The sequence below is a fragment of the Mucilaginibacter sp. GW822-FHT03E02 genome, assembly GCF_058801545.1.
The window spans coordinates 1-57,671 of sequence record NZ_JBXANJ010000001.1 but is presented as its reverse complement, the minus strand read 5'-3'; the positions used below and the strand labels follow the sequence as shown (position 1 = coordinate 57,671).

At 42.4% G+C, this 57,671-nt stretch carries 46 protein-coding genes and 1 tRNA gene (1 of these 47 running past the window's edge); 18 read left to right on the top strand and 29 right to left on the bottom strand.

What is annotated here, in order from left to right:
• The 7 genes from AC1RM2_RS00235 to AC1RM2_RS00205 form a co-directional block, all read right to left on the bottom strand.
• On the bottom strand, positions 1-1,361 hold the 5' portion of the coding sequence (locus AC1RM2_RS00235) for a hypothetical protein (RefSeq protein WP_492982218.1). 85 nt of this gene lie to the left of the window's left edge; the window shows 1,361 of its 1,446 coding nt (coding positions 1-1,361); its start codon is at positions 1,359-1,361; its stop codon lies off the left edge, out of view.
• A gap of 10 nt (positions 1,362-1,371) precedes the next feature.
• Positions 1,372-2,478 carry a hypothetical protein gene (locus AC1RM2_RS00230; protein WP_492982216.1) on the bottom strand — a complete coding sequence of 369 codons (1,107 nt, stop codon included), beginning with the start codon at positions 2,476-2,478 and terminating at the stop codon, positions 1,372-1,374.
• Between the two features lie 21 nt (positions 2,479-2,499).
• Positions 2,500-3,435 carry an HTTM domain-containing protein gene (locus AC1RM2_RS00225; protein WP_492982214.1) on the bottom strand — a complete coding sequence of 312 codons (936 nt, stop codon included), beginning with the start codon at positions 3,433-3,435 and terminating at the stop codon, positions 2,500-2,502.
• On the bottom strand, positions 3,432-4,022 hold the full coding sequence (locus AC1RM2_RS00220) for a hypothetical protein (RefSeq protein WP_492982212.1): 591 nt from the start codon (positions 4,020-4,022) through the stop codon (positions 3,432-3,434). The genes AC1RM2_RS00225 and AC1RM2_RS00220 overlap by 4 nt, the downstream gene beginning before the upstream one ends.
• 26 nt (positions 4,023-4,048) lie before the next feature.
• Positions 4,049-4,474, bottom strand: coding sequence for a hypothetical protein (locus AC1RM2_RS00215; RefSeq protein WP_492982210.1), 426 nt, complete (start codon positions 4,472-4,474; stop codon positions 4,049-4,051).
• Between the two features lie 98 nt (positions 4,475-4,572).
• Positions 4,573-5,103, bottom strand: coding sequence for a hypothetical protein (locus AC1RM2_RS00210; RefSeq protein WP_492982208.1), 531 nt, complete (start codon positions 5,101-5,103; stop codon positions 4,573-4,575).
• 330 nt (positions 5,104-5,433) lie between these two features.
• Positions 5,434-6,720, bottom strand: a complete 1,287-nt coding sequence (locus AC1RM2_RS00205) for an OmpA family protein (protein WP_492982206.1) — start codon at positions 6,718-6,720, stop codon at positions 5,434-5,436.
• A 155-nt stretch (positions 6,721-6,875) separates the two neighbouring features.
• Here AC1RM2_RS00205 and AC1RM2_RS00200 point away from each other — a divergent pair, with 155 nt between their 5' ends.
• Complete coding sequence (locus AC1RM2_RS00200) at positions 6,876-7,757, top strand: Rpn family recombination-promoting nuclease/putative transposase (RefSeq protein WP_492982204.1); 882 nt, start codon at positions 6,876-6,878, stop codon at positions 7,755-7,757.
• 15 nt (positions 7,758-7,772) lie between these two features.
• Here the strand turns inward: AC1RM2_RS00200 and AC1RM2_RS00195 are convergent, their stop codons facing one another.
• The 5 genes from AC1RM2_RS00195 to AC1RM2_RS00175 all read right to left on the bottom strand — a co-directional run bounded on the left by AC1RM2_RS00195 (position 7,773) and on the right by AC1RM2_RS00175 (position 15,888).
• Positions 7,773-8,513, bottom strand: a complete 741-nt coding sequence (locus tag AC1RM2_RS00195) for a LytR/AlgR family response regulator transcription factor (RefSeq protein WP_477367015.1) — start codon at positions 8,511-8,513, stop codon at positions 7,773-7,775.
• 3 nt (positions 8,514-8,516) lie between these two features.
• Positions 8,517-11,576 (bottom strand): histidine kinase, encoded by a 3,060-nt coding sequence (locus AC1RM2_RS00190; protein ID WP_492982201.1) that lies wholly within the window; start codon positions 11,574-11,576, stop codon positions 8,517-8,519.
• Between the two features lie 208 nt (positions 11,577-11,784).
• Positions 11,785-12,309, bottom strand: coding sequence for a hypothetical protein (locus AC1RM2_RS00185; RefSeq protein ID WP_492982199.1), 525 nt, complete (start codon positions 12,307-12,309; stop codon positions 11,785-11,787).
• A gap of 200 nt (positions 12,310-12,509) precedes the next feature.
• On the bottom strand, positions 12,510-14,105 hold the full coding sequence (locus AC1RM2_RS00180; RefSeq protein ID WP_492982197.1) for a S8 family peptidase: 1,596 nt from the start codon (positions 14,103-14,105) through the stop codon (positions 12,510-12,512).
• A gap of 220 nt (positions 14,106-14,325) precedes the next feature.
• Entirely contained in the window at positions 14,326-15,888 is a 1,563-nt protein-coding gene (locus tag AC1RM2_RS00175) for a M20/M25/M40 family metallo-hydrolase (RefSeq protein ID WP_492982195.1), read from the bottom strand.
• 110 nt (positions 15,889-15,998) lie between these two features.
• On the opposite strand from AC1RM2_RS00175, the gene AC1RM2_RS00170 reads away from it, so the two are divergent.
• The gene (locus AC1RM2_RS00170; protein ID WP_492982193.1) at positions 15,999-16,415 is read left to right on the top strand and encodes a hypothetical protein; all 417 of its coding nucleotides are present in this window, start codon (positions 15,999-16,001) and stop codon (positions 16,413-16,415) included.
• Between the two features lie 63 nt (positions 16,416-16,478).
• Here AC1RM2_RS00170 and AC1RM2_RS00165 read toward each other — a convergent pair whose 3' ends face one another.
• From AC1RM2_RS00165 to AC1RM2_RS00120, 10 genes are all read right to left on the bottom strand, one after another.
• The gene (locus tag AC1RM2_RS00165) at positions 16,479-16,862 is read right to left on the bottom strand and encodes a LiaF domain-containing protein (RefSeq protein WP_492982191.1); all 384 of its coding nucleotides are present in this window, start codon (positions 16,860-16,862) and stop codon (positions 16,479-16,481) included.
• 124 nt (positions 16,863-16,986) lie between these two features.
• Entirely contained in the window at positions 16,987-17,319 is a 333-nt protein-coding gene (locus AC1RM2_RS00160; RefSeq protein ID WP_492982189.1) for a hypothetical protein, read from the bottom strand.
• A gap of 283 nt (positions 17,320-17,602) precedes the next feature.
• Positions 17,603-18,385, bottom strand: a complete 783-nt coding sequence (locus AC1RM2_RS00155) for a transporter substrate-binding domain-containing protein (protein WP_492982187.1) — start codon at positions 18,383-18,385, stop codon at positions 17,603-17,605.
• Between the two features lie 413 nt (positions 18,386-18,798).
• Positions 18,799-22,506 (bottom strand): ABC transporter permease, encoded by a 3,708-nt coding sequence (locus tag AC1RM2_RS00150; protein ID WP_492982185.1) that lies wholly within the window; start codon positions 22,504-22,506, stop codon positions 18,799-18,801.
• A 379-nt stretch (positions 22,507-22,885) separates the two neighbouring features.
• The gene (locus AC1RM2_RS00145; protein ID WP_492982183.1) at positions 22,886-23,887 is read right to left on the bottom strand and encodes an NADP-dependent oxidoreductase; all 1,002 of its coding nucleotides are present in this window, start codon (positions 23,885-23,887) and stop codon (positions 22,886-22,888) included.
• A 21-nt stretch (positions 23,888-23,908) separates the two neighbouring features.
• Positions 23,909-24,676, bottom strand: a complete 768-nt coding sequence (locus AC1RM2_RS00140; RefSeq protein ID WP_492982181.1) for an SDR family oxidoreductase — start codon at positions 24,674-24,676, stop codon at positions 23,909-23,911.
• A 23-nt stretch (positions 24,677-24,699) separates the two neighbouring features.
• Complete coding sequence (locus tag AC1RM2_RS00135; protein ID WP_492982179.1) at positions 24,700-25,503, bottom strand: SDR family NAD(P)-dependent oxidoreductase; 804 nt, start codon at positions 25,501-25,503, stop codon at positions 24,700-24,702.
• Between the two features lie 35 nt (positions 25,504-25,538).
• On the bottom strand, positions 25,539-26,633 hold the full coding sequence (locus tag AC1RM2_RS00130; protein ID WP_492982177.1) for an alkene reductase: 1,095 nt from the start codon (positions 26,631-26,633) through the stop codon (positions 25,539-25,541).
• Between the two features lie 213 nt (positions 26,634-26,846).
• Positions 26,847-27,437 carry a TetR/AcrR family transcriptional regulator gene (locus tag AC1RM2_RS00125; RefSeq protein ID WP_492982175.1) on the bottom strand — a complete coding sequence of 197 codons (591 nt, stop codon included), beginning with the start codon at positions 27,435-27,437 and terminating at the stop codon, positions 26,847-26,849.
• A 547-nt stretch (positions 27,438-27,984) separates the two neighbouring features.
• Entirely contained in the window at positions 27,985-28,356 is a 372-nt protein-coding gene (locus AC1RM2_RS00120) for a hypothetical protein (protein WP_492982173.1), read from the bottom strand.
• A gap of 294 nt (positions 28,357-28,650) precedes the next feature.
• Between AC1RM2_RS00120 and AC1RM2_RS00115 the strand changes: the two genes are divergently transcribed.
• The 14 genes from AC1RM2_RS00115 to AC1RM2_RS00050 all read left to right on the top strand — a co-directional run bounded on the left by AC1RM2_RS00115 (position 28,651) and on the right by AC1RM2_RS00050 (position 51,548).
• Positions 28,651-29,622: an NADP-dependent oxidoreductase gene (locus tag AC1RM2_RS00115; protein ID WP_492988228.1), complete on the top strand. Its 972-nt coding sequence runs from the start codon at positions 28,651-28,653 to the stop codon at positions 29,620-29,622.
• A 179-nt stretch (positions 29,623-29,801) separates the two neighbouring features.
• On the top strand, positions 29,802-30,617 hold the full coding sequence (locus AC1RM2_RS00110; RefSeq protein WP_492982170.1) for a helix-turn-helix domain-containing protein: 816 nt from the start codon (positions 29,802-29,804) through the stop codon (positions 30,615-30,617).
• A gap of 1,239 nt (positions 30,618-31,856) precedes the next feature.
• Entirely contained in the window at positions 31,857-32,447 is a 591-nt protein-coding gene (locus AC1RM2_RS00105; RefSeq protein WP_492982168.1) for an RNA polymerase sigma factor, read from the top strand.
• Between the two features lie 80 nt (positions 32,448-32,527).
• Positions 32,528-33,739: a FecR family protein gene (locus tag AC1RM2_RS00100; RefSeq protein ID WP_492982166.1), complete on the top strand. Its 1,212-nt coding sequence runs from the start codon at positions 32,528-32,530 to the stop codon at positions 33,737-33,739.
• 205 nt (positions 33,740-33,944) lie between these two features.
• Complete coding sequence (locus AC1RM2_RS00095) at positions 33,945-37,466, top strand: SusC/RagA family TonB-linked outer membrane protein (protein WP_492982164.1); 3,522 nt, start codon at positions 33,945-33,947, stop codon at positions 37,464-37,466.
• 18 nt (positions 37,467-37,484) lie between these two features.
• The gene (locus tag AC1RM2_RS00090; RefSeq protein WP_274213670.1) at positions 37,485-38,855 is read left to right on the top strand and encodes a RagB/SusD family nutrient uptake outer membrane protein; all 1,371 of its coding nucleotides are present in this window, start codon (positions 37,485-37,487) and stop codon (positions 38,853-38,855) included.
• Positions 38,856-38,936: 81 nt separating this feature from the next.
• Positions 38,937-39,875: an ABC transporter ATP-binding protein gene (locus AC1RM2_RS00085; RefSeq protein ID WP_492982162.1), complete on the top strand. Its 939-nt coding sequence runs from the start codon at positions 38,937-38,939 to the stop codon at positions 39,873-39,875.
• A complete protein-coding gene (locus AC1RM2_RS00080) occupies positions 39,875-42,175 on the top strand; it encodes a Gldg family protein (protein ID WP_492982160.1) in 2,301 nt (766 codons plus the stop codon). Before AC1RM2_RS00085 ends, AC1RM2_RS00080 begins: the two co-directional genes overlap by 1 nt.
• A 2-nt stretch (positions 42,176-42,177) precedes the next feature.
• Positions 42,178-43,530, top strand: a complete 1,353-nt coding sequence (locus AC1RM2_RS00075) for a MutS-related protein (protein WP_492982158.1) — start codon at positions 42,178-42,180, stop codon at positions 43,528-43,530.
• The gene (locus AC1RM2_RS00070) at positions 43,527-44,852 is read left to right on the top strand and encodes a MutS-related protein (protein ID WP_492982156.1); all 1,326 of its coding nucleotides are present in this window, start codon (positions 43,527-43,529) and stop codon (positions 44,850-44,852) included. The genes AC1RM2_RS00075 and AC1RM2_RS00070 overlap by 4 nt, the downstream gene beginning before the upstream one ends.
• A 1-nt stretch (position 44,853) precedes the next feature.
• Positions 44,854-46,068: a hypothetical protein gene (locus AC1RM2_RS00065; RefSeq protein WP_492982154.1), complete on the top strand. Its 1,215-nt coding sequence runs from the start codon at positions 44,854-44,856 to the stop codon at positions 46,066-46,068.
• Positions 46,069-46,425: 357 nt separating this feature from the next.
• Positions 46,426-49,200: a M16 family metallopeptidase gene (locus AC1RM2_RS00060; RefSeq protein WP_492982152.1), complete on the top strand. Its 2,775-nt coding sequence runs from the start codon at positions 46,426-46,428 to the stop codon at positions 49,198-49,200.
• 607 nt (positions 49,201-49,807) lie between these two features.
• A complete protein-coding gene (locus AC1RM2_RS00055; RefSeq protein ID WP_492982150.1) occupies positions 49,808-50,848 on the top strand; it encodes a recombinase family protein in 1,041 nt (346 codons plus the stop codon).
• Complete coding sequence (locus AC1RM2_RS00050; protein ID WP_492982149.1) at positions 50,793-51,548, top strand: hypothetical protein; 756 nt, start codon at positions 50,793-50,795, stop codon at positions 51,546-51,548. The genes AC1RM2_RS00055 and AC1RM2_RS00050 overlap by 56 nt, the downstream gene beginning before the upstream one ends.
• A 110-nt stretch (positions 51,549-51,658) precedes the next feature.
• On the opposite strand, the gene AC1RM2_RS00045 is transcribed toward AC1RM2_RS00050, so the two are convergent.
• From AC1RM2_RS00045 to pyrE, 4 genes are all read right to left on the bottom strand, one after another.
• Positions 51,659-51,731 (bottom strand) — tRNA-Lys (locus AC1RM2_RS00045).
• A 131-nt stretch (positions 51,732-51,862) separates the two neighbouring features.
• The gene (locus tag AC1RM2_RS00040) at positions 51,863-53,491 is read right to left on the bottom strand and encodes an ABC-F family ATP-binding cassette domain-containing protein (protein WP_492982147.1); all 1,629 of its coding nucleotides are present in this window, start codon (positions 53,489-53,491) and stop codon (positions 51,863-51,865) included.
• A 380-nt stretch (positions 53,492-53,871) separates the two neighbouring features.
• Positions 53,872-54,267 (bottom strand): SRPBCC family protein, encoded by a 396-nt coding sequence (locus AC1RM2_RS00035; protein ID WP_492982145.1) that lies wholly within the window; start codon positions 54,265-54,267, stop codon positions 53,872-53,874.
• A 123-nt stretch (positions 54,268-54,390) separates the two neighbouring features.
• Positions 54,391-55,050, bottom strand: a complete 660-nt coding sequence (pyrE, locus tag AC1RM2_RS00030) for an orotate phosphoribosyltransferase (protein WP_090646850.1) — start codon at positions 55,048-55,050, stop codon at positions 54,391-54,393.
• Between pyrE and AC1RM2_RS00025 the strand changes: the two genes are divergently transcribed.
• Positions 55,049-55,687 carry an NUDIX hydrolase gene (locus AC1RM2_RS00025; protein ID WP_477384617.1) on the top strand — a complete coding sequence of 213 codons (639 nt, stop codon included), beginning with the start codon at positions 55,049-55,051 and terminating at the stop codon, positions 55,685-55,687. The two genes, pyrE and AC1RM2_RS00025, sit on opposite strands and share 2 nt — an antisense overlap.
• Here the strand turns inward: AC1RM2_RS00025 and coaD are convergent.
• The 3 genes from coaD to nudK form a co-directional block, all read right to left on the bottom strand.
• Positions 55,656-56,117 carry a pantetheine-phosphate adenylyltransferase gene (gene coaD / locus AC1RM2_RS00020; protein ID WP_492982143.1) on the bottom strand — a complete coding sequence of 154 codons (462 nt, stop codon included), beginning with the start codon at positions 56,115-56,117 and terminating at the stop codon, positions 55,656-55,658. The two genes, AC1RM2_RS00025 and coaD, sit on opposite strands and share 32 nt — an antisense overlap.
• Positions 56,118-56,184: 67 nt before the next feature.
• Positions 56,185-56,553 carry a DUF4406 domain-containing protein gene (locus tag AC1RM2_RS00015; protein WP_492982141.1) on the bottom strand — a complete coding sequence of 123 codons (369 nt, stop codon included), beginning with the start codon at positions 56,551-56,553 and terminating at the stop codon, positions 56,185-56,187.
• A complete protein-coding gene (gene nudK / locus AC1RM2_RS00010; protein WP_492982139.1) occupies positions 56,550-57,128 on the bottom strand; it encodes a GDP-mannose pyrophosphatase NudK in 579 nt (192 codons plus the stop codon). The genes AC1RM2_RS00015 and nudK overlap by 4 nt, the downstream gene beginning before the upstream one ends.
• A gap of 57 nt (positions 57,129-57,185) precedes the next feature.
• Between nudK and AC1RM2_RS00005 the strand changes: the two genes are divergently transcribed.
• Positions 57,186-57,671: a DeoR/GlpR family DNA-binding transcription regulator gene (locus AC1RM2_RS00005; RefSeq protein WP_492982137.1), complete on the top strand. Its 486-nt coding sequence runs from the start codon at positions 57,186-57,188 to the stop codon at positions 57,669-57,671.

Below are 57,671 nucleotides of genomic sequence, written 5' to 3'. Positions count from 1 at the left end.
CCTTCAATCATCACCATCACATTAAAAACCGTAAGCTTATTAACGGTGGGGGCGTAAACCGGGGTAATGCTTTTAATGGTGTTGGCTAAGCCCGAGTTTGCCACATTGAATTTGCCATAGTAAATATAAACCTTATTGGGTTTCCATGCCCCATCTTCGTTTTTGTGCGCGGGTACATAAATATCAAACGATGAGCCCGGTATGGTATGGCGTATAACCGGGCGGTAATCGTCGCCGGTTACGCCGCGACCGGCTTCACCTGCAGATAGCGTATTGATTATTGTTTTGATTTTCACACCACCTTCCATTTCTATCTGCTTAATATCAGGCATGCTGGTGCTTGCCTTTTGCATACCTTCTATCATGATTTTTTGCTGCTGCAGGGCGGTGATTTTTCCAGCCTTTAAAAGCCTCGATGTTGAATCAGACAACGTAGCCATTCGCTTACTGAACGACTGTGTATTAAGCGGCCCGCTATTGAAATCAGGCAGGTTAAAAAACGAAAGGCCATAGGTATCCTGGGTAAATGGCCGGCTGGCAGCATTTACAGATACCAATGCCCGCCTTTCGTTATTTGGATTGCAGGGATCTATGGTAGATATAGGGCCTGTAACATCAATAGTTGCGCCGGTTTCGCGATATATCAAATCGCCGGGCGCTCTTTGGCCGGCAGCACCTTCTCTGAAACTGATGGCAGGTACCAGGTTGTTGAATGCTTTTTGGATGGTGTTAAAAACTTTCCAAAGCAAAGCATTTTCACAGCCTGATGGTGTGCGGCCAACTTCTTCGTCGTAAAATTTGGCGTAAATGGTAGGGTCGCAATTACAGCCGGGCATTTTATCTGTTTGTTCATATTTAGGTTCACGAAACAGCTGCAATGTGCCCGATATAAAGCCATGAACGGAATTAACTGTACCAGGCGACGCTCCCGGTTCGTCGTATACTGCATTGCCTGCAAACGTTAAATAAATTTCGCCTGCGTTAAAAACGTTATAGTGCACACGCATGGGACGGTGGTCGTTATCCGGATGGATATAAAAAACCGTTTTAGTTTTACCAAGAATATTAAACTGGTCACCCTCGTATTTATCCCGGTAAACTACATTGGTATCGGCGCGGTCATCCAAAATAATGATGCCGATATCTGATGATCCGTTAACCATCAGGTGCCTGGCGCCGGTGGCCGGGTTTACAAACCAATAGGTATTATAGTTTTTGTATTTAACCAGCGGCATTGCTATTGATTTTTTTATTGATGGCCCGCCGTTTAATGGGCTAAACTCGTAGTTGAATGTGCCGGTTTGTGCCATACTTTTTATCGCGCAGCAAAACAACATGATAATGATTAGGTGCTTTTTCATGATACCGGGCTTAAAGATCGTGATGGCACAGGTATAACATGCCGGTGATAACATTAACAGCGGTAAAATAAACCACGTCTTTGCCGTTAATTGTCACTTTAACCGGGAAGTCGGCATTTTCAAACCTGGTATTGTCGCTAAAGCAAAGGCAATGATCACCCGGCCAGCAAAAAGCATCATCGTTGGCACCGATAAATAACTGTTTAAGGTCTATCGGGAAAGGAGTAGCCGCAACAATCTGGTTATTTCTCATCAAGGTTCTGTTGCCTTTACTCGATAGGAAAAATACAGCACCACTGTTACGAATCCAGCCACCACCGCCATAATCTGCTAAAACTATTTTGGTGCCGTCAATCCGGTAGGCTGTGCTACCTGTAGCAGTTGTACTTATCGCGGCGCACATTTTACCATTCGGACTTATTAACGGCGCTGCCATTACTAAACCAGGGAGGGGGGTAGTTTGACCTGTAGAAGTGGTCATCACATAACTAACTCCTTTTCCATAACTCATCCCGGCGGCAGCCACTACAGACGAATCTGCGTTATGGCCTATTGCTGCCGACATAAAACGGGCAAATGACTTCCCTTTGAATGTAAATTCCTGGTCTATTTTACCCGGCTGCCTCCCGCTTTGTATATGCGGCCCTTTTTTCAAAATAGCGTTAGTGGCGTCAAGGGTGCTAAAATCCGTACTTTGAAAATCTTTTTCACTGCCGTTATAAGCATCGTTAAAAGATATGTTTTGCGGTGGCTTTTGCCCGGTATTTTGCAGTTTTCCGTTTTGATAATCATATACCGCCATAACATCGGCAATCTGGCCCGTAAATTGGCCATTTACAACTTTAAACGATAGAAAATGCAGCTCAAAATTGCCCCCGCCTTCGCCTTGCATTGCAGTGTTAATTTCGGCTTTAGTGTATACTTTAATCAGGATGCCAAACCTGGCCGGGTCGGTAAATTTTCCGTCGGACGGCGAACCGGCTGCATTTGAGTTATCAGGTGGGGGGGATGTGGTATTTACGATATCGTTCACTTTACTTTTAAGTTTTTTTAAAAATTGGGCATGCAGCACCTGTGTGGCCGATAGCAGGATAAGGGTGTAAACTAATTTTCTCATTTTATTTAGGGTTAATGATTTTTAAGCTTCAATAAGTTGTGGCCGCCCATCAGCAACCGTGATTTTTCTCTTTTCGGGTGCAACAAAAGGCATGTAATAAGCCGTGATATTTAAGATGACCATCACCGATGAAAAAAAGTAAAGGCCCATAAAGAAAGCGATGGATACATGAAAAATAATGACGCCGCCCAGCCACCATTTGCGCAAAACAGGGATATTGATAAGCGGGTACATCATTTCCAATATGATAGTAAACCAGCCAGCCAACAGGGGTACAGGTGTATTGTATAAAAAATCAAAACTGACCCATTCTGTGGCATTATAGCCATGCACCATTCGCCATATAGCTTCGCCATTACGCCAGTTGTAGCCCAGCAGCTTCTCGAAACCTGAAAAAAAATAGATAAGGCAAACATGCGTTTGAAATAATTTAAGGCAACGCGCGGTTCTGTCTGTTGATACAGGTTGCTTGTTAAACCATAAACTATCCAACGACACCAGGCTGCCAACCGGGAAAACGCGGCAATAAAACAACGCTATCGAGGTAAAAAGATCAACCCCGTAGCTGTAATACTCCATGGAGTTGGTTATCAGCAGTTGCAAAGCAAGCGACAGGATGGCGGCAGGACGGGTAAAAAGGCCTGTTAAAAGCATCAACAAGGCTACGGGATAAATTATCCTCACAACCCACAACAACCCCTCGTAACTTAACGGCACGATGCCTTGCAGGTTTTTATATAAACTGTAAATGGATGGAATTAAAAAGTCGCGGGTGCCTGCTGCTATATCCGGCGGAATAAACGCGTGAGATGAAAATATGCTGTCAAAGTCGGCCTGTAGCGCCATAAAATGGAGGAAGGATATTAACGCTATGCCGCAACGCAGCGAAACCATCCAAAGGCTATTTGATGGCTCATGGGTACCTTGTTTAAATAAGCTTTTAACAAAGTTTTTCATTTGGTAAGCTTTAGTTCTTTTATTTTGATGAGGTAATAGTTGTGATCTCCGGCGGCATATTGGCCAAGGGTAGGGAAGCCTATCAGGTTATAACTAACAAAAAAGGTGTCCTGGCGGCAAGTGTTCTGGTTATATATTTTAACGGCTATGCTTTTAAAAAGCAAGTCCATGTATTTATCTTCTAATTTTTTATAGGGGGCGTTTTGATCTTCTAACAGATTATTGGTAACGTGCGAGGAGAGTACCGAAAAGCGCATTTGCGCCTCAAAACCCTTAAATTGCGCCTGTATTTTTTGGCCGCCACACTCGCCAATAATCAATCCGCTGGCTTTGATGTTAGGCGCAAAATACCCGTAAGGCGATCCCGCTGCAGTTAGTTTGCCATAGTACCTGAATGGGGTATTAAAAAAGATGTGGTTATAAAAGTAGTTTACAGGTGTGCTTTTTTTTACTTTATAAAAACGGCAATACTTATCGTAAGCAAAAAATACCGAGGTTATAATGATAAAACCTATGTGGAATTTGCTCCAAACTGTAAATAATGCCGCCCTGGTATTCATGCTTATTAAAACTATGGTTGGCAGCATTTGCCGCCAACCTTCAGTGCTGATTGTTAATTTTTGTAATTTTCAAGAATGCCACTGATTGTTGCTACCGACGATACATTATCGGTTGAATTATAAATGCCGCGTTGCGTTACTTCAATGTCTTCGCCAACAGGTTTGTTTACCATTGATTGGGTAAAAATGCCTGCGCCCACTGTTTTATCGGCAACGTTGTAACCGGTAAGTTTGGGGTACTTGGCATCAGTTACTTTTTTGTAGCTTACTGTGGTTTCCTGGGTGAAGTTTTTAATGCCATACTCTTTTGCCAATACAGCCTGAAGGCTTTTTTTGTGCGCATCGCTCATAGGCACAACTTCTTTAGTAACATACAAATTGGCGCCCAGCTTGGTAAAGCCCAGCCTTTGCGCGTTTTTAAAGAATGAAAACGACGCGATACAAGTAATGCCCAGCATTACGGTGATTAATTTTTTCATTGTTTTATTTGTTTTGGTTTAAATTCTCTACTCGTAAGGCTTTTCGATTACGCCCCGTTTTTGCCGGTATCTGGCCTCCGGTTTATCTATGAATGGGGTTAATTTTGGGTAAAAGTAGCGGCCGAAATTGTTGTGCTTACCTCTGTTATTTGAGTGTTGTGAGGGTCGGTATTATCATAATACTGGCCTTTTAAATCAACTGATGGCGACTTGCAGGCGAAACTGCTGCCCGAGCCCGAAAGCACAAGCGTGCCGCCCGCCAATGAAGTATATATACCCACATTTTGGGTGTTTTTAAGACTGGTTTCAGACACAAGCAGCGCAACCTGGTTGGCGGCCGGCGTATTGTCGTTCCCGCCAACAATGGTATAAGTGCCGGCATCTGAATTTCCTTTTTTGAAAACGAAGTTTACCAATACCCTGGTTGAGTTATCATCGGCAACTGCCGAATCGGTAAGCACATCAAGCGTGGCAGATGATGACGCATACAGCTTTTTTGAAGTATAAGCTTTTCCTCTGAAGGTAAACTTGGTTGCCACCTTTACTGTTGGTGTTGCGCTATTGTTTTTTGAGCAGGATGCAGTGGCCAGGGCCGCAAGAAAGGTTAAGAATAAAAGTTGCTTTTTCATAGGATGTTTTTTTTAAGGTGTTATATATTTATTTAATTGTTTTTTAGGTAGATGATTTAAGTGTGCGTCGGCTTTGAACGCCGGCTAAGACTCACCCCGGCTACGCTGCGCTGGCCGACCCTCTCTCCGGCTGAAGCCGCAAAGAGGGTGAAGCTCAAATTTGTTTTTATTGCCCCTCTATCCGACTGCGTCGCATAGGGGGGCAGACGCCCCGATATTTTATCGGGTTCGTCGGGGTGAGTCGACTCGCCGATATGCGATATCGCGTATAACTCTTCACTACTGTTTCGATTTTTCGCTTTTGTTCGGCTTCTCATTTTCAATAGATGTTTACATCTTTACAAACTCAACCCGGCGGTTATTGGCCTTGCCTTCAATGGTTACATTATCGCTGATGGGCTTGGTATCGCCATATCCTTTGGTGGTTAATCGTGCGGCATCAATTCCCATAGTTACCAGTTGGTTTTTTACGGCAGTGGCCCTTTGCTGCGATAATGTGAGATTGTGCGCAGGAGTACCGCTGTTATCGGTATGGCCATCCACCTCAAACTTTATCCCGGGGTTATCTTTCAATACAGATACGATCATGTTGAGTGTACCCATACTTTCGGGCCTGATGGTGGCTTGGTCGATATCGAAGTTGATGCCGTGGGTCACAATTTTGGCATCAGTGAATTTTTTGCCCAGCATATTCATACCGCCGCCGCTGGCAATTCTGAAATTGGCTAAAATGATAGGGTGTGCCGCATCGCCAATGCCTTCAATATCTATGGCATGCGGAGTAATACCAATATTAGGTACAACCAATATGCGGTACTGATCAACATAAACCTTCAACTGGTTTTTTTTGAAAGCGATAGCCACGTGATGCCATTTATTTAAATAGTTATCGCTAAGGAGGGCTGCAGGATATGCCGAGGACAGGTCTATGTGACTAATCTCGGAACTGAAGGCAACGCTTGTCCAACCACCCGGGGCGGTATTAATATTACCTAAATCGTTGTGCGCCGCTATGGCATCGACATTGCTGCCATAAAAATATATATGCGGACCGGCGCCGCCTGTCGAATAGCTATCGTACTCTATCGTAAATGTGTCGCCCAGGTACGATGGTGATTTTATAAGCGGGCTTACATGCACAAAATTACCCTCGGTTAGCAGGAACGATTTTACATCACCTGTTTGGTTTATGGTTGCCTGTCCTGCACCAAGATTCCAGTGCGAAGGAAATTCGCCGTTTTGGTCGTCGGTAAAATGATCTTCAAAAATTATTTTATCGCCGGGTACAAAATCGTAATTGTTAAAAGCGCTAAAGTTTGGTGTAGTTTGCGCCGGGCCGGTATTGCCGTTGGTATTTAAGGCAGCTGTTGCATTGGTGGTTACCTTGGTGGCGCCATTTGTTTTGCTACTATTTGCCGATGCAGGATGGCCATTGCCGGTTAATATGGTATCGGCGGTATTAACTGCTTTATCAGTAGCATTATCAAGATGCTGATCAACCTTGGCGTTGGCTTTACTTTTAAGCTTATCTTTTGCCCGGTTAAGGATATTGCCAAACTGGGCCTGCGAAGTGGCGCAGGCAAATAGTATTAGTAGGAGGAGTAATATCTTTTTCATTTCGATGTTTTTTGGTAACACGAAAGTGACAAACACGCGGATTTCTTTTTAGCGTTTTTAGTAAGTGGTTATTTTAGGCAATAAGTGGTAGGAGGACAGATGTGCAGATTTTAGATTATAGATGTGCAGATGAATGAAATCTTTTATATTTGGATATGCCCGAACATCATTTACCTGTTACCGGAAAGTACATAGACCCATTGGTTGATTTTGCTTTTAAGAAAATTTTTGGCAGCGAGCCTAATAAAGATTTGCTTATGGCCTTTTTGAACGAGGTTTTTAGAGGCCGAAAGGTTATTGTTGACCTTGTATATAATAAAAATGAACATCCGGGCGATTTAAAAGATGAAGGTGCCGCGATATTTGATCTGCTTTGCACGGGTACCGATGGGGAGCAATTTTTGATTGAAGTGCAACGCGGCAGGCAGGGCTATTTTAAAGAAAGGGCTTTGTTTTACACAAGCCGCTTGATTAGTGACCAGGCACCTAAAGGTAAACGAAATGTTTGGGGCTATAATTTAGCCGAAGTTTACCTGGTTGCTTTGTTGGAAGATTTTACTTTAGAAGTAAACTATGAACCTGAATATCTGCATGATATTTGCCTTTGTAATCGGGATACAGGTAAAATATTTTACGATAAGCTGGGTTATACTTATATAGAATTGAGTAAATTTGTTAAAAGAGAGAATGAGTTAAATACAGATCTGGACAAATGGCTGTATGTTTTAAAAAACATGAGCCGGATGGACAAAATTCCTGTTTACCTGCGAAAACCGATATTTGAGAAACTATTTAATATTGCAGAATACACTAATTTTACAAAGGAGGAAAAAGCCATGTACGATAGCAGCTTAAAATACAAGTGGGATAATAAGAATGTGTTGGATTATGCGGTAAATGAAGCTCGTGAAGAGGAGCGTACTAAAGCGCTTGAAGAAAAAAAGGCCATTGCCCGCGAAATGAAAAAAGATGGTTTGCCAATTTCTCAAATTGCGAAATTTACGAAGCTTTCCATTGAAGAAATAGAAAAGCTTTAGTTATTTACGCTCGCTTCAAATCGATGCCAGTTGCTCCAAAAAAGCCGTTTTTCTTCTGCGGCTTACTTCAATTTCGGTATTGTCGCTCATGATAACTGTGCCACCATCACCTTTAATGTACTTCTTGATGTGGTTTAAGTTGATAAGATAAGAGTGATGGATGCGAAAAAAATAATGCGCCTGCAAAATATCGTCAAACTCTTTAAGATTTTTGGTTGAGGTGATGGTGGTATCGCAAAGGTGAACCATGGTGTAAACATTGTCGGCCTCACAATAAATGATATCGCTGATGTTTACAAATTCAATAGTATTTACCGATGCTATGGCTATTTTTCCAAAATTGGTTTTTGGCTGCTGTAACTGATTGAGCAGGTGGGGTACCTGTAGCGCCGCCTGTTTGGGCTGTTCCTGGAGGCGCTCAATGGCTTTGGTTAAATCGTCAAGATCGATGGGCTTTAGTAAAAAGTCAAGTGCCGATAGTTTGATGGCATTTAATGCATAATGGTTATGTGCCGATACAAAAATGATCTTGAAATCAACTTTGCCCAGTTCTTTAAGCATATCAAAAGCGTTTTTGCCGGGCATCTCCACATCCAGGAAAACCACATCGGGTTTGTACATGTCAATGCGCTTTATCCCTTCATCGGCGCCCGAAGCAGTAGCCACCACTTTGATGTGCTGAAAATTCTGGCTGATGAGTTGAAGCAAAATGTTGCGCCCTCTTGGTTCGTCGTCAATAACTATGGCTTTCAGCATAAATCAAAATTGTAAAGGTATGGTAATGGTTATTTTGGTTCCGGAGGCTTCGCCGGTTGGCTTCTCCAGGTCGTCTATCTTAATGGCGGCATCGTTTTGCAACAAATAAAGCCGTTCTTCGGTAATTTTCATACCCATGGATTGTTTTTTGGTACCGTTTATGGTCTTAAACCCGGCAGACCGCTGCCGCCCGATGCCGTTGTCTTCAATTTCGCAAAACAAGCTACCCATTTTTTGTTCAAAGCTGATGGTTAGTTTTTTATCACCTTTTTTATGTATCAGCCCATGCCAAAGCGCGTTTTCGGCAAATGGTTGTATGATCATGGTTGGGATACGGATAAATGAAGGATGGATGTTGTTACCTATCCTGATATCAAACTCAAAATCGTCGTTAAAGCGCAATTTTTCTAATGATAGGTATAGCCGTAAAGTTTCTATTTCATCCTCAAGCGTGATAAACTGTTTTTCAGAATTTTCCAGGATCATCCTTACCAGTTTAGAAAAGCTGGAGAGGTATGTATATGCCGCTTTGGTATGCTTACTTACAATGCATTCCTGTATGGAGTTAAGCGCGTTGAAAATAAAATGCGGGTTCATCTGCGCGCGCAGGGCTTTCATTTCCAAGTCAGAAAGTTGTAACTGCAGGGCAGCTTTTTTTCGCTCCCGTAAACGCACATTGCTGATAATGACGAATAACGATAACCCGGCTACGATCCAAAATATGGTTTCGAACCACCACGTTTTCCAGAAAGGCGGTTTAACTATAAATTCGACCCTTTTTTCGGCGCTGGCTAAGCCATCAGATGTAACTGCTTTAAAACGGAAAGTATACGCGCCAGGAGGAAGGCTGTTGTAGTCGATTTTTCCGGTGTTGCCCACATAGTTCCAATCTTTTTCAACTTTGTCCAGCTTGCCATAATATCGGTTTTGAAGTGGATTGGTGTAATTAACCAGTGCCCAGTTAAACGAAATTTTCTCGCTGTTGGGAGGGATGATGTAGCCTGTTTTTTCTTTACTCAGGATGGTACTGTCATTGGTGCTAACACTGGTTAGCAGTAAGTTTTTTGTTGTTGGCTTGTGAAGCAGATCGGCAGGAGTGTAGCTGGTGATATAGTTTTCGGCGGCGTAAATCATGCTGCCGTTTGGCAATGTGCGCAGCGTGCCATTCATGTCGTTATTAATCAACCCGTCTTCCTCGGTGTACTGGTTAAAGCTATAGTTGGCAAGGTTGAAAACCACCAGCCCGTTTCTTGTGGCAATCCAAAGGTTATTAGCATGGTCGGGCGCATAGTCGTAAACATATTTGTTCATGCCGGGCGGCAGCGGCCATCCCTGCGAGGTGTTATTTTTTGTATTGATAGCTACTATGGTTGAATTATCCACTACCCAAAGTCTACCGGCCTGGTAATAAATATTCAGCGCCCTGCTATAGGGGGTAATGTTTTTATCAATAAACCTGTCGAACTTTTTTGTTGATACCGAGTATTTGACTATTCCGTAATCCATATCGGTAAGCCAGATATTGCCCTGGCTATCGGCAACAGCACCTGCTATATTGACGCCTTTGGGTAAACCGCCGCCGTCGGGTAATTTAACCACCAGCGCGTTAAATTTATTGGTTTGGGCATCATATTCCCATACGCCCCTGCGCCATGGGAAACACCATATTTTACCCTTGTTTACAAAAATTCCGTTAATGAAATTGTAGGGGTATTTGCCGGTTTGGTTTACCTTGTAACACACTGTAGTAAACTTACCTGTAAGCTTATTCATTTTGAAAATACCGTACGAAGTTGAAAACCATAGCTCATCCCTGCCATAGGGTGTAATGCCCATAACGGCCAGTTCGTTTTTGGCATAGGCTGTGTCGGCTTGTTTAATGGTGGCCGTGTAGTTTTTTTTGATGTTAAACGCGCTATCAAACAAGGTAAGTTCGAGGTTATGATCGCCGCCCAGCCATAGCTGGTTATCCTGGTAAAATAATGTAGGAGCCTGGCTGGTTATATTAGGTTGCAATGTAATAAAATGATGCCTGAACAATTGGCGGGTAGGGTCGAGAATGTAAACGCCCCTTGCTGTGGATATCCAAAGCAGGTTATCGCGCGAAACATAAAAACAATGAGGGTCAAGCGCGGCTGCCTCGCTAATAGGTTTCAGATCGTGGTGCTCAAATTTATCAAACGGCTCGGCAAAGGAGGTTAAGTTGTCAGTTAACCACATGGTATAATGGTTGTTAATCGTTTTTTGCTCGGCAATGCTTGCAATATGATGAGGTGTTCCGGGCATGGAGCCGTACGATTTTACCGACCGGTTTTCGGGTATTATTTGTTTAATGCCCTTGCTCCAGCAACCGGCCCATATTTTACCTGCATGATCTTCAAAAACGGTATTTATCATTCCGTCATAGTCGGTGTCGTTCTCTGGTCCGTCAAATTGTGTAAACTGGTGCTTGGCCACATCAAACATCCAAACGCCGTTTACCGTTGCCAGCCACAACCGCTTTTTACTGCCAAGGGTTAAGGAGTTGATGGTGTTATCAAAATTTACAAACTCGTGCCTGTTGTCCCTGTTATTGATAAAATGCCTGAATGTTTTTTCACCGATATCAAAGCATAACAGGCCGCCCATGGTTGCAACCCATAATTTATCACCGTCAAGCGCCAGGCTGTTCATGCTATTATCATACTCCGACCTGTACGAATGAATTTTATTGGTTACCGGATCAAGAGATGACAATCCCTCCGAAGTTGCCAGCCATAGAACATGGTTTTTGTCTTCGGTAATGGCGTTAATCTGGTTACTGAATAGTTTGTAGTCGGTAGGGGTATTATTTGTTTGCAGGTTATGAAAAACCGACCCGTCGAAACTGTTGAGGCCATACTGTGTTCCCATCCACATGACGCCCCGGCTATCCTGAAAAAAGCAGTTCACCTTGTTGTCAGATAGTCCGTCTTTTTCACTCAGGTGGTAAAAAAGCAGTTTTGAGTTGTTTACCTGCGCGTTGATATGGCCCGCGCATAGCAAGAAAACCAAAAGCGATAATATGTAATTTTTAACCGGCAAAAGGTGATGTTTAGGGTGTAGTTGACAGAAATTTGGTTTAAAAGTAGCATATTATATTGTTTGCCGTATAAAAAATATTTTTCATTGATCTGGACAACAGTAGGTTAACCAGCTTAAATTATTGTTTACTGGTCATCAATTTATCTGCCAACAAAAAGCCCGTCTCAATTTCGTTAAGGCGGGCTTCTTGTTTTAGTAGCAGATATCATCAATCAAAATCATGATCAACCGGTGAAAGAATAACGCCATGGTGCGCGTTTACCACGCCGTTTGCATAGCCATTGTTATCAACAAACATTTTTTCGTTTTCAATAAAGAAGTGCACTTCGCCTACGTTGAAATTGCCCTTTATGTTAACTACACGGTCGGGTTCCTGGGCATGTATTTCGTTTAAGATGTGGCTTGACAGGCCGTGAAATTCGTGCTTATCCATTTGGTAAACATCAAGTACCGGCTCTTGGTGGCCCGTCTGGTATATTTTGATACGGAAATCGCTTAATTCTACGCGGACGTCTGGTCTGTCGGCAACGGCATTGTCAGTAATGTTCAATGCCTTACCATCCGTAGTGGCAATGTGGGCATCAATACGGAGCGGCTGATTTTCATTGCCTTTTTGCTCATTGTAATAAGTAATTATCCGCAAAAACTCCGTGCTGTTGCTACCATCATTTACGGTAAGCGTGCGTTGTTCGCTTAAAAAGATGGTGGTGCCAAAAATAAATGCATGTTTCATGGCTTCGATAATTTAGTTTATAAATCAATAAGTACTAAATGCCGGAATTGTTTTAATTTATGTATATGCAGATTGTTTTTTTTAAGCTTTTGATGTATGACAACTTATTACCACATGATTTTCAGCGATACATAAAACCACATCAAAAAAAAGCCACCCAATGAGTGTTGGATGGCTTTCAATATTTATTAAGGGACTAATTAATAGGTTGCCGCAAGCTTCAAAGCATTATATGCGTTAACCACACCGCCAGAAACACAAAGGTCTTCAAAGGCAACCTTCTTTTTCTTATCGCCATCTTTAATAATTATTTTGTGATCTATCTTAACTACCGATTTAAGGATGATCTCTTTTACCTGTGTCGCGCTTAGTTTAGGATAGTACGAGCGGATAAGCGCGGCCAAACCTGCCACCACCGGCGATGCCATGCTGGTGCCATCATGCTCGGCATAAGTTGAGTTTGGCGTAGTTGAATTAATTTTTACTCCCGGAGCAAATACATCAACGCTGGTTTTGCCGTAATTTGAAAACGACGCCTTAAGGGTTTCGTCATCCTTTAGGCCAGAGGCCCCAACTTCTATCCAGCCCTTCGCTTCTGTTTTGTCCTCATAAACGCGGGTAGGAAAATTGTTGTCAACTTCGGTATTTTTATTGTCATTACCTGCCGCGTGTACAATAAGTACATCTTTGCTCATGGCAAACCGAACTGCATCGTCAACTGCTTTTTTATCAAAGGAGTAGCCCTTGCCAAAACTCATATTAATAACTTTTGCGCCGTTTGACGCTGCATAGCGTATAGCGTTGGCCACATCTTTATCGCGTTCGTCGCCGTTTGGAACCGTACGGACTGACATGATCATCACATCGTTCGCCACGCCCATTACCCCTATGTTATTGGTACGCACCGCGCCTATAATACCAGCCACATGTGATCCATGGTCTGCATCGGGGCCGGCAACATCGGTGTTGCCATAAAAACGCTCGTTGCTATCAGTATAGTTATCGCCCACAATATTTCTTGGGTCAAAATCGATGTTTAAATGATAATCCAGCTGCTCTTTATAGTGTTTAAGCGGACTGTTAATCTCTTGTTCCCTAAAATCGGCAAGATCCTTATAGTCGCCAAGGGCCGAGACCAATATACGTTTTACATATGCTTCGCCGTCATTGTCGGGATTGTAGTTTTTAACATCATCCAACTTTGGATTAGGGTTGTTTAACTTGGGTAACATAGCATCCAGCAAACTGCTAAACCTGGTAATGATATCGTAAGTTTTTTGCGCCTTTTGAAGCCGTTTATCAAGGTCAGTTTTCATCAGACCGTAAGCTTTAAAGTCGGTTAGGTCTTTACCGGTCAGGGCGGTGGTATCCACATTGGCAAATTTTGTATTGTACAAACGCGCCAGGCGGGTAAGTTCAAGGTTGTCATAGTGTACATCGCCCTTTGACGAGCCTATAAAATCCCAGCCATGCAGGTCATCAATATAGCCGTTTTTGTCATCATCGGTATTGTTGCCGGCTACCTCGGCGGGGTTGGTCCATATTATCTGCTTAAGGTCCTCATGATTGATGTCAACGCCGCCATCTATTACAGCAACTAATACGGGTACGTGTTTTTTGCTTTTAAGTAGCTCGTTGTAAGTTTTTTCGGTACTGATGCCAAAAACGTTATCTGTTTTAAGGTCGAGATTTTGCCAGTTTGGTATTGGTTTAGTTGCATCCTGGGCTTTTAAACAAATAGGAAAAAAAAGGATAGCTGCAAATGCAAGCTTTTTAAATGCAGAAAAATTGCTCATTTATAAATTATCGGTTTAGATTAAATCTGTAATAAGTAGCTAAAATAGTTTATTAATTTAAATTAACACTCATAAATAAAATAAATGTTAATAACGAAAAAGCCCCCGCAAAGCAAAGGGCTTTTAAAATAGCGCAAACATTTTAATTGAACCTAAAGTCTTTATTTTGATCCAGAGGCTCGTCTAATTGTTTAGGAGGTTAACGTTTTTATCAGGCAAATTACTTATCCAATCCGCCTCTTCGCGTGGCCTTGGTTTGTGCAGGCCATTTAACGCCTTCGATTTTGGTATTGGTTGTTTTTACCGGATCTTCACTGGCCATATAAGCCATTATAGCGGCCAACATGGCGTTGTTCTTCAGGTCATCAAATACTACCTTGTCATAAGTATCCCTGTTGGTGTGCCAGGTATATGACCCGTACGACCAGTTGAGCGAGCTTAATGAAAAGCCAGGAGCGCCAACTGCTACAAACGAAGCAAAATCAGAGCCGCCACCGCCGGGCTGGCCTGGGAAGTTGGTTTTTATCCTGTTTTTTATCGTATCTGGTACGGCCGCAAGCCACCTGGTTAAGTAATCCTTTGATTCAACAAAACCCTGACCACCGATATTAACCACACGACCTGTGCCGTTATCCTGGTTAAACAAGGCCTGCAGGTTTTTTACTATTTCGGGATGGTCTTCAACAAATGCGCGTGAGCCATTCAAGCCTTCTTCCTCGCTGCCCCAATGGCCCACTAAAATGGTGCGTTTTGGATGCGGATAATGTTTTTTGAGCAGGCGCATAGCCTCCATCATGGTAAGGGTACCCGTGCCGTTGTCGGTAGCGCCTGTGCCGCCGTCCCATGAGTCAAAATGCGCGCTTAGCATTACATATTCATCAGGTTTTTCTGTACCCTTAATTTCGGCAATGGTGTTAAAGGTGGGTACTACACCCAGCTCCTTTGATTCGCAATGAATGCTGATTTTAGGGCTGGTGCCCGATTCGGTAAGACGGTAAAGCATGCCGTAATCTTCTAATGCAATATCAACAGTAGGAACTATTTTAGTAAAAGCGCCAAAAATTTTATCAACCCCAAAACCTGCCGACCAGTTATTGGTGATAATACCTGCCGCGCCGGCATTTTCAAGTGCAACAGGCAATGTTTTATTGGTAAACCCCGTTTTGCTGATGCGCTTTCTCCAGGCATCGGTTTGGGCGGTACGTGTGGCTTTCATCCTGTCAAACGAATCTTTGGTGGCAAATTCCGTCCAGTTATAATCGGGCCGTCCTGTTGGCTGGCACATGGATATCAGTACAAATTTGCCCTTTACATTGGGCAGCCATTGTTGAAACGCGACAGAATCGGCCAGGTCGGGCAGGATGATCAATTCGGCTGTTACCGTTTTTTTGCCCATGCCGGGGCTCCAGGCCAGTTGGGTGCCTTCTAATGATTTTACCCTCGGCGATATCATATCTATATGCGAAACACCGCGTTCCCAGCCGCGCCATTCGCCCCATTTTTCGTTGTGGGCCTGTATATCCCAGCTTTTGTATTTGGCTACAGCCCAATCATTGGCCTGTTTCATTTGCGGCGTACCAACTAAACGCGGGCCAATGCCATCAAAAAGCTGATGGGCCAGGTTTTCCAGTTGCGAGTTGCCGGTTTCTTCGGTCACGATGTTGTTGATAACAGGATTGGCAGATTGCGCGCTGGCAACACCGCTGTAAAGTAAAGCGCCCACAACAAATGGCCTTGCCTTGTGCCACATATGAAGGCCGAAATTTAGGTTAATGTGTTTCATGAACCTAATTTAGAGAAAAGGAGGGAGGTTTGACAGAAACAGCCTACAGGTAGAACAATTGTTACAATTATTCCGATTGTCATGGAGTTAGTTATTTACATTTGGTAACGATGAGCCAAAATAATTTTGTTTTCTTTTTATTGTTGTGCCTGCTGAGCTGTCATCAAGGTGAACAAAAAGTGAGTAAGTCTCAGCAAGATACTGTAGAAACAAGTCCTGTTGTAAATCAGCTTAGGCCAAACAACGAGCTTATCAGCATCGATTCGTTGATTTTGGCATACATTAAGCATTCTGACAACGCCTTAGTGGCTCAGTCCCGAACAGATCTATCAGTGCATGAAGAGGCTTTATTTGACCATGAAATAAAAACAGATTCGGCAAACTACCTGGTTTACAACATTGGCCATGAATTGAAAGACAACGATGGCCAAAGGTTTATTTGCGATAGCTGGATTTATGTAGATACCTTGAAAAGAAAGGTTTTTGAGTATACGCCGGGTGAGAAACTGATTGAGTGGGAGCATTAGCCAGGTACATGAAAGTCAACTGTCAAAGCCCTCTGTACTATTCAGTATATTTGATCTTAATCGTTAATCCTCCAGATCGTTCACAATTTCAACAGCAGCGAAAAAGGAGAGGCCTTTAAGCATTAAAACTTTATCAGATTTTTGTTTCCTGGTTATATAACTCCGGTTGTCTTCCAACTGAGAGGCAAAATGGGTTATATCGGCTTCAATTTGCCAGTTGGAGGGGATTACGATGGTTACCTGGCCAAATGCCTGCGATATGTCTACAAAGGCAGGCCCTGTAATATCGGCCTGGGTAAAATCCAGTTCGGTGCTGCCAAACACGTTCCTTACACTGCCTCCTTTAAAATCTTTTGAAAGTATAGTTCTTTTTATCTCGCCAAAAATGGTTGTGGTATCAAAGCTATCGTCGGCGTTTTGGGTCATGGTTCCTGATAAAATGTTCATATCCTTTGATTTAATTGTCGAACAAAAATAGGCAATGCAATAGCCGCCGAAACCCAAAGTTTGCAGGAGGGTAAAAGTTGTCGGTAAACGCAGGGAATATGTCGGTAAACGGCGCCGCGCCGTTTTAATTTAAATTGGCTACCCCTCTGAAAAATTGGATCGCTCCAAAAACTATCGCGCCCCAAAATATAAAGCCGATATGGGCCATTGTTAGTATCAGGCCACCGCCGCACCACAACGCGCCGTACAGCATATCTTTTTTTGCCTTTTCTTTTTTCTCATCAACAATTTGCTGTTCAAGCATATTAACAATGTATTCGGCATTTTCGGCATCCAAACCGCGGGCAAGCAGGGCGGCTTTTATTTCAAATGCGTTTTGGCCTATCATGAACATGTTGCGTGCATAATGGTACATTTCGTCAAAAGTTGCCTGGTTGATGGTTGTAGTTTCTTCCATTGTGATAAGTTATCAGGTTTTCAATATACCGGCACCATTGCCGACACGATAAATTTATTTATTGTAATTGGTTTTTACAATAGTGGAGTGGATGATTTTGGAAAAGGTGCGGTTAACAACTTTTTATAACTGGCGATCCCCTAAAGAAGCAATTTGAAAAACAAAACCGTTTCTAAATGCATTAGAAGCAATTTTGAAATTTGGCGACCTGTAACAATTCATAAGCCAGTATCAATCATGGTTGTTGCTAAATTTGATTTTATACCGCCTTTTCTTAATGGATCTATAATTTGGTGCCTTTACCTGCAACAACGCTGTCAATCTCGGTTTGAGTGATTCCGTATTTTGCCATTCGTGTACGGTGATCGGCCGAGCCCAGGTACTCGTGAAGTTGTGCATTCACAGCCTGTAAAAGACTATGGTTATTCTTACTAAATGAGAAGGCGCCGACAGGGGCTTTTCCATCTTTATTATTTGTGAAAGGGACTGCTTCCAGTTGTGGGTTGGCATTTGCAGTTGCGTGGTTTCCAACTGCTGTGGCTGCAAAGGCGTCAATCTTTCCAGCCAGCAATGCGGCGGTGGCATCGGGCTGGTTGTTAAAAAGCACGATTTGGCTATCGCTTACGCCCGCCGACTTTGCAGCATCGAACTGCACCTGGCCGGGAATAAGCCCAAGCAGCGCATCGTTATGCATCACCACTGATTCATAACATGTCAGGGCCTTCGGGTTGCCATGATACACAAGGAATCCATCGCCAAGCGACCATACCGGCACGCTGAAAGCTACATTCATTGCGCGTTCGGGCGTAACAAAAATTGGCACGTTCATATCCCAACGTCCAGCCTGAACACCTGGTAAAAGCTCCTCGAAAGTAGTGAGCTGATATTCAATGGACGTTATGCCAATTGCCCGCAACACCACTTCGGCCAGCTCGATGTCGGCACCCTTTACCAGATGGTTTTCGCCAGTCCAGTAAAAAGGTGGTTCTTCGATATATGCTATTCGAACTTTCTTGTCTTTATTCCACGACGTTAAAGGTGAATGTTCTGAAATTTCTGTTTCCATTTTGGTTGTCGTTATCTTGTATGCTTATTGCATTTATAAAGTTTATTTCTCACAATGACCGCGAACTACTGAACAGCATGCCATGTGAATTTACTTTGCAAAGTTATGAGTATAAGTAAGGCCATAACAGATGCAGATTCTGGAAATTTAAGCATGACAGATTGGGGAGAAATAGGTAGTAGCCTTTTAAGGTTTTCTATTCGCTTACCCAACGAGGGTCGAACACAAAAAATTACGTTATCGTACAGAAAAGCAATGTATAAAAATGAAAACCGCTCCTAAATAAATTAAAAGCGGTTTTGAAATTTGGTGCATCCCAAAAGTACCTATGGCAAGCCCGATAAATCGTTTAAAAAAAAGGCAGCGTCATAAATGGTTTCAAGTAATATGTTAAAGATACCGGCAATAAAAATTTATTCATTTCGCAAACTCTTCACCGGGTTGGCCATGCCAGCCTTAATGGTTCGGAAACTTAAGGTAAATAATCCTGTTAGCAGCATGCCTGCGCCGCTGATAACAAATACCCACCAGCTAATAGCTACGTGGTCGGCAAAGCTTTGCATCCATTTATTTACGGCGTACCATGCAATCGGCGTTACTATGATAAAAGCCAGTAAAATAAGCGATATCAGTTCGGTTGATAGCAGGGTTACTATTTGAGCCACGCTTGCGCCAAACACTTTGCGTATGCCAATTTCCTTTGTGCGTTGATTGGTGGTGTAAATGGCAAGTCCTAACAGGCCGAGGCAGCTAATCAATATCGAGAAACCTGTTGCCCAGGTGAGCAGTGTTGATGTGTGTTGTTCTTCGTCGTAAAATCGGGCTATCGTGTCATCATAAAAATGGCAGTCGAAATCATCGTCGGGGTAAACCTTCTTCCATGCCTTTCCCATATTTGCAATTGCGGTTTTCCACTCATTGCCGCCTGCGGTTTCAGGTTTCAAACTAACATGTAGTGTTATCATACCCCATTTGCCGCCGGCCGGGATTATTGCTGACGGATATATGGGCGAATGCAATGAACGCTGGTTGTAATCGGCGACCACTCCGATAATATTTACGGCTTTGCCCCGGGGAGCAAAGCCGCCGCCCAATTGCTTCCCCACAGCGTCGCGGGGGTTAATAAATCCCAATAGTTTAGCATAGGTATTGTTGATGATAACGCCTTTTAGGGTATCAGATTCCTGTATGTTTCTGCCTGCAAGTAATTTTAGCTGGTATACTTTAATAAAGTTTTCATCGCCGTGCTCAATCACCACTTCGCTTGTTTTTGTTTCTTTTTTTCCATCGTTGTAAATACCCATCGTTCTATTGTACGTGTCAGATGACGGCGGTTCATCACCTAAACTTACAAGAGCGACCTGAGGCATTAACCGAAAATCATTCATCAATATCTTGTTACTGCTAACCTTGCTGACATTCCATGGTGCCCTGATAACCAGGATGGCATCCTTTTTAAACCCAAGGTCTTTGTGTAAAACATAATAAATTTGCTTACTTACTAAAATGGTAGCCATTATGAAAAATTGCGCTACAACAAATTGTGAAACCGTAAGCGATTTACGGAGCCACGCGTTTCGTGTTTTATTGCTGTTATCCTGCACCTGGTTTTTCAGCACCGATACCGGCTTGTAGCCCGATAATACAATTGCGGGATAAAAACCCGACACGATGCTTATCACAATAGTTAAAATCAGCAGGAAGAGTACAACATCCGGCTGTAGCATATTCGCATGAATATTTGGGGATATAACGCCGGCAAACATTTTTAAAATAATTGGTGCAAGCAACACCGATATGCATACCGCAAAGAATGTTATAAGAAATGTTTCGCTTAAAAACTGAACTACTAATTGTAGCCGGCTGCTACCCAAAGTTTTGCGGATCCCAATTTCTTTTGCCCTTTGGCCGGCCTGGGCGGTTGTTAAATTCACATAATTGATGCATGCCAACAACAACAAAAAGATAGCGATAGCCAATAAGCCGTAAAGTGATGTTTTGCTGGCTGGCGATGCGAAGTCAAAAATATTATAGTCAGGATTGAAGTGAATATCGTCCAATGGCTGCAAGACCAGATCTGTGTTGTCGGCAAATCCCCTTACCCCTGTACCCGGCGGATTATTTTTGCTGAAAATAGTATTGATTTGTTTTACAACCCCGGTTGCCGGGGTGCCCGGTGCCAGCTTTACAAAAAGCTCCGATCCCGAAAAGATATTATTCCAGGTGTTTATATGCAACTCAGTAGCTAAAGGTTTATTAGTTATGGCGGTACTAAAGGAAATAAAGTCGTGAAAGGTAAAGTCGGTATTTTTAGTAGGTGTTTCAACTACGCCGCTAACGGTTGTCTTAAGGGTATCATAGGTAACTACTTTACCAATCATTTCATCGTACGATAACGACGGGAAGTAAAGCCTGGCTTGTTGGGATGTTAATACTACCTGGCTGGGCGCATCAAGCGCGTGTTGCGATGAGCCGGCAAGCCATACATAATTAAAAATTTTAAAATATTGCTGACCGGCGAGTGTTATCCTGTCCTGGTCTTTAAACCGTTTTTGTGCAATTTTATCTTTATCGATATAAACAAAATGGGGCGACAGTGTATATACCGGCGTAATTTCCGCTATTCCTGTGGCCTGGCTTTTAATCGCCTCGGTCAAAGGGGCAGGTACACCACTCGAATAGTTTTTATGCCCCTGAGATGATATGTTCATAACAACGCGGTAAATCCGGTCGCTGTTCTTGTGGAATTTATCAAACGTAAAATCGTAGCGTACAACAAGGTAAATGACCAGGAAAGCGCTTATACCAATGGATAAACCGATAATATTTATCAGTGTAAACAGCTTGTGCCTCCAAAATTCGCGGAATGCAATTTTAAAATAGTTTTTTATCATGATGTTGCGGTTCAATTTCTCATGAAACCACTTCGGCGTGATTTCCTGGTTCAAAATTACGGACGCAAACTGCAGATGATGTTCCAGGTTATAAGATGGGATTCCTTTTTTTTGCTCGCTTTTATATTCCGCCGGGCTTTTGCCTGTCAGTTGTTTAAAAATCCGGTGAAAGGTAGTTCTGGAATTAAAGCCGGCGTCGTAAGCAATGCCCAGCAGGGTGATATGATCATAAGCGGGATCCTGCATTTTCCGGATCACCTCCGCAACGCGGTATTCGCTGATGAAATCATTAAAGCTTTTTTTGAGCACCGTATTGATTATCCGGGATAACTCGTGCGGACTTAAATCAAGCTTTTCGGCCAGCGAACTTAAACTCAGTTCCGGATCCTGGTAATAAAGGTTGGCTTGTACAGCCCGCTTTAGCCATGTTCCCTTTTGCTTCATCACCGCAGGAAGCGGTGGTTTTAAAAATGAAGGGGATTGCGCCCGAACGCCTGGCTCCGCTCTTAAATGGGCTGCGGCCGCCATCCAAATGATTATCGCGACTAAAAGGAGATAAAGGGGACGATGAGTATCTACGCCCAATTGATGATGGTAATATAAATAATCTGCAGCGGCAAATGGTATCCATAACAGCCACAACAAACCAAAACCTACCAGCAAGTTATGCAGCCAGCGCAACTCGTACCGATACCGGTCGCCCCCGATAAATTTTAACCGCCGGTAAAAGCCTTCTATCTGCCTGTGTGCCAGGTAAAGGTAAATTGTGACCGAAACGAATGCCAGCAGTTGCAATATCGGGTTCAGTTGCCGAAAGGCAGGCGTTTGATAAGTAGCTGCAACTGTATTTATACTATCCCTAACTTCCAATGCCTGGGCACCCAATTCCAGCAGCAACGGACTAAAATGCAGCAAATCCTTAAACCGGAATTTATATTCAGGCCGGGTTATTTTAAGCACGTAAAAGAAAATAAGGGGGCCAAGAGCAAGCGAAAATTGCAGCGGTAGCCGGCTCCAATTAGTAATGTAAGTTGACAGGCCGATGTCGATGCACAATATCCGGGCTATCCACAAAACAATCGTAACCATTGCCAGGGCCAAAAGCCGGTTTGCAGCCCGGTTTATCCTTTTGGTGAACCATAAAAGCAGGATAAAAGTGAGCCCGATAAATATCGTAGCAAAGAAAGCCAGGTCGTAGGTATTAATATGGAAAGTATATGTATCCATTTGAGATATTAAAACTCAATCACTGTTACAAACTTATAACTTATTGAAATATAAAAAATTATATGGAATAAATAGGTGCACTGTGGCAAACCGCATATTGGGCCGTTCAGTTTTGGCTTGTGAGGATCGAACCCGAAAAGTGCTTCCTTTTAACTTAAACGCCGGTTTAAAAGTGAATCAAAATAAAAACCGCCTCTATTGTCATTGGAAGCGGTTTTTGAAATTTCATGACCCCAAAAGTACGCATGTCGAACTCTTTTATTGAGGATGTAAAGAAAATTATAGCATTAAGGGACAAAAAAAGTATTCTTCGATGTTTTTCTGTAGCCAGGAAGGGGGATTATTAAAACAGTTATTCAAGTTTTAGTAGGGGAGAGCTTTACTTTATTTTGACAACGACTTTTCCTTTGGCACGGCCGCTTTCAACATAGGTCATTGCTTGTTTGATCGATTCAAAAGGGAAAACTTTGTCTACAACAGGTATAATGTTGCCGGAATTGATAAGGGAGGTAATTTCCCTTAACTGAGATCCGCTGGCTTTCATAAACAAAAAGGAAAATGATACCTTAAGCCTTTTGGCTTTCTTCCTGGCTCCCGAACTCAGCAGGCGCATGATTAATTTCACGAACCAGGGGGCTCCGATTTCTTCGGCAAAATCCGGATCGGGCGGGCCGGAGATCGAGATGAGTTTTCCGCCGGGTTTTAATACACGTAGCGATTTTTCGAGTGTCTTTCCATCCTGGCTATTCAAGACCAGGTCGTAACCATGCAGGATTTTCTCGAAGTCATCCTTTTTGTAGTCAATGACAACATCTGCACCGAGGCTTTTTACTAACTCCATGTTGGCTGCACTTGTAGTTGTAGCCACAGTAGCCCCCAAATGTTTCGCCAGCTGAATGGCAAATGTGCCTACGCCGCCGGAACCTGCCTGGATGAATACTTTCTGCCCTTTCTTCAGGTTCCCTTTTTCAATCAGTGCCTGCCATGCGGTAAGGCCCACCAGAGGGATGGACGCGGCCTCTTCCATGCTCAGTTTTTTCGGCTTAAGCGCCACATCGGCTTCCTTAACAGCAATGAAATCTGCAAACGTTCCAATCCGATGATCTGCCGGTCGTGCATAAACCTCGTCTCCAACTTTAAATTGTTGCACACGGGCCCCAACTTTGGTTACAACACCAGCCACGTCATGGCCTAAAACAAACGGTGTTTTATACGGCAAAATGAGTTTGAACTCCCCACTTCTGATTTTGGAATCCAGGAGGTTGATAGCAGTGGCGTGTACTTCTATTAATACCTCATCCGCCTTCGGTTCAGGAACAGGTATTTGCCCGATGCGTCCGCCGTCCTTGCTTTTATATTTGTCTATAATGAAAGCTTTCATTTTTTTATGGTTATAATGGTTTTACGAGGCTATTACTTTGTAACTTTTCTTAGGATTAGCCAAATTAAAAGTCAGTTTCGGAAAAAGCCGGTTCAATATATACACTGTTTTGGTATCGCCTATACGGATAGTAAGCTGATCCTTTTGAAGGCCTGCAATAAAGCCTTTCACCATATCTGCCGTGGTCATTTTTTTGCCGTTCATATCAGTCGTCATTTCTGTGGCAACAAGCGGAGGTAAAAGTTCAAAAACCTTTACGCTGCTGTTCAAAATTTGCAGGTGCTTTCTAAGCGCTTTGGTGTAAAACTGCAAAGCTACTTTGGATGCGGCGTAGGTGGCTTCCAGCAATGACGGAACATAACTGAGTAATGAAGTGGTGTTGATGATCGCGCCTTCCGCCCTTGATTTCAGCATATCGATAAACAAATTGTTAAGCCGAATCACTGCCAGGTAGTTGATGTTTATTTCGTACGCCGCATCTTCAAAATGCTGTTCGTTTGCTGTTCCGAGGTTGATCGGGTCAGTTAACACTCCTGCGTTATTATATAAAATATCTATACCGCCCAGTTGCTGTACCTGGTTGAAAAGCTTTTGCGCATCACCGGCATCTGATACATCACTTTTAATGGCCGTAATTGCCGGATACAGCTTCCTGGCTTCATCTAATTTTTCCTGGTTTCTGCCGGTGATGATCACGCTGGCTCCATTGGCTAAAAATTGTTTTGCTGCTTCCAGCCCGATACCTGATGCACCACCTGTGATCAATACCTTTTTTCCTTTTAATTCCATGATTTTAATTTTTGATGTTAATTCTATTTTGAAGCGTTAATCGATTTCAGAATGGATTTCTCGAAAAACTTATAGGCGAAATGTTGAAGCAGGAGTACAATTGATGATCCTTTTCCGACGGGGTAACCAAACGTTGGATTTTTTTCTTTTACTGCCTGCAGTAAAGTAGCGATAACCGGTGCAGGATCGGGTGCATTATCAAATGCCGTTTTGGTATACGCGGTGACCTTTTGCCGGAACTGATCATAGTCTGCGATCGTTCCTTTCGCTACAGTTGCACTTTCGCCGATATTGGTTTTGAAACTGATCGGCTCAACCATAACCACCTTGATGTTAAACTGGTTCAATTCAAACCGGAGCGCCTTAAAATAGCCTTCGAGTGCATGTTTGGAAGCCGCATAATAGGAAACATTTGGAAGACTCACTAAACCCAGGAGGGAACCAATCGTAATTATTTTTCCATGTTTTTGCCTCCTGAAGTAGGGCAGCAACTCGTTAGTTATTTTGATCGTTCCCCAAAAGTTGGTCTCAAACTGCTGCTTGCCTAACTCAATAGTGGTTTCTTCGGCAAGTCCGTTTACTAAGTAACCTGCGTTGTTGATCAGCACATCTAAAGTTTTGATCTCGCTGAACAGCTGCTTGCCAAAAGATGCTATGGAATGGTCATCATTCAGATCCAATGACAGTAGCTTAAATGGTAATCTTGCCTGGTGTTTTTCCGGATTCCGGCTTGTGCCGATTACCTGGTAACCATTTTCGTGTAGCTTGTTGGCGACAAGCAGCCCGATGCCCGATGAGGCACCTGTGACTAAAACCGTTTGTTTCATTTTCGTTGTTTTAATATTGTTTTCATTGAATGCTATCATTGAGCCAGCGCAGGATAATCCGTATAACCTTTTTCCCCCGGCGTATAGAAGGTGGACGGATCGGGCTGATTGAGCGGCGCGTCTGCTTTAAAACGCTCAACAAGATCCGGGTTGGCAATAAAGGGAACCCCGAATGATACCAGGTCAGCATTACCATCATTCAATACCTGGCTTGCTGTGGCCTTATTAAATCCGCGGTTAATAATTATCGTGCCGTCATAAAGCGGGCGGTAACGTTTGGCAACTTCCTCAATAGCCCAGAGATTGCCTGATACATCGGTAAAAGGCTCGGTCAGGTGCAGATAAGCCAGGTCATATTCATTCAATTTGGCAACGATGTAATCGTGCACAGCCATGGTTTCCTCGTCGAGCATCATACCCTGGATACCGTGAAGAGAAGGGTTTAATCTTACGCCTACTTTCCTGATGTCGATTACCGTATACAGTTCATCCAGGATGTCGAATAATATGCGTGCACGGTTCTTGATAGAGCCGCCGTACTGATCCCGGCGTTTATTGGAATAAAGATTAAAAAACTGGTGCAGCAGGTAACCATTGGCTGCATGCAGTTCAACACCGTCGAAACCCGCTTCCACCGCGTTTGCTGCAGCCTGTTTAAAATCATTAATGGTCTTTTTGATTTGCCCCGGTGTCATCTCCCTGGCATCTACGGTGTCTTTAAAACCTTCAGGCGTGAATGCCTGGGCCAGTGGATTTAATGCTGATGGTGCCAGCGGAAGTTCGCCGTCAAGCAGGTCGGGGTGCGATAATCGTCCCACATGCCATAATTGGGCGAAAATCTTCCCACCCTGCTGATGCACCGCATCTGTAACCAGTTTCCAGCCTTCAACCTGTTGTTCTGTATAGATTCCGGGTACATTAAGGTACCCTACAGCGTCACGGCTGACATAAGTTCCTTCAGTGATGATCAGACCGGCCGAAGCGCGCTGCTGATAATAGAGTGCCGTCAGTTCTGTAGCCACATTGCCCGGATTAGCTGAACGGCTGCGGGTCATCGGTGCCATTACCATGCGGTTGCTCAGTGAAAGGCCATTTAAATTATATGGCTCGAAAATTATTTGGTCATTCATTGTTTTAATTTTAAATAGTACCAGGAACAGGTTTGCAACCCTGGTACATCGTTGTTTAATTATTATTTTATACTTTTTAGTATATTTTATTCGTTTTTGTTGTTTGTATCCTTTACTAAATGATGTCTGCGGGGCAGGGTTGAATACCCAATTGCGAAGACAACTCCTGTGTTTATAAAAAATACTTTTTAGTATATTTTATATCAAAAAAAATCATATCGCATAGCTCTCCAATTCTGCCTTCAGGCTCCTGAGCAAACCGGCCATCGGTTTTGCCGTATTCATCGCCCTGCACATCACAACTGCACCTTCAACCGCAGACACCGCTTTGAACGCATAGACAGCAGGATCAAGTTTATCAGAAAATTCACCTCCGGCAATGCCTTGATTTAAAATACTAACAAACAATTCCTGGCCATGACGAATAACACCGGCTATCTTTTCTTTAATGGCCGGAAAGTTATCATCAGATTCCACCGCAATGTTAAATACCGGACATCCGCCTTTAAGGTAAGTATTCAAAGGATCTTTATAAAAATCGAGAAAGGCAAATACTTTAGCCTTCGCTGTTTTACCCTTGCTGATGGTCAGCAACATTTTTTCGCCGTTAGTATTCAACATGTGGTCAACAACCTGCAGAGCCAGGTCGTCCTTGCCTTCAAAATGGCCGTAAAGACATCCTTTAGTCAGTTTCGTGGCAGCAAGCACGTCGTCTATATTAGCGCCGGATATCCCTTTCTGATTAAAGATAGGGGCTGCTGTTTCCAGGATGAATTGCTTTGTTCTTTCGGCTTTAGTAAGCATTGTATTTAAATTAACAGTGTAAAAATATACTAAAAAGTTTATTTTTAAATAAAGATCTACACTTTCAATTGTTTATGACCCCAAGATGATAATTTACTATAACACTAATTTAACAATTTATCTAAAGGCGTCTTCAACGATACCGAATACCTCAAAAATGAATGATTCTAATATTTTTAATTGAAAATCAGTAAAATACATCAATTTGACATTGTAATTATACCAATTTTATGAGTGTGTCTTACAGAGTCACCTAACGAGGATCGAACTCAAAAAGTGCTTCTATCGTGCAGAAAGGCAGTAGCTGAAAATATCTTAAAAAATAAAAACCGCCTCTATGATCATTAGAAGCGGTTTTTGAATTTCGTGGTCTTCCGACCGCAATTTTCGAACTCTTTTATGGAAGATTTGAAGAAAATGGCATCCATAAATATTCAACTATAGTTTAGATTAATGGTGAAATAATTTTGTTCTGGCTGTATAAGGGGAGGAGTTCTAATTTTAATAATATCAGTAGTTATATTTAGAAGGCAGGGTAAACTGGATGCTATTTGTTCTTAAAGACTTGGTGATACAAATTAACCTCAGCCCTGTTGGCCATTCCTTTCATTAGTGCCAGGATTTCCGGAGAATAATTGCCCAGTAAGTCTAATCTCTTTATTTTCCAATCCACCTTGTATTTATTCATTACCGGTGCAAAAGCCTGTGTGTGTTTAATTAATTCATTCTCGTTGGCATAAGATTCCAAAAAAAGGACAGAAAAAGTCTCCGGGTCATAATGACATTCATGGATCAAGACTCCGGCTCCTTCACGAGGCACAAAGACCTTTGCTTCCGCCATAAATTGTTCCAGTTTTTCCCAGTCATTGGGATTAACAATGGCGGACATGGTAAGCCGCAAAGTTGATTGTTCTAACATGTTAAGTTTACTTTAATTTTTATCCGCTAACTCAGCAGCGTAGCTGACTAAACAAGTCGAAAGGCATTTATAGCTATTCTTACTTATTTCATAATGTAAAGGTAGCATGGCTTCTAAAAAGAAGTTTTGTTAGGGCTGTCAAATATGCTTTGTTAAAAATGCCATTTTAAATAGAGCATAATGTACATGACAATTACAGCAAAGTTAAATTGACAAGCTCAACAAAACAGGGGACTTAAAATGAAAGTAATTTTGGTGAAAATTATTTAAATGAAAGCTATAATATTGAAAGAGGTGGGCGGGCCGGAAAACCTGGTTCTCGCAGAAGTTCCTGTACCATCAATTAAAGATAATGAAGTGTTGATCCGTGTAAAAGCGATCAGTATAAATCCTGTAGATGCATATGTTCGCAGAAACCAGGCAGCATTGGATATGATCTATGCCCGAACAGGCGATGAAGAAAATATCATCCTGGGATGGGACGTTGCCGGTGTTATAACTGAAGCAGGGGAAGGCGCGACAAAATTTAAAATCGGTGACGAAGTTTTTGGTAACTTCAAGTTCATAGGCCAGGCCAATGCCTATGCAGAATTCGTTGCGGCCCCCGAAGGTGATATGCTGTTGAAGCCATCCAACGTAAGTTTTGAGGAAGCCGCCGGGGCAACAATGGCTGCTTTAACCGCATGGGCATCCCTGGTGAATTTTGCGCAAATAAAAAGTGGGGATAAGGTAATCGTTTATGGGGCATCCGGCGGCGTAGGGCATTATGCCGTACAACTGGCCAAGCATTTCGGTGCCTATGTTATTGGTGTTGCCTCGGGTGACAACAGAGCTTTTGTTTTAGGCCTTGGAGCAGATGAGTTTATCGACTACAAAACGCAGGCCGTTGAAGATGTGATCAACGATGCCGATATCGTACATGATGCCGTGTGGATAGAATCAGAAATGGGTAGTATAGCAGAGAACACGCACCTGGGCCGTTCAATTAAAACGCTCAAAAACGGCGGTAAACTATCCAGCATCGTCATATATCCGGATCAGGAATTTATAGACAAGGCAAAAGAAGAAAGAAATGTAATCGTCAAAAGAGTAAACGTAACACCTAATGCGAATTATCTGGAAGATCTTGGAAATATCGCCCGCTTACTGTCTTCAGGTGAAATTAAAACCCATGTGTCGAAAGTGTTGCCTTTGGCGGAGATGGCCAAAGCTCATGATATGATCCAAAGCAAAAATACGGTTGGAAAAATAATTCTCGTGCCATAATTACCATTTTCACGACACGATAAAGCCAGCTGATCTGTATACTTAACACTATAATTCCGTACAGAATCAGCTGGCTTTAAAGGCTACATAATATGGCTGCCCCTGGCAATATCAACACCTAAATAAAATGTATTTTTGTATTCGCAATATGTGTATCGTACACAATCTTTATAACCATCATGGCCAAACAAAATTTCAATAGATTTACGGATCTTGTGTGGACTGTTACAGAAGAGGGGATTTATAAGGATGACCTTAGTCTTGACTTTCATTCGTTTGTCAGGATCATTTCCGGTGAAATGAAAGTAATTCAGGCAGACAGATCTTATACTTTTGGATCGGGCAGTATGCTGCTCTTTCCGAGAAATCAATTGTCGAATGTTATTAAGCAACCTAAAGATGGCAGGCCTTATAAGGCGCTTGTTTTTGGGTTAACCATTGAGCGCTTAAAGGCATATTACACCAGGCAAAAGGCGCTTCTAAACTCAGCTCCGGACTATACAGTGAGAGTATTGAGTGATCAGCCATTGCTGGAAAGCTTTTTTGCTTCTGTGACTCCTTATTTTGATCTTCAGCACAAATTACCGGAAAGTATTGCGGTGCTGAAATTAGAAGAGGCCGTGTCTATTCTGCGTTTTATTGAACCTGGAATAGACAGCGTGCTGGCTGACTTTTCAGAACCCGGAAAGATCAATCTGGTCGATTTCATGGAAAAGCACTATAAATTCAATATGCCACTTGAAAAATTCGCCTATCTTACCGGGCGCAGTCTTTCCACCTTCATCAGGGATTTTAAAAAAGCCTTCAAAATAACTCCGCAGCGTTGGTTGATTCGAAAGCGGCTGGAATTAGCTCACCTTCAGCTTGCCAGCCAGGAAAAGAAAGCTGTGGATGTTTACCTGGAGACTGGATTTGAAAACCTTTCTCATTTCTCTTTTGCTTTTAAAAAACAATTCGGCTATTCACCGACAGAAATTATGGGAAAGCTTAGATAAAAAGTGAAACAAAAATAAGCTTGGAATTACATCTACACAATATGTTCAAAATTTGAATATATTGATTATTAAAGTGACATATCGTTTTGGTGAGTAAGAAATTTCTAAAACTTACTCACCGAATTACGCCGTTGAAAGACATCCCCAAAGCGGATTAACTTATATTTATTAATTTCGAGGATGAATATAGCTCTATGATCTATCTGGCGATTGATACAGATGTATGGTTGCATCTGGCAACCGTTGGTTACGACAAGGAACATAATCCTTTCGATGAACTATGTTATTGACTGGAGGCGGGCGAATTAGGACGAAACTGGATTAAAATAGAAAACTCTGTCGAGGTATCCGGTTACAATCATAACATACTGGGCGGTTTCTCAGAATAAGATCGTGTGCTGTGGGTGACGACACAATTACATTCCAAAATTTTCTATCATCCATTAAATTAATTAATGAAGATTTAATTATGCAACCAAGCTAGTAGCATAGCAGAAGTGCATGAAGTTACAGGACCTCAACAAATGGGCTATATAAGGTAGGCTTACTAATTCGGATGCTCATCTCTGAAAATATTCGGTGGTATGCCAACCTCTTTTTTAAATAACCTGGAAAAGTAGTGTTTTAAGCGAATCAAACAATTACGATTTATACAAATCCCCGTATAACTGATGGCGCCCTTGTCGGCTATGGTCTGATTGTAGCGGGGCAGAATTGTTTCCGGGATGAAGATTACTTTCGCTTAGCTGAAATTTGCTGGAAAACCAGGTTTTGACAGGATCAACAAATGTCGCTGTCTGGGCGCTTAAGAGATTTTATCAAAACTCTTTTACAATATCCTATGCGTTAATAATTGCTTATTACGGACCCGTCAAAATTTATTCTACGCGTTTGGGACCATTCTAGTGGAATCACAGTTTTGGGCGCATTTTTTTCACAAATTAGTCTGCAAGCATAAATTTTATCTTAACTTATTGCTAAGTTTACGCTAATGTCATAAATGTGTGATGGATTGCCGCTACAAGTGCTTTTAAAGGTGTCAATTTACGATATTGATCGAAATTCAAGATAAATTGCACCCCGAAAAGACGTTCGTTGTCTTTAAAGTGCTTCAATGTCGTAGATGTTAAGTTATTATTTCGTGTTTTTGAAAATTAACAGGCGGAATTATATCTGTAAACACATTGAAATGGCCCTATGTGTGGTTGAAAAATGACAAGGATTATTACGCCCCTTTAAATGTTTGTACGGTCGCTAAATAATGAGAGCCAACTACTTCGCAAAATCGCGGAAGGTGATCAGCACGCCTTCAAAATAATTTATGATTACCATCGGCGGGCGGTTTATGCAAGAGCGATTTTTCTACTTAAATCGGAGGTGTTAGCTGAAGAAGTACTTCAGGAAGTAATGCTGAAACTTTGGCAGAGTGCAGGGAAACTTACAGATGAAACTAATCTGGGCGCTTATTTAACCACATTAACACGTAACCGAAGCTTTCAAGTATTGAGGCGAAGAGTCCTGGAAGCTAAGACAGAAATTGAACTGCGAAAAGATTGGACAGAAAGCCACAACGAAACAGAGGAAGGAATCTTGCTGGCGGATACTCAAAAAATACTCGCCGACGGCATTGCGCTGTTACCCCCGCAACAAAAAATGGTTTATGAACTTTGCCGTGTTGATGGGCTTAAATATGAACAGGCGGCTCAGAGTATGAATTTAAGTGTTGAAACGGTTAAAAGTTATATGAAGCTGGCGCTTCGTTCGCTTAGATCTCACATGAAATCGCATACCGATCTTGCCGCGATTCTAATTATTCTAAAAATCATTTAATTTTTTCTTCGTCAATACCCCCTTATCGACTTTTCATGGATTAATATAGGAAAGGGACAATTATTCCCTGTATATTAATCATGCCGAATATAGAAGACAACAGGCTCCTTTTATTATATCAGAAATTTCAGTCTAAAACGGCATCCGTTGAAGAGTTAACGGAATTCAACAACTTCTTAGCCAGTGAGGGTGCCGAGCAGCACCTATTTGAACTCATTGAAAAAGAATATCGGTCATCCGAAATTAAGCAACCCGAGCTCTCCGAATTTCGTGCCGGGCAAATATTTCACCAGATAACGAGCCAGCCGCAGACCCATCGTAAGATTAGGAAATTATGGCCCCGCATTGCCGGAGTGGCTGCAATTGCAGGGTTGTTGGCTATTGCAATTTTATTCAAAGACCAAATCTTATCCATAGGCGACCAATCACAAGTTGTTTCGTCAAATCAGGATATTGCCCCAGGTAAGAGCGCTGCCACGTTAACGCTGGCTAATGGAAAGAAAATTCTGCTCTCTGCTATGACCTCCGGCGAACTGGCCAACGAATCTGGAGTGACAATATCTAAAACCTCGGATGGAAAGATCGTTTATGAAGTTAAAGAAAATAATACAGCCGGGCCGGGACAACATAATTTGCTATCCACTGCAATGGGAGAAACCTACCAGGTGAAGTTACCCGATGGTTCCAGAGTGTGGTTAAATGCAGCTTCATCCCTAAAATACCCTGTTTCCTTTTCATCTTTAAAAGATAGGCGGGTTGAACTTCACGGCGAAGCATACTTTGAGGTAGCAAAGGATAAGCTACATCCATTTTTAGTGGAGACAGACGGACAGGAAGTAACCGTTTTAGGGACACACTTTAACGTTAAAGCTTACACGCAAGACAAAAATATTGTTACAACACTTGCCGAGGGCAGTGTGAGAGTTGGCTATCAGGCCTCCGCCTGGAGTGATCACGGAAAAATTGTTTATAAGGATGAAGTCATTCTAAGTCCCGGGCAACAGTCGCTTTTGAAGGGGGAAACGATAAGCGTTTCAAAAGCAGACATGGAAGAGTCGCTTGCCTGGAAAGACGGCAACTTTGTTTTTAATGACGCGAAGATTGAAAAAATAATGCAGGACATCGCCCGCTGGTATAACATTGAAGTGTTTTACGAAGGACCATCTCCAACGGGTGCATTTTCCGGCAATATTTCCCGATCTAAAAATATAAGCCAAATACTGAAAGCTTTAGAATCAACAAAATTAGTTCACTTTAAAATCGAAGGGAGGAAAGTATACGTCAGTAAATAATTACCTATCAAAAAAACCAGACTCCGGAAACCGGAACCTGGTTTAAGTTTCGTTTAGCTCTAAATTAATTAAAAACTATTTGCAGCGAACCTTTGCCCTGGAAAGTTGAGGTCTGCCGCATTAAACTAAACTCAGATAAATGTATAGAAAATATACCACAAAACAGGGTATACAAAATCTTGTATGCCATAAAATTTTCCTCATCATGCGATTAACCTGCTTGTTTTTGTTTGCATCGCTGATGCAAGTTGCCGCTGCCGGATTTGCACAGAAAATTTCCTTGTCAGAAAAAAATACACCTTTGGTCAAGCTGTTTGCTAATATCAAAGTGCAAACCGGGGTAGATTTTGTGGCAGACGGAGATATCCTTAAGGCAGCAAGGCCCGTGAACATCCGGGTGGTTGATATGGAGCTAAAAGATGTTCTGGAAATATTATTCAAAGATCAGCCGTTAGCCTACGAAATTCAGGATAAAATAGTGATAGTGTCTCGAAAAGAACCGTCATTATTAGACAGAATCAGCGCAGTTTTTACTAACATAGACGTAAATGGCTTAGTCGTTAATGAACGCGGAGAGCCCATGCCAGGAGCAAGTGTATCAGTTCAAGGTAGAGGAAAGTTATATATTACCGACGCCAATGGTACATTCAAATTGCTTGACGTTTCGGGGAAAGAGACGATCATTACCAGATTTATCGGCTATAAACCGGATACCACGGTACTCAAATCGAAAACGAGTATTGTTATTGCTTTAAAGCCCTTAGCGGCACAGTTATCAACGGTCACCATTGTAAATACAGGTTACCAAAACTTAAATAAAGAACGTGCGACCGGATCTTTTGGCGTGATTACAGCCAAAGAACTTGCACAGTTCCCAACTATCAGTGTACTTGAACGTATTCAGGGAATGGTACCTGGTGTTAATGTCTCCACGAAAACAACAGCCGGCCAAAGCCGCAATGGAACTATTAACATTCGCGGTATCTCTACGATAGTTGGCCAGTACACACAGGTGAGTGTGGAACCTTTGCTCGTTATTGACGGATTTCCTTCACAGATTTCCATTGCGCGAGGCGCATTAGACTTTCTCAATCCGGATGACATTCAACAGATAACCTTTCTTAAAGATGCGGCTGCCGCATCCATATGGGGTATCCAGGCTGCCAACGGGGTGATTGTAGTCACCACAAAAAAGGGAAAGCAAAATGCTGCCCCCACCATTAACTTCTCGACAACTTACAGTACAAGTGCAAAACCAGGCACAAAGTATGGGCCGAGACTTTCGGTTCCCGATTATATAAACCTGGAAAAAGATATGATTAACGCTAATCTGTTAACTGACCCCGTGCCATCAAGTTATCTTCCGGCCAATAACAGTCAGGCTCAAGCCATCATATTCAAGAACAAACGGGGAGAAATCAACGAAGCCCAAATGAATTCGGAGCTCGCGGCACTCGGGCAAAATGATAACAGGGGCCAGATTTCCAAGTATTTATTGCAAAAGCCTGTCACGCAACAATATAACCTGTCGCTGTCAGGCGGAGGTGTAAATAGCTCTTATTACATGTCCGGCTACTACTATACGGACGACCGGGTATACAAAAGCAACCGGAACAAAGGATATTCCTTCAACATTGGTACAAGCTCGGGGCTCTTTAAAAATCGCATAACCATCAATACATCTTTGAATTATGCCAACACCACAGATAAAACTAATCCTACGTCGGCACAGGCCATGAGCATGTCAACCGGAGGCCTGCGTCCGTATGACATGCTCACAAATCCTGATGGCAGTACCAAATATTATGATGTTTTTATGGTTCCCGAACGCGCCCGCGAATTTGAGAAACAGGGATACCTTCCATTTCGATATTCTCCAATTGACGAGTTGAAGTACAACAACACCGTGAATACCGGAAATAATCTGGGTATTATTATGGATGTAAATGGTAAGATTACACCTTGGCTGAGTTTATCGGTTTCCGGCAACCTGGCCAGGAATTTCAATGAGCAGGAAAATTATCAGGAGCCTGACAGCTATGCATCCAGAATCATGATCAATAGGGCAACGAGTGTTAACGCCGCCGGGAAATTGGTTTATGGCATTCCGATGGGTGGGAAATTGGCTCTCAATAATTCATTGGTCAGAAGTTACAATGTCAGGGGGCAGCTTAACGTGAATAAAAACTGGAACGATAAGCATGAACTGAATGCGGTACTGGGCAATGAAATCCGTGAGGTTTTTAGAAAGAGCAGTGGAGAGAACCGTTATGGCTACAATAAAGAGATTAATTCATTTAGTAGTGTAAACCCAACAGTTCGGTACACGGATATCTATGGCCAGCGCCCCAATATAGGCAGTACAACCGGGCCGGTAGTGGAGAAAACCACAAGGGCGCTTTCCTACTACGCAAACGCCGCCTACACTTACGATAAAAAATACACCATTTCAGGGAGCGCACGTTTTGACGATCTTAACCTTTTAGGCGTTGAGCGCAGAAAAAGAGCCATTCCGCTTTGGTCTGGCGGCCTCAGCTGGAATCTAAAACAAGAAAGCTTTTTGAAAGACGTCGAATGGTTAAGTACCTTATCCGGCCGCTTTACCTATGGTTTTACCGGGAATGCACCACAGGGTTATGCGCCGGTAACCGTTATAGATTTGTCGGGTACCGACTTTTATTCGGGACTTCCTTATGCAACCATAAGCCGTCCGGCAAGGGATAACCTGGCGTGGGAGAAAACAAGAATGCTGAATTATGGACTTGAATTTTCATTATTCAATGGCCGCATTTCCGGCACATTAGATTACTACAAGAAACACACCACAGACATATTCTACACCTTACCGATCAATGCAACCTACGGATTTAGCGAAACTTTATTCAACGCAGCAAGATTAGAAGGAAACGGTATAGATCTGGGGCTTTCTTTCGCCCTGGTGAGGTCTAAAACAGTAACCTGGAACAATACCATCAACTTGTCATACAATACCAACGTTGTTCATGACGAACGCTTTAAATTGCCTATCGGCAATGAAGATGTCACACAAGGGCAAATTATTCACGACGGTTATCCAACTGATTTCTTGTTCTCCTACAAGTTTAAGGGTTTGGATGCCAAGGGTGAAACACTTATTGAAGATCCAAAAGACCCCGGTAAAATTTACACGACTGCCGACTATCCATATTATGACATTAAAGCGTATTCCGGCAGAACAGCTTCTCCCTGGTTTGGCGCCTATTTTACAAATGTCACTTATAAGCACTTTGATCTGGGTTTACAATTCCAGTATCAGTTGGGTGGTGTTTTTCGGAAACCATCCATCAACACGCTTACTGATTTTGTAAGCAGTGCAGGAGATCTGGCAAAACGCTGGAGAAACCCCGGTGATGAGTTGACCACAACAGTTCCCGGAATTAATACTGATTATAACCTCGGTTACTATTATGGCACCAGTGTGGATAGGTATTCAAATTCTGATTTACTGGTCAGAAGCAGAAGCAATGTAAAGCTGCAACAAGTACGCCTGGCGTATTCGGTACCTCAGCAGGTTGTAGCCAAGTTCGGAATCAAGGCTTTAAGCTTATCGGCAGTTTGCCGCAACCTGGGTATGATCTGGGCTGCGAATAAAGAGAAAATAGATCCCGACTACCTTTATAGTGAAAGTAGTACTTATCAATTGGCTCCTGTCCGGACTTATTCTTTCCAAGTTAACCTGAGTTTATAACCTCACAAAGACAAAATCATGAATATTGTAAAAATATTTTTAATAGCCATATTAACGTTTGCCTTGGTATCTTGCCGTAAGTACGTAGAAAATGTTCCGGTTCAGGGGCAAAGAGTTTTGGTCTATACACAAGATTACCGCCTACTGATCAATGGCCAAACAAGTGCTGAAATTGGCTCAGGGAATTCGGCCATTTTGGGTTGTGATGACATTGATCTAAAAGATCCTAATATTCAGGATCAAATCTCAACAGACAATTCGAACCTTGCGATGTATACCTGGGACAAGCCCTTTTATCTTGAAAAAGTTGACGATTTTGACTGGAACGGAATGTATAAAGCGATGTACACCTACAACACTGTAATATCGGGCGTTTTGAATAGTAAAGGTGGTTCGCTGGCGGAACGGAATGAAATTTATGCTGAGGCACTTGTACAGCGGGCCTTTACTTATTTTACCCTGGTAAACTCCTATGCTAAGCAGTATGATGCAGGGACGGCTGGATCTGACCTTGGCGTGCCACTTTTACTTGAAGCAAAGTTATTCGTCCCTCTACCGAGAGCAACAGTTGCCCAGGTTTATGCTCAGGTGCTTAAAGACCTGGAAATTGCTATCCCTCTGATATCGGTTACCAAAGAAAATGCTGTAAGGCCGAGCAGGGCGGCAGCTTATGCCTTACTGGCCAAAGCACATTTAAACATGCGGAATTTTGAGGCAGCACGCCAGGCCGCAGAACAATCGCTGGCGCTTTCAGGACAGCTTTATGATTACAACCTATCAGCTGGTCCTTTGAACGCTCCATTTCCTACTCTTTTGGAAAATAAGCAAATCCTTTTGCGTAAAATACCCAGAACTACCTATTCGGCATTACAGTTAAGTGATGACTTGCTGAATTTATTAGGGACCAAAGATTTGAGGTATGTGCTGTTTACCAGGTTTGGTGACCAGTTTTATCCAAGTTTTAACGGCAGAGGTTTTTGGGCCGGAGGCGGTTCCGATCCGGCATGTGTTGGCTTAACGGTAAATGAAACGTGGCTGATCCGGGCGGAATGCCTGGCAAGGGCTGGACAACGTAATGAAGCGATAAAAATGTTGAATGACCTGCGTAAATTTAGGTTTACTCCAGACGATTATGTAGCGCTAACCGCCACGAGTGACCAACAGGCTTTGCAAATGGTCATTGATGAGCGCCGGAGGGAGTTTTTCGGAACAGGCCTGCGCTGGTTTGACCAGAAACGCTTAAATAAAGAGCCTTCACTGGCCAAAACAGTCACACGTACCTTTAAGAATGTTACTTACACGCTGGCACCTAACAGTAACGGGTATGTTTTCCCTTTTTCTTCAATCATTGTAAACCAGAATCCGGAACTAATACAGAATCCAAAATAAATCCATCTACTCATTTTCCGTATTGATATACCCTCGCCAGGTTCATCAATACGGAATTGAATTGCCTAAAAAAAGTCTGTAATGCAGAAAAGTATCGTTAAAATAGAAAATCTGTCACATAAATATAGCGCCAACTGGGCTATACGTGACATTAACATGGAGATCAACAGCTACGGGATTGTTGGGCTTTTAGGTTCGAACGGCGCGGGAAAGTCGACAACCATGAACATCCTTTGCGGATCCCTGAACCAGACCGAAGGCAACGTTTACATCGATGGTGTAAATTTCAGGGATGATCCTATGCGGGCAAAAAAAGATATAGGGTTCTTACCCCAAAACCCACCGTTATATATGGACCTTACTGTCGACGAGTACCTTATGTATTGCGCTGGATTAAGGCATATGTCGGGTAACGAGCGAAAAGACGCAGTAAAAGCAGCCAAGGAGCGTTGCGGGATAGCCCATTTTAGCAACCGGCTAATAAAAAACCTCTCTGGTGGATACAGGCAACGTGTGGGGATAGCACAAGCAATTGTACACCGGCCCAAAGTACTTGTCCTGGATGAACCGACGAATGGGCTGGATCCAAACCAGATCATCGAAGTAAGGGCGTTGATCAAAGAGATAGCCAGGGACAGGGTTGTTATATTTTCTTCTCATATCCTTTCTGAAGTACAACTGCTATGCAGGGATATCATGATGATCGAGAACGGTAGAATTGTTTTTGAAGATAGCATGGATGCATTCAATAATTACATAGCACCGCATAGCATGCTCGTTCACCTGAACAATATGCCAGCGATAATGGAACTTGAAGCCATTCAGGGGGTCATGAAGGCAGATTTGCTTACCGAGAAGCTCGTTCGGCTGTTCTTTAGCGGCGATTCGGGAATCGCCGAGACCATAGTAAACGAAAGCGTTAACAAAGGCTGGCGGCTTCAGGAGATCACGCTCGAGAAGAACTCAGTTGAGGAAATATTTAAACAACTATCACAACACCAGTCCAATAAAACATCTTAATGAAAACTATTTTCAGAATTGCAAAGACAGAGTTAAAATTACTTTTTTATTCTCCGATAGCCTGGTTTCTCATTATCATCTTTTTGGTTCAATGCGGAATCGTGTATTCAAAAATGCTGGAATCCTCTGCCGAAATCCAGGAAGGCGGCTTTAAAAACACCTTCAGCATAATTGCAGGGATATTTTTAGGATCAAACGGTCTGTTGTCGACTGTAATGGGAAACTTGTATCTCTATCTTCCCTTACTTACCATGGGCCTTATCAGCCGCGAAACCAGCAGTGGTACCATAAAACTGCTCTATTCCTCGCCCATTCGTGTACGCGAAATTGTATTAGGAAAGTTTGGAGCGATGGTAGCACTGAGCTCTTTACTGGTCACCATCGTAGCTTTTTTCATCGCGTTAAGCTATTTTACCGTAAAATCACCTGATACCGGTTTACTTTTGAGCTCCTTGCTCGGCCTGTTCCTGCTACTTTGCGCTTATTCAGCTATCGGGCTATTTATGTCCTCCCTGACTACTTATCAGATTGTAGCAGCTGTCTGCACATTTGTAACCTTCGGTATCCTGTATAATATATCAGGTTTGTGGCGTGGGGTACCATTTTTAAGAGATGTAACTTACTTCCTTTCCGTGGCCGGTCGTACTGACTGGATGCTGGTGGGGCTGATCACCAGTAATGGTATCGTGTACTTCCTGGCTATTGTGTTTCTTTTTCTGGGACTAACGATCTATAAATTGAAGTCTGGCATGGAATCAACATCCCCGCTGGTAAAAGTTACCCGTTATAGCGTTATTTTCATTTGCACGCTGGCTATCGGCTGCATCAGTGCGATACCTCAACTCATTGTGTATTTCGATGCCACGGAAAATAAAACCAACACCATTAGCCCGGAGACCCAAAAGATCATCAGGGAACTTGGTGACGAGCCGCTGGAAGTGACCGGTTATGCTAATTTGTTTGGCGGTTTTATGGAAGACGGAAATCCGGAATCTTACCAGAAAAACATCAACTCATGGGCGCCTTACGTTCGGTTTAAACACAACATCATACTTAAAAATGTCATGTACTACGATACACTGGGTATGGGGGGAGCAATTACTAAAAGAAATCCAGGAAAATCCTTAGCGCAGATTGCCGAAAAGGCAGCCAAAAACGGTGACATGAGCCTCGATCAGTTTAAGCGGCCTGAAGAGATCAGAAAAATGATAGACCTTTCACAGGAGCCCAATTATTACATCATGCAACTGAAATATAAGGGACGAAAAACATTTTTGCGCGTGTTTCCTGATAACGAGCACTGGCCTTCTGAAACGGAGGTATCGGCTGCATTAAAAAGGCTTCTGCAAGCTAAAATACCCAAAATCCTGTTTGCAACAGGAAACCTGGAACGTAATATCATTAAGATCGGCGACCGCGATTATCGTGCGTTGACAAACTTAAAGAGTTTCAGAAATTCGCTGCTAAATCAGGGCTTTGACGTTGACACCGTTTCATTAGAGACCGGTGTCATTCCCTCCGGTATTTCCGCCCTCGTATTGGCAGATCCGAAGATCGTACTTGGTTCCTCAGCAACGGCTAAACTACAAAAATATATAGATGCCGGTGGTAACCTAATGATCTCCGGCGAACCGGGAAAGCAGGCTGTTCTTAATCCGTTGCTCAAACAATTTGGGGTACAATTGATGAACGGGGCTATCGTACAACAAAGTAAGGATCTCCAGCCCGACCTGGCCGCACCCTTCCTGACCAGCGCGGCAGGAAACATTTTCCCGCCGCTTAAGCAAATACATCATGATAGCATCGTTGTTTCTATGCCGACAGCGGCGGCACTTTCAATCGAAGGTTCAACAGTATACGACGTTAAACCATTGCTGATCACCGATGCGAGAAAAAGCTGGTTAAAAAAAGACAAATTCTTAAGTGACTCTGCAACCGTCAAGTTTGAGCCGGAGAAAGGCGACCTGAAAAAGCCCTTTCCGCTGGCAGCAAGTATTACAAGAAATTTAAACGGTAAAGAACAGCGCATCATCGTTTCCGGAGATGCTGATTTTATGTCGAATGCTGAATTGAATCGCTTTAATATGAGGACCGCAAACTTTGCCTTTAATACGGGCGTTTTTAGCTGGCTGAGTTATGGGCAGTTTCCTATCAGTAGTTTCCGGCCCATGGCAAAGGATACCTTGGTACTGGTTACAAAAGACCAGGTTAAAAATTTAAGAGTTGTGCTGATCTGGGTGCTTCCGGGCATCCTACTGGCCATTGGGAGTATAATATTAATCAGGAGAAAAAGAAAATAGCGATGTCATTCCTTATCGATCAGCAGACCATTAACGACCTGAATATTTTCGGCAAACAGGGGGCCGATTCCATTTATCAGATTTTCAATAGAACCACTACGCGTGGCGGAGCGGCCATACTGGAAGAGATGTTCCGCTCCCCGCTTTCCAATTATGCCCAAATTACTGAAAGAAGTGAAACTATTCAATATTTCGCTAAAGCTGGATTACAGTTCCCTTTTCCTGCTCATCAGTTTGATACGGTGGAATCCTACTTGCGGAATGTTGATCATCGGACCAAGCTTTCAGCACAGGACGATTCGGTTGTCAGAAAGCTAAGCAACATGGTTATGCCGGACGGCGATACCTCTTCCATGCATAATGGGGTTACGGTCTTATTAGTGCTCATGAAGGATCTGACTCAGTTTCTGACCGGCTTAGAACCGCACGCGTTGAATTCTTACAGCTCGGAGGGGACCGAGATCTTGAGTCTCCTGAATAATTCTGCATTTTCACATGGGTTAGCAACAAAGTCAGGAAAAAAACTTTCCGCTGCGGAATTCGCAGAATTTGATGAGTTTTTCAGGTTTCGCTTCCGTGACGTAGTCATCGAATTATTGACCTATATCTATAAATTGGACGTATATATCACTGTTGCAAAAGTCGCTGCAGATCGGGGCTTTATTTTCCCCAAAGCTATGCCCGAAGATCGGAATGAAGTAAGGCTTGAAGGCGTTTACCATCCTCAGCTGGAAAAGGCGGTGCCCAACTCCATAAGTATTACGGCGGACAGTAACGTTATTTTTCTGACCGGTGCAAATATGGCGGGCAAATCAACCTTTATGAAGTCGCTGAGTATTGCGCTTTATATGGCGCATATGGGTTTCCCGGTTGCAGCAAAACAGATGCAATTTTCTGTTCTGGATGGAATGTTTACGACCATCAATTTGCCGGATAACCTGGGTATGGGTGCCAGTCACTTTTATGTTGAAGTCTTAAGAATTAAAAAAATAGCATTAGAGCTTAAGCAGGGGAAGAACTTGTTTGTACTGTTCGATGAAATGTTCAGGGGCACGAATGTTAAGGATGCCTGCGAAGCAACTATTGCTTTTACAGAGGCCTTTGCAGCTAAGCGGAATAGTCAATTTGTGATTTCCACACATATCATCGAGGCAGGAGAAGTGCTTCAAAAGAAATGCGGCAATATCAACTTTGTGTATTTACCGACACTTATGGATGGGAACAAGCCGGTATATACCTACTCTTTAAAACAGGGGCTAACCGCAGATCGCCATGGTATGGTGATTGTTAACAATGAAGGTATCCTGGAAATCTTAAAATCCGGACTGGAGCGGATGTCTAATCGCGGATTATGAACTTTAAAGTCGACAAACAAACTCAAGAAGATCTGAACCTATTGGGTAAATATACACCAGGTTCTGTTTTTAATCTATTCAATAAAGTGCAAACCAGTGGCGGAGAGCGGCTGCTGCAGCAAATGTTTCAACAACCACTTACTGATCCGCAAGCGATCAATAAACGATGCGGTTTATTTAACTACTTCGGACAGAAAAAATTGTTATTCCCGTTTAGCAAGCAGGATTTCCAGGAAGTAGAAAATTATTTCCGCATAGGCACAAGCAGCAATTATCCGGGCGCCTTATTGCATGTTGTTTCCACGAGGGTTCAAAACTATCTCCTAAAGGATGAACGCTATGAGAAATTACAAAACGGCCTTTCGGTAACGATTAAAATGTTGAATGATTTGCGCAGGTTTCTGGACTTGTTAAATGATAGTGAAACGACACCCTTTGACCATGAAAAAAGCATACTCTTAGATATCCTTGCCCATCCCCGCCTCAGGAATTTATTGGAACAAATAAATTCGGCAAAGTTTTCCATCGTGCAGCTGGCGGCTTATGATTATCTGATCAAAAAAACGCTGCAGGCAGATATGGAAACCCTGCTGGAAAATATTTACAAGTTGGATGTTTACATCGCCGTAAGCGCAGTTGGCAGAGATCGTGGATTTACCTACGCGGAAGCGGTGCCTAAAGCAAAGCATCTGGTCAAAATCAGCGAAGTATGGCATCCGGCGTTAATTAATGGGGTTGCCAATCCTATAAACTTTGACGAAGGCAGTAACATGCTATTTCTGACCGGAGCCAATATGGCTGGTAAATCTACATTCATGAAAGCGTTCGGCATTGCAGTTTACCTGGCCCATATGGGTTTTCCCGTTGCTGCGAAACACATGCAGTTTTCAGTTCGCGATGGTATTTATTCTTCCATCAATGTCTCCGACAACCTGAATATGGGGTATAGTCATTTTTATGCAGAAGTATTGCGCGTAAAAAAGGCAGCAGAGGAAGTAGCTACCGGAAATAGCTTCATCGTCTTATTTGACGAATTGTTTAAAGGCACCAATGTAAAGGATGCGTATGACGCTACGCTGGCCGTTACAGCGGCTTTTGCGCAATATCACCAGTCCTTTTTTATCATCTCTACACATATTATTGAGGTAGGCGAAGCCTTGCAGAAAACCTCCGAAAATGTACAGTTCACTTTTTTACCAACGGTTATGCACGGTAGCGTACCAAAATATACTTATAAGCTGGAAACGGGCATAACCACTGACCGTCAGGGTATGCTCATTATTGAAAATGAAGGAATACTGGCCTTATTAACTGAAAAATAACATGAAAAACTATATAACTGAAACTTTTCCTCCAGGAAAAAGTCTTTTCTTTTCTCATTGGGTAAAACTGGTTCCGCTGGTTTGTATCCTGTTCATTTTAGCTACCCCTTCCTTTGCTCAAAAAGGGTTAAGCCGTGTGGAAGCAGAAAAGCTTGCAAGAAAAGAATGGACGATAGAAAAAAACAAGTTGCGTCCGGCAGCGGAGAAGGTGTGGTCTGAAGGAGTTATCCATTTAGGGCAATATAACATGGCTATTGCCTATCGGGCATTCGGCGAGAAGCCTGCCGACGGGCGTAGCCTTTATATCTCGCTTCATGGGGGCGGAAATGCTCCTCCGAAGATCAACGATCAACAGTGGGAAAACCAGCGGACGCTTTATCCGATAAAAGAAGGATTTTGTATTGTGCCAAGAGCACCTACTAACACCTGGAATTTATGGCACGAAGACCATATCGACAATTTGCTGGATTCATTAATCCGATACGCTGTCATCTTGGAAGATGTCAATACAAATAAAGTCTACATCCTGGGATACTCTGCAGGTGGTGACGGAGTATTTCAACTCGCTTCGCGTATGGCTGACCGTTTTGCTGCCGCGTCTATGATGGCCGGCCACCCCGGAGACGCCAATGCACTTAATCTTCGAAACCTGCCATTTGCCATTTATATGGGCGGACTTGATACGGCTTATCATCGGAACACCCTAGCAGTAGGCTTTGAACAAAAGCTCGATAGCTTGCATAAAGCTGATCCACTAGGCTATAGGCACGATTTTCATTTGTATGCCGATAAGGCGCATTGGATGGATCACAGAGATACTATAGCGATACCATGGATGGCCTCTTTTACAAGAAACCCGCTTCCCCAAAAAGTATCATGGGTACAAGACAACCGGCTTCAGCATCGCTTTTATTGGTTATCCGCACCTGTCGAAACACTTAGCGAAGGTGCAGCGGCCGAACTAAGCATAAAAGGAAACCAGATAAACGTAACTAAGAGCACCTTTAAAGTATTGAATATTAATCTTAATGATAAAATGATGGATCTTGATCAAAAGATTACTGTTCTACAAAATGGGCGTATCCTATTCCGGGGCAAAGTCAAACGAAATTTAAATACAATCAAGAGGACCATTCAAGAATATCAAGATTCTCAGATGATCTTTTCCGTGAAATTAGTTTTAACTGGAGATAAAGTGACTGTGAAAAATGCTTGAGTCGATTTACGTGAATGAACTGATCGCAGAGTCATTGCCTTTGGCGGGAAGAATACCCCTGCCACGCGATACTTATCAGTGAATTTATAGCGAGCTTTTACCAGCGGTTTCAAACAGCGTTTATTATAAATAAAAGAAATTTTGCTTAATGGCTGTATTACTGCCAGTAATAGGATTAGTCAGTGAGGCACATGTCTGATAGCGGATACAGTGGGGAATCATCAATAAAAAAGGTAATCATTAGCCTGCAAATCGATAAATGTTAAATCAAACGAAAAAAAAACTTTAATGAAAAAAATATTTTTGACCGGAGTGGTCGCTATGGTTTTGTTAGCTTGTATCGTAAGCCAAAGTACGATGGCTCAAGCAGTACTAAAGTTCCGAAAAACAAATATGGCTGCCGAACTTCCTTTAGATCCTGTAGTTCGTATGGGTAAACTGCCCAATGGCTTCACTTATTACATCCGTCATAATGAAGAACCAAAGAACAGGGTAGTATTCTACCTGGCCAACAAAGCCGGGTCTGTTCTTGAGCGCAATGAACAGCAAGGTCTGGCGCATTTTCTCGAACATATGAATTTTAATGGCACTAAGCATTTTCCAAAAAGTGATTTGGTTAACTATCTGCAAAAAACAGGTGTACGTTTTGGCGCCGATCTGAATGCTTATACCTCATTTGATGAAACAGTGTACCAGCTGCCCTTGCCATCTGATGACCCCGAGATTCTGTCTCAAGGTATACAAATTATGCGGGATTGGGCACAGGAGGCCACGCTTGATCCGGACGAGATCAATAAAGAACGAGGAGTGGTTTTGGAAGAGAAACGTTTGGGTAAAGGAGCCCAGGACAGGATGCAGCGTCAATATTGGCCGGTTATGCTTAATCATTCCCGGTACGCAACCCGCATGCCGATCGGGACAGACTCGGTACTTACAGGGTTTAAGCCCGAAACCATCAGGTCGTTTTACAGGGACTGGTATCGGCCCGATCTACAGGCGCTGATTGTAGTTGGCGATATTGACGTGAACGAGATGGAAAAGAGCATCCTGAAAAAGTTCAACGACCTGAAAAACCCGAAAATCGAAAGAACAAGAGTCCGATATAGCATTCCACTTACCGGTAAAAATCAGTTTTTAACGGTAACTGATAAAGAAATGACATCGACAGTGTTGCAGATCATCATTAAACATCCGGGCCTTGCGCTGAAAACGGCGGGTGACTTTCGCCAATCCGTAATCAGGGAACTCTTTAACTTTATGATGAGTGAGCGTATTACTGATTTGCAGCGCCAGGCTAACCCACCATTTATAAGCGGTGGCATGGGGATAGGTGAACTTTTAGGAGGGCTTGACCAGTTTTCAGTTTTTGTAAATGCAAACCCAGGGCAATTGGAAAAAGGCCTTAAAGCTATTTGGAGGGAAACCGACCGGATAAAAAAATTAGGTTTTACGCAAAAAGAACTGGACCGCGCTAAGCAAAATTACCTGAGCAAAATGGAAGCCAGTGTGAAGGAAAGTAAAAAAGTAAATTCAGACAGTTACGTTAATGAATACCTTCAATATTTCTTAAAAGGAACCGCCTCCCCGGGTATACAATTTGAATATACGCTGCTCAAAAAATCTTTACCGGGAATAAATTTAAGCGACCTGAATAATCTGGCCCGGGCGCAAATTAAAACAAATGACAGGGATATATTAATAATGGCTCCGGATAAGGACAAAGCCATTCTGCCTGATGAAAAAACGGTGCTGACCTGGATGCGCCAGGTTGAACAGGAAAAGCAATTGCAGTACAAAAATATTGTGAATGAACAACCTTTACTTACAAGTAAACCAAAGAGCGGCCGTATCGTCAGCGTGTCTACTGATAGTTTATTAAACGTTACCACTATTCAATTTGCTAATCATGTCAAAGTCATTCTTAAACCAACCGATTTCAAAGACAATCAGATTCTGTTCAGTGGTTCTACTCCCGGGGGATCCTCCTTGTATAGCGACAACGATTATGAATCAGCATCTAACGCGGCCGGCATAATTTCATCTTTTGGCGCAGGTAATTATAATCCCATCCAATTGAATAACTATTTGTCGGGCAAACAAATTGGGGTACACATGCAAATGTCAGAACGCACTACGGGCGTTAGCGGTTCCGCAATTCCCGCTGAATTAGAAAATGCACTGGAGCTTTTGTATGCGTATTATACACAACCAAGAAAGGATAAAGACCTATTTGCCGGATTGATTACCAAGTCGAAAGCAATCCTCGAAAACCGGGCTAATTCACCGATGAATGTTTTTCAGGATACGGTTTATACAGTATTAGGTAATCACAATATCCGAAGAAGCGGTCCAAGTATCTCAAAAATAGATCAGATAAGCCTGGATAGGACTTTCGACATATATAAGGAGCGCTTTGGAAATGCCGCCGGCAGCACATTTACTTTTGTCGGCAATTTTGATGTAAAGGCAATACAACCTTTGCTGTTAAAATATATTGGCGGCTTACCAGCATTAGATTCCGCAATGCCTGCTAAAGATTTAGACATCAACATTCCGGAAGGAAACTACGAAAAAAAGGTTTTTAAAGGTACGGAAGATAAAGCAACCGTGTTATTGGTCTGGTCCGGCAAATTCAAATACAGCCATTCGAACCGGTATACCATGGACGCGCTGAAGGAAGTGCTTACCATACGTTTGCTGGAACGGTTACGGGAAGAAGAAAGTGGCGTATATACACCGAGCGCATCTGTAAATGTTACCAAATTACCACAGGAACGCTTCTCCTTAATTGTGAATTTCGGCTGCGCACCGTCAAATGTGGACAAGTTAATCGCCTCTACACTTGATGAGGTGACGAAACTGATAAAATCCGGCCCGGAACATGTGAACATCAATAAATGGCGTGCCGAAGTCCTGCGATCGCAGGAAACTGAAGTGAAAACCAATGAATGGTGGCTTGGCTATATATCTGGCCAGATACAAAATGAAGAGCACCTGGAGGATCCCTGCATTTCCACAGGATTAATAAACGCCGTAAAGTCAACGGATGTTAAAAACCTTGCCGTTAAGTATTTAAATGGTGAGAATTTTATCAAGCTTATCCTGCTGCCAGAAAGCAGCAAGATTCAATAAGCATTAAAAATAATCCGCTCATCGTTCTTTATCGTTTCCTCATATCGTTAAATGAGATCAGTTAAATTAAGTGTCTTTTTTGAGCAGTAAAGACAAGCCGCTGCAAATAGCGGTAAATACCAAGTTTGGACCTGATGCTGGATGTGTGCAGCCATTATTGTACTCTTTGCGTACCTGAAGCTATAAGCCTTTGCATCAGGATCCAATCTTTGGAGGTCACCGGCCATCAGCCCCCACGTTTGGATACTTTGCAGTATTCAAATCCATGCTGAGCCAAGGTTAAATGAAATTGCCGCTTAATCACCACAAAGTTATAGCGGAGACCATCAAATAAATTTTTTGTCGTCCTAAACTATGCTCGAACCAGAAAAAAAACGATAATCTACATTTGAAAACTTCAGGTGCTTGAAACCTTGTTTTTATATTCCAAGATTGACTGCGCAACTTCCAAAAATTCCAATAAGCATTCTGAAATCCTCCCTTCTGGGCCTCTTCGCAAGGTATTTTGTCGAGGTTAAGCAAAAACTGTTGATACAACATGGTAGAGTTCTGCTTCCGTTTTTTGGCAAAAATTCCGAACTTATAATAAGATTTATGCACTGCCCATATGAAACAAGCTTATTTATATGTCCGTGTTAGTACAGACGAACAAAAAAGAAAAGGTTATTCCTTACCTGAACAAGAAGACCGATTATTAAAATATTGTGAATGCAACGATATTTTGGTCAAAGGAATTTATCGGGAGGATTTTTCAGCAAAGAATTTCAATCGCCCGAAATGGAAGAAATTAATTACTGAAATCAAAAAGAAAAAATCTAACCAAGAAAACAGTATCCTATTTATAAAATGGGATCGGTTTAGTCGCAATATTGAGTATGCGTATGAAATGATCGGCATACTTCGTAAATACAATGCCGTTGCTATGGCAATAGATCAGCCTATTGATTTTATGGTGCCGGAAAGCGCAGTAATGCTTGCTGTTTATTTATCCATACCTGAAGCAGAAAACAGTAGGAGGGCATTAAATACTTTGAATGGTATCCGAAGAGCCAAGCAGATGGGACGTTATCCTAATAAAGCTCCAATAGGTTACCTTAATCTAACTGCACCGGATGGTAAAAAATTTATAGCTCCCCATTACCCGGAGGCTGAGCTGATTCAATGGTCGTTTCAACAATTGGCAAAAAATGCTTATCGGGTTGATCAGGTAAGGAAAATGTCTAATGCTAAAGGATTGAAGTGTTCCAGGTCCCGGTTTTGGAAACTTCTTCGTAACCCCATTTATTGTGGGTACGTGTCGTTGAGGCCAACTGAATCAGACAAAGTACAATTAATAAAAGGTATTCATGAAGCAATAATTCCAGAGGTGTTATTTTACGAGGTTCAGAATATCATCAACACAAAAAGAAAAATTGTTGGTAACGCACACGAAATCAATGAGATGTTCATGCTGAGGAAATATTTGATTTGCCCGGTATGTAATCGAAAGCTTAGCGGTAGCTTTTCTACGGGAAAAACAAAAAGATACCCATATTGCCATTGCGCTGCTGGTTGTAAAACAAGATTTAGAGCGGACCGCGTTAATGATGATTATGAAGATAATGTTAAATCAAATAGAACTCACACCAGGTGGTATAAAATTACTTGAAATTATTTTAGAGGATATCAACGTGAACACCCAGCGTGAGCATTATCTATGTGAACGGAAATCGTTGCTCAAGCAAATTGAAGAACAAGAATTTTTTGTTTCAAAAGCAAGAAGGTTATTTATCGATGATAAGATTCAATTCAATGACTTCATTAACCTAAAAAAAGAGTACAAGGTCTTATCGAGTGATTTGAAAAGTGATCTTCAAAAAGTTACAATTAAGTTAAACTGTATTGATAAACAGTTTAATATGAAACCATGCAATGATCTTTTTTTAAAGTTTAGAAATTTAGATATAAATGATGAAAAATACATCGTCAATTTGATACCTCCCACAAATATTAATTTTAATGAGGATTTTTCACTTTGCCTGAACAAGATGTTAGCAACAATTTTATTGGTCAAAAACAACGCAAAATATCAACTTGATTTAAATGACGATCAATCTCAAAGTTCATTTAGCTTTAAAGAAAGGAAGGTGTCTATCAAAAAAGCTATTTGTATATTGGCACAAAATAGCATTAACATTGATAATGACGAGGCTACTGTTATCTTGAATTTTCTCTACGTTATTGCGAAATCTACTCAGTTGCAAAAAGTAGCTCCCGACTTAAATAACCTGAACAGGAAATCGAAATCTGAAAAAATGCTATTGCCCAATAATTTGAATAAAAATAGACCCGATTCAAAATTACTATAAAGTCTTACCGGAAAATTTCGAACTCTTTTTTGTGCCTGCCTAACGGTCTGGCTATCATTTTCTTATGGGTATAAAAAAAGGAAACATCCATAATAGAATGTTTCCTTCAGTGACCTGGGAGAGGATCGAACTCTCGACCCACTGATTAAGAGTCAGTTGCTCTACCGGCTGAGCTACCAAGTCGTTCCGGTTTTTTGCCGGGTTGCAAATATGCTAATTTTTATTTGAGTCGGAAAGGATAGAAGTCGGAAAGTCTGAAAGTATTTTGTCATTTTCTAACTTCCTGACTTTCCGTCTTGCGGACTTTCTGACTTTTAAACTGCCGCGTACAAATCTTCGCGTTGTTTTTGAACTACAGGGCTATTGATATATTCATCGTAGGTCATCAGCTTATCAATATAGCCGCCAGGTGTTAATTCAATAATGCGGTTGGCTACGGTTTCTACCAGTTCATGGTCACGTGAGGTGAACAGGATGGTGCCCCTGAAGTCCTTCATGCCATTATTAAGCGCGGTGATGGATTCCAGGTCGAGGTGGTTGGTTGGTTCGTCAAACATCAGCAAGTTGGCTTGTTGCAGCATCATGCGGCTAAACATGCAGCGCATTTTCTCGCCTCCTGAAAGTACGTTACTTTTCTTTAATACTTCCTCGCCCGAGAATAGCATCCGGCCCAAAAAGCCGCGGATAAACTGGTCGTCCTTTTCGCCCGGCGAATATTCGCGCAGCCAGTCAATCAGGTTATCATCTTTGCCTTTAAAGTATTCGGCGTTATCAATAGGGATATCTGCCGGGTTTATAGTAACACCCCATTTGAATGTACCCTTAAAATCGGCGTCCCGGCCGGTTAATACGTTATAAAGGGCTGTTGTAGCAAGGCTATTTTGTGATGATATGGCAATTTTATCGCCTTTATTAACGGTGAAGCTAATATTGTTGAACAACAATTCGCCGTTAAGCGATTTTTTCAGGTTCTCAACCTGTAATATCTGGTCACCGGCCTCGCGGCCAAGGTTATTAAATATGATGCCCGGATATTTACGGTTTGATGGCTGAATTTCATCAATATTAATCTTATCCAAAGCCTTCTTACGGCTGGTAGCTTGTTTTGATTTTGAGGCGTTGGCGCTAAACCTGCGGATAAACTCCTGTAATTCCTTAACGCGCTCTTCTGTCTTTTTATTCTGATCAGAGCGTTGTTTCAGCGCAAGCTGGCTCGATTCGTACCAGAAGGTATAGTTACCGGTATAAATGGTCATTTTGGCAAAGTCGATATCTACCACGTGCGTACACACGGTATCCAGGAAGTGCCTGTCGTGCGATACCACCAAAACGATGGCCTCATATGAAGCTAAAAAATCCTCCAGCCAGCTCACGGTATGAATGTCCAGGTCGTTGGTAGGCTCGTCCAATAATAAAATATCGGGTTTGCCAAAAAGCGCCTGGGCCAATAATACACGTACTTTTTGGGTATTGTCCAGATCTTTTACCAGGTTGTAATGGAACTCCTCCTTTATGCCAAGGTTGCTTAACAGGGTAGCTGCGTTACTTTCGGCATTCCAGCCATCCATTTCGGCAAAAAGATTTTCCAGCTCCCCGGCGCGTTCGCCATCGGCATCGGTAAAATCTTCTTTCAGGTAAATGGCGTCTTTTTCTTTCATTACAGCATACATCTCCTTGTGGCCCATCATTACGGTTTCAAGTACTGTAAATTCGTCAAAAGCGTAGTGGTTTTGACTTAATACCGCCATCCGTTCGCCGGGGGTAAAACTCACCGAACCACTGGTTGGGTCAATATCTCCTGAAAGGATTTTTAAGAATGTTGATTTACCGGCACCGTTAGCACCGATAATGCCGTAGCAATTGCCCTGAGAGAATTTAAGATTAACGTCTTCAAATAAAGTACGTTTACCGTAACGTAAAGATAGATTGGATACCGTGATCATGCTGCACCTGTAATTTGGCGCAAAAATAAGCTAAAAACTTCGTTTATGGTAAATTAAGCTGATATTATGTTTGTGTAGAGTATTGTGGATATGGGGAAGAATTTGTTTGCCCAATAGTTTTGTCAAACGTGGATACTATTGCACAAAATATTTGCATGGTTGAAACTAAACGCCTGATTCATACGTTATACACTGTAATTTACCAATTATAAATAAATGGAACAACCTTTGACTATATTATACAATATTAATTAATTTTTAATTTTTTCACAGTCATGGGAGCACTAATCGTGAGCTTAATTATTATCAACGTAGTAATAGCTTTCAACAACATACAAAAACGTAAGGTATACTAATAGCCTTAAAATGCCAGCGTAAATTTAGGCTAATATGCCTTTTAAACTTTGCGTTTCATGGTCGGCTAATTTTTGCAGGGGCCCGGAAGCAAGCATCTTCAGCATCATGCTTAACTCTGCATTAATAGTAAAAACAACATCTGTTTGGTCGTTATTTGGGGATAACGACCATTTTAGTTCTAAAACAAAGGGTGGCTTTGCCGCCGGTTTAATTACAATTTCCTGGTTTGCTACGCGGCTATCTATCTTTAATGATAGCTTGGCCATATTGGGTATGCTAAAACTTGCCTCATCGGTGGTAGAAACCCATTCCTGTATGCTATCGGGCATTAGTTTTTGGTGATTATTAAAATCTGCCAAATAATTGTAAACCTCGGTTGTCGGTTTGTTTATGCTGATGGCGCTGGTAAATGTAGTCATTTTAGATGTAAGATATTAGATATGAGATTTGAGACGGCGGCTTCATTATCATACAAGTGGAAAATAGTTTAATTCGAGTACCCATTTAATCCCGCAACCCGGCACCCGAGCCCCGACCCTAAATTAGCTTGATGCAATTTGTCCCCATGCGGACGGGTTTTCGCGCCATTGAGCTAATAAAGCCACATCTTTTTCGCTGATGTATTGGTTTGCTTCGGCATATTTTATCAACGCGTTGTAGTTTGACAGCGTTACAAACGGGCACCCCGCATTTTTAAAGTTTTCTGTAGCTATGTCAAAACCGTAACTGAAAATGGCTGCAAGTCCGGCCACTTCAAATCCGGCAGATTTTAGCGCGTCAACGGCTTGAAGGCTGCTTTTGCCGGTTGATATCAGGTCTTCAATCACTACAACTCTTTTGCCGGTGGTAGTTTGCACGTCGCCCTCAATTAGGCTGCCCGTACCATGTTCTTTGGCTTTAGCGCGTACATATATAAATGGCAGGCCCATTTCCTGCGCTACCAGGGCACCTTGTGGAATGCCTGCTGTTGCAACACCAGCAATACAGCCAACACTGCCAAATTTTTCCTGGATAATAACTGTTAACTGCTGCCTGATATAGGTACGGATTGAAGGATGAGAGAGCGTTACCCTATTATCGCAGTAAATCGGCGATTTCCATCCAGATGCCCATGTAAAAGGATTATTAGGTTGTAATTTAATTGCTTTAATTTGCAGCAGGAACTCGGCAACCTGCTGTTCTATCTCATTATTATTAAACATGGCCCAAAAATACAGAATTTATATTAACGAAAAGGTTATCCTGCTAACTGAATCAGAACCGCATGGTGTAGAAAATTACGAAAAACTTGATGCAGAGGTGTTTGATCTTAAAATAATTTACACGTGGATACTGGCCAACCCCAAAAAACTGTTCTACATCAAATGTAATAATGTTAAAGAATTTTTAAAATCTGTTAAAAAAAGCATTACAGTTATTGAGGCTGCGGGTGGCCTGGTTAAGAATACCGCGGGTAACTATTTATTTATTTACCGTAACGATAAGTGGGATTTGCCTAAAGGGAAAATAGAAAAAGACGAGAAAGTTAAAGAAGCCGCCGTGCGCGAGGTGGAAGAGGAGTGTGGCATTAAAGTAAGCAGGCTTAACGAGAAAATTTGCAAAACTTACCACGTATATATAAACCGGGGAGAAATAGTGCTGAAAAAAACCCACTGGTTTAAAATGGATTGTAAGGGTAAAGAGAAACTAAAACCCCAAAAGGAAGAAGGTATTACAGATGTGCGCTGGTTTGAAAAAGAACACATTGAACCAATTATCGACAATACCTTTCCGTCTATATTAGATGTATTGCATAAAGAAAAACTGGCTACAAATAAGCTAATGCCTCTGAAGGGATAAACTGGGCCACATCGCCATGGTGACGCATAATTTCGCGTACGATGGTTGAACTGATAGATGAGTAGCCGGGCTTGCTTACGATAAATATACTTTCGATATCGGGCATTAAAGCGTGGTTCATCTGGGCTATGGCTTTCTCATACTCAAAGTCAGATACTGTACGGATGCCCCTGATCATATATGCAGCACCGATGCTTTTGCAAAAATTTACGGTGAGGCCTTCATAAGCTACAATGTGTATCCGGTCGTCGTGCTTAAAAACAGCCCGTAACATTTGCTCCCGGGTTTCAATGCTCAATAATCCTTGTTTACTGCTATTGGCGCCAATGCCTATATAAAGCTTATCAAACAGGCCAACAGAGCGTTTCACGATATCTACATGTGCTTTGGTAACCGGATCAAACGAACCTGGGAAAAGGGCGATCTTCATAGTAGCATGGTATTAATACTGTACCAAAAGTAGCAATGATTTTTAAAGTTTAAGCACGCGGTTGAATTTAAAGCGCGATAATATCGTCCAGCTTATAATAAACCTTAATGCCTTGCTCCAGGGCGATTTGTACATCGCCATCGGCTCCTTTTGATTCGCCGGCTATCCTCAAAATGGCATCACATTTGGCAAGTATACGCCGCGATACCGGGTACGAGATTTCCTGGTAGGCTTCATCGCCGGGATGCCTCGAGCCGGCTTGTTTTAACAGGGGCAAGGCAAGCCATTCGCCTATTACCGGAATGTGCCCTGCCCTGAAAATAGGAAGTGCAGCTTCTTCCATTTTTCTTAAATTATTGGCCATCAGTTCGGGATCGTCATTTGTGCCTGAGCGATAGGGGCCTGCAATTAAAATGATTAAGGGTTTAGTTGTCATGATAGCAGGTTGTTTAGTTGCGCGTGCTGTAATAGCATTATTGTTTTGGCGTCCTTTATTTCGCCGGTGTTGATCATGTTTAAAGCCTGGGTAAACGGCAATTCCAATACTTCTATGTTTTCATTTTCTTCTTCCAGGCCGCCGCCGTCGCTTACTTTCATGTCGGGTGTATATTCTGCAATAAAAAAATAAAGTATTTCTGTTACCGATCCGGGCGACATGTAAGCCTCAAACACCTTTTTTATATTGGTTATTTTATAACCGGTTTCTTCTTCGGTTTCTTTCCTGATGCAGTCTTCCGGGTTGTTTTCATCCAGCAGCCCAGCGCAGCACTCAATAAGCATTCCATCGTGGTTGCCATTAATGTAGGTAGGCATCCTGAATTGGCGTGTAAGTATCACAGTTTTAAGATCTGTATTGTAGAGCAATATAGTTGCGCCATTGCCCCGGTCATAAGCCTCGCGGGTGAGCAGATGTACCGATCCGTCTTGTTTAATAGCCTCAAACGTTACATTATTGAGCGTATACCAATTCTTGGAGAGGATCTCTGTTTGTAATATTCTGATTTTATCCATTATTTTGATTGTTTTTGATCTATTTTGATTATTTTTGAACAAATGAACGTTATTTAAATGAACTTTCAAAAAAGAAAACAAAAAGTACTTGAGCAACTAAACAGTACCGGCGAGGTTGATATCAAAGAACTGGCGGCAACCCTGGCAATATCGGAGATAACCGCCCGGCGCGATTTAAACCAACTTGCCAGCGACGGCTTGCTCTACCGTACCCATGGTGGCGCCATGAAGGTTGATCCTTTGGCAAAACCGCAGGATTTTGTAAATAAGGCGGCACAAAATTCAAGTGCTAAAGACAATATTTGCCGCAAAGCTGCCGAACATATACAGGACGGAGATATTATTTTTATGGATTGCGGCAGTACTGTTTTCAGGCTTTGCCAGTTTATAAAAAATAAAAAAATAAAGGTGATAACCAACTCGTTGCCTGTTATTTATGAATTACAAAACTGCCAGGTCTCCCTGAATATAATAGGAGGAGAGTTCGACAGCAAAAGGCAGGCCGTACATGGCAAGGTGGCAAATGAACATATTGCCCGATAA

What these genes read in the sequence shown, in the direction of transcription:
- AC1RM2_RS00215 (WP_492982210.1), bottom strand. Translation starts at nt 4,474, where the DNA reads ATGAAAAAATTAATCACCGTAATGCTGGGCATTACTTGTATCGCGTCG.
- coaD (WP_492982143.1), bottom strand. Translation starts at nt 56,117, where the DNA reads ATGAAGATCGCCCTTTTCCCAGGTTCGTTTGATCCGGTTACCAAAGCA.
- AC1RM2_RS00140 (WP_492982181.1), bottom strand. Translation starts at nt 24,676, where the DNA reads ATGGAATTAAAAGGAAAAAAGGTATTGATCACAGGTGGTGCATCAGGT.
- AC1RM2_RS00145 (WP_492982183.1), bottom strand. Translation starts at nt 23,887, where the DNA reads ATGAAAGCTTTCATTATAGACAAATATAAAAGCAAGGACGGCGGACGC.
- AC1RM2_RS00130 (WP_492982177.1), bottom strand. Translation starts at nt 26,633, where the DNA reads ATGAATGACCAAATAATTTTCGAGCCATATAATTTAAATGGCCTTTCA.
- AC1RM2_RS00040 (WP_492982147.1), bottom strand. Translation starts at nt 53,491, where the DNA reads ATGATCACGGTATCCAATCTATCTTTACGTTACGGTAAACGTACTTTA.
- AC1RM2_RS00050 (WP_492982149.1), top strand. Translation starts at nt 50,793, where the DNA reads ATGAAGATAATGTTAAATCAAATAGAACTCACACCAGGTGGTATAAAA.
- AC1RM2_RS00195 (WP_477367015.1), bottom strand. Translation starts at nt 8,513, where the DNA reads ATGCTGAAAGCCATAGTTATTGACGACGAACCAAGAGGGCGCAACATT.
- AC1RM2_RS00065 (WP_492982154.1), top strand. Translation starts at nt 44,854, where the DNA reads ATGAAAAACTATATAACTGAAACTTTTCCTCCAGGAAAAAGTCTTTTC.
- AC1RM2_RS00155 (WP_492982187.1), bottom strand. Translation starts at nt 18,385, where the DNA reads ATGGAAACAGAAATTTCAGAACATTCACCTTTAACGTCGTGGAATAAA.
- AC1RM2_RS00205 (WP_492982206.1), bottom strand. Translation starts at nt 6,720, where the DNA reads ATGAAAAAGATATTACTCCTCCTACTAATACTATTTGCCTGCGCCACT.
- AC1RM2_RS00110 (WP_492982170.1), top strand. Translation starts at nt 29,802, where the DNA reads ATGGCCAAACAAAATTTCAATAGATTTACGGATCTTGTGTGGACTGTT.
- AC1RM2_RS00150 (WP_492982185.1), bottom strand. Translation starts at nt 22,506, where the DNA reads ATGGATACATATACTTTCCATATTAATACCTACGACCTGGCTTTCTTT.
- AC1RM2_RS00225 (WP_492982214.1), bottom strand. Translation starts at nt 3,435, where the DNA reads ATGAAAAACTTTGTTAAAAGCTTATTTAAACAAGGTACCCATGAGCCA.
- AC1RM2_RS00180 (WP_492982197.1), bottom strand. Translation starts at nt 14,105, where the DNA reads ATGAGCAATTTTTCTGCATTTAAAAAGCTTGCATTTGCAGCTATCCTT.
- AC1RM2_RS00200 (WP_492982204.1), top strand. Translation starts at nt 6,876, where the DNA reads ATGCCCGAACATCATTTACCTGTTACCGGAAAGTACATAGACCCATTG.
- nudK (WP_492982139.1), bottom strand. Translation starts at nt 57,128, where the DNA reads ATGGATAAAATCAGAATATTACAAACAGAGATCCTCTCCAAGAATTGG.
- AC1RM2_RS00100 (WP_492982166.1), top strand. Translation starts at nt 32,528, where the DNA reads ATGCCGAATATAGAAGACAACAGGCTCCTTTTATTATATCAGAAATTT.
- AC1RM2_RS00220 (WP_492982212.1), bottom strand. Translation starts at nt 4,022, where the DNA reads ATGCTGCCAACCATAGTTTTAATAAGCATGAATACCAGGGCGGCATTA.
- AC1RM2_RS00015 (WP_492982141.1), bottom strand. Translation starts at nt 56,553, where the DNA reads ATGACAACTAAACCCTTAATCATTTTAATTGCAGGCCCCTATCGCTCA.
- AC1RM2_RS00120 (WP_492982173.1), bottom strand. Translation starts at nt 28,356, where the DNA reads ATGTTAGAACAATCAACTTTGCGGCTTACCATGTCCGCCATTGTTAAT.
- AC1RM2_RS00165 (WP_492982191.1), bottom strand. Translation starts at nt 16,862, where the DNA reads ATGAACATTTTATCAGGAACCATGACCCAAAACGCCGACGATAGCTTT.
- AC1RM2_RS00075 (WP_492982158.1), top strand. Translation starts at nt 42,178, where the DNA reads ATGTCATTCCTTATCGATCAGCAGACCATTAACGACCTGAATATTTTC.
- AC1RM2_RS00055 (WP_492982150.1), top strand. Translation starts at nt 49,808, where the DNA reads ATGAAACAAGCTTATTTATATGTCCGTGTTAGTACAGACGAACAAAAA.
- AC1RM2_RS00135 (WP_492982179.1), bottom strand. Translation starts at nt 25,503, where the DNA reads ATGAAACAAACGGTTTTAGTCACAGGTGCCTCATCGGGCATCGGGCTG.
- pyrE (WP_090646850.1), bottom strand. Translation starts at nt 55,050, where the DNA reads ATGTTTAATAATAATGAGATAGAACAGCAGGTTGCCGAGTTCCTGCTG.
- AC1RM2_RS00230 (WP_492982216.1), bottom strand. Translation starts at nt 2,478, where the DNA reads ATGAGAAAATTAGTTTACACCCTTATCCTGCTATCGGCCACACAGGTG.
- AC1RM2_RS00090 (WP_274213670.1), top strand. Translation starts at nt 37,485, where the DNA reads ATGAATATTGTAAAAATATTTTTAATAGCCATATTAACGTTTGCCTTG.
- AC1RM2_RS00035 (WP_492982145.1), bottom strand. Translation starts at nt 54,267, where the DNA reads ATGACTACATTTACCAGCGCCATCAGCATAAACAAACCGACAACCGAG.
- AC1RM2_RS00085 (WP_492982162.1), top strand. Translation starts at nt 38,937, where the DNA reads ATGCAGAAAAGTATCGTTAAAATAGAAAATCTGTCACATAAATATAGC.
- AC1RM2_RS00005 (WP_492982137.1), top strand. Translation starts at nt 57,186, where the DNA reads ATGAACTTTCAAAAAAGAAAACAAAAAGTACTTGAGCAACTAAACAGT.
- AC1RM2_RS00210 (WP_492982208.1), bottom strand. Translation starts at nt 5,103, where the DNA reads ATGAAAAAGCAACTTTTATTCTTAACCTTTCTTGCGGCCCTGGCCACT.
- AC1RM2_RS00175 (WP_492982195.1), bottom strand. Translation starts at nt 15,888, where the DNA reads ATGAAACACATTAACCTAAATTTCGGCCTTCATATGTGGCACAAGGCA.
- AC1RM2_RS00070 (WP_492982156.1), top strand. Translation starts at nt 43,527, where the DNA reads ATGAACTTTAAAGTCGACAAACAAACTCAAGAAGATCTGAACCTATTG.
- AC1RM2_RS00025 (WP_477384617.1), top strand. Translation starts at nt 55,049, where the DNA reads ATGGCCCAAAAATACAGAATTTATATTAACGAAAAGGTTATCCTGCTA.
- AC1RM2_RS00160 (WP_492982189.1), bottom strand. Translation starts at nt 17,319, where the DNA reads ATGGAAGAAACTACAACCATCAACCAGGCAACTTTTGACGAAATGTAC.
- AC1RM2_RS00095 (WP_492982164.1), top strand. Translation starts at nt 33,945, where the DNA reads ATGCGATTAACCTGCTTGTTTTTGTTTGCATCGCTGATGCAAGTTGCC.
- AC1RM2_RS00170 (WP_492982193.1), top strand. Translation starts at nt 15,999, where the DNA reads ATGAGCCAAAATAATTTTGTTTTCTTTTTATTGTTGTGCCTGCTGAGC.
- AC1RM2_RS00185 (WP_492982199.1), bottom strand. Translation starts at nt 12,309, where the DNA reads ATGAAACATGCATTTATTTTTGGCACCACCATCTTTTTAAGCGAACAA.
- AC1RM2_RS00060 (WP_492982152.1), top strand. Translation starts at nt 46,426, where the DNA reads ATGGCTCAAGCAGTACTAAAGTTCCGAAAAACAAATATGGCTGCCGAA.
- AC1RM2_RS00125 (WP_492982175.1), bottom strand. Translation starts at nt 27,437, where the DNA reads ATGCTTACTAAAGCCGAAAGAACAAAGCAATTCATCCTGGAAACAGCA.
- AC1RM2_RS00080 (WP_492982160.1), top strand. Translation starts at nt 39,875, where the DNA reads ATGAAAACTATTTTCAGAATTGCAAAGACAGAGTTAAAATTACTTTTT.
- AC1RM2_RS00105 (WP_492982168.1), top strand. Translation starts at nt 31,857, where the DNA reads ATGTTTGTACGGTCGCTAAATAATGAGAGCCAACTACTTCGCAAAATC.